47 protein-coding genes and 3 pseudogenes are annotated in these 53,690 nt (G+C 46.4%); 8 read left to right on the forward strand and 42 right to left on the reverse strand.

Annotated features, from left to right (window positions below; genetic code table 11):
• From tnpA to MUB50_RS16045, 15 genes and pseudogenes are all read right to left on the reverse strand, one after another.
• The coding region (gene tnpA, locus MUB50_RS15970; RefSeq protein WP_244791661.1) for an IS200/IS605 family transposase at positions 1–278 on the reverse strand (278 nt) is incomplete at its 3' end.
• Between the two features lie 231 nt (positions 279–509).
• Positions 510–1,697 (reverse strand): annotated as a pseudogene (locus MUB50_RS15975) (endonuclease Q family protein); the annotation flags it as partial.
• A gap of 189 nt (positions 1,698–1,886) precedes the next feature.
• Positions 1,887–3,227, reverse strand: coding sequence for an MBL fold metallo-hydrolase (locus MUB50_RS15980; RefSeq protein ID WP_244791663.1), 1,341 nt, complete (start codon positions 3,225–3,227; stop codon positions 1,887–1,889).
• A gap of 84 nt (positions 3,228–3,311) precedes the next feature.
• Positions 3,312–3,806: a GNAT family N-acetyltransferase gene (locus MUB50_RS15985; protein ID WP_244791665.1), complete on the reverse strand. Its 495-nt coding sequence runs from the start codon at positions 3,804–3,806 to the stop codon at positions 3,312–3,314.
• Between the two features lie 159 nt (positions 3,807–3,965).
• Entirely contained in the window at positions 3,966–4,730 is a 765-nt protein-coding gene (locus tag MUB50_RS15990) for an ABC transporter ATP-binding protein (protein ID WP_244791667.1), read from the reverse strand.
• The gene (locus MUB50_RS15995; protein ID WP_244791669.1) at positions 4,730–5,533 is read right to left on the reverse strand and encodes an ABC transporter ATP-binding protein; all 804 of its coding nucleotides are present in this window, start codon (positions 5,531–5,533) and stop codon (positions 4,730–4,732) included. Before MUB50_RS15995 ends, MUB50_RS15990 begins: the two co-directional genes overlap by 1 nt.
• 1 nt (position 5,534) lies before the next feature.
• Positions 5,535–7,091 (reverse strand): ABC transporter substrate-binding protein, encoded by a 1,557-nt coding sequence (locus tag MUB50_RS16000; RefSeq protein WP_244791671.1) that lies wholly within the window; start codon positions 7,089–7,091, stop codon positions 5,535–5,537.
• A 46-nt stretch (positions 7,092–7,137) separates the two neighbouring features.
• Positions 7,138–8,007, reverse strand: coding sequence for a nickel transporter permease (gene nikC / locus MUB50_RS16005; protein WP_110102741.1), 870 nt, complete (start codon positions 8,005–8,007; stop codon positions 7,138–7,140).
• Positions 8,004–8,948, reverse strand: a complete 945-nt coding sequence (gene nikB / locus MUB50_RS16010) for a nickel ABC transporter permease (RefSeq protein ID WP_244791673.1) — start codon at positions 8,946–8,948, stop codon at positions 8,004–8,006. The genes nikC and nikB overlap by 4 nt, the downstream gene beginning before the upstream one ends.
• A 132-nt stretch (positions 8,949–9,080) precedes the next feature.
• Entirely contained in the window at positions 9,081–11,045 is a 1,965-nt protein-coding gene (locus MUB50_RS16995) for a dipeptide ABC transporter ATP-binding protein (RefSeq protein ID WP_270609743.1), read from the reverse strand.
• 10 nt (positions 11,046–11,055) lie between these two features.
• On the reverse strand, positions 11,056–12,642 hold the full coding sequence (locus MUB50_RS16025; protein ID WP_244791675.1) for an ABC transporter substrate-binding protein: 1,587 nt from the start codon (positions 12,640–12,642) through the stop codon (positions 11,056–11,058).
• A gap of 94 nt (positions 12,643–12,736) precedes the next feature.
• Positions 12,737–13,654, reverse strand: coding sequence for an ABC transporter permease (locus tag MUB50_RS16030; RefSeq protein ID WP_244791677.1), 918 nt, complete (start codon positions 13,652–13,654; stop codon positions 12,737–12,739).
• Positions 13,648–14,640, reverse strand: a complete 993-nt coding sequence (locus MUB50_RS16035; protein WP_110102736.1) for an ABC transporter permease — start codon at positions 14,638–14,640, stop codon at positions 13,648–13,650. The genes MUB50_RS16030 and MUB50_RS16035 overlap by 7 nt, the downstream gene beginning before the upstream one ends.
• A 451-nt stretch (positions 14,641–15,091) precedes the next feature.
• Positions 15,092–16,009 carry a LysR family transcriptional regulator gene (locus MUB50_RS16040; RefSeq protein WP_118607860.1) on the reverse strand — a complete coding sequence of 306 codons (918 nt, stop codon included), beginning with the start codon at positions 16,007–16,009 and terminating at the stop codon, positions 15,092–15,094.
• A gap of 4 nt (positions 16,010–16,013) precedes the next feature.
• On the reverse strand, positions 16,014–18,455 hold the full coding sequence (locus MUB50_RS16045; RefSeq protein WP_244791679.1) for a methyltransferase domain-containing protein: 2,442 nt from the start codon (positions 18,453–18,455) through the stop codon (positions 16,014–16,016).
• A 257-nt stretch (positions 18,456–18,712) separates the two neighbouring features.
• Here MUB50_RS16045 and MUB50_RS16050 point away from each other — a divergent pair, with 257 nt between their 5' ends.
• Positions 18,713–19,348 (forward strand): endonuclease III domain-containing protein, encoded by a 636-nt coding sequence (locus MUB50_RS16050; RefSeq protein WP_022427162.1) that lies wholly within the window; start codon positions 18,713–18,715, stop codon positions 19,346–19,348.
• Positions 19,349–19,395: 47 nt separating this feature from the next.
• A complete protein-coding gene (locus MUB50_RS16055; RefSeq protein ID WP_118514100.1) occupies positions 19,396–19,929 on the forward strand; it encodes a DUF3877 family protein in 534 nt (177 codons plus the stop codon).
• Between the two features lie 209 nt (positions 19,930–20,138).
• On the opposite strand, the gene MUB50_RS16060 is transcribed toward MUB50_RS16055, so the two are convergent.
• From MUB50_RS16060 to MUB50_RS16080, 5 genes and pseudogenes are all read right to left on the reverse strand, one after another.
• A complete protein-coding gene (locus MUB50_RS16060) occupies positions 20,139–21,950 on the reverse strand; it encodes a DUF6320 domain-containing protein (RefSeq protein ID WP_244791681.1) in 1,812 nt (603 codons plus the stop codon).
• Positions 21,916–23,205: an alpha/beta hydrolase gene (locus MUB50_RS16065; RefSeq protein WP_330637579.1), complete on the reverse strand. Its 1,290-nt coding sequence runs from the start codon at positions 23,203–23,205 to the stop codon at positions 21,916–21,918. Before MUB50_RS16065 ends, MUB50_RS16060 begins: the two co-directional genes overlap by 35 nt.
• Before the next feature lie 19 nt (positions 23,206–23,224).
• Positions 23,225–24,031 carry a DNA-3-methyladenine glycosylase family protein gene (locus tag MUB50_RS16070; RefSeq protein WP_244791683.1) on the reverse strand — a complete coding sequence of 269 codons (807 nt, stop codon included), beginning with the start codon at positions 24,029–24,031 and terminating at the stop codon, positions 23,225–23,227.
• Positions 24,028–24,481 (reverse strand): annotated as a pseudogene (locus MUB50_RS17300) (helix-turn-helix domain-containing protein). The gene MUB50_RS16070 and the pseudogene MUB50_RS17300 overlap by 4 nt, the downstream one beginning before the upstream one ends.
• A gap of 293 nt (positions 24,482–24,774) precedes the next feature.
• Complete coding sequence (locus MUB50_RS16080; RefSeq protein WP_118607863.1) at positions 24,775–25,218, reverse strand: HD domain-containing protein; 444 nt, start codon at positions 25,216–25,218, stop codon at positions 24,775–24,777.
• Positions 25,219–25,671: 453 nt separating this feature from the next.
• Here MUB50_RS16080 and MUB50_RS16085 point away from each other — a divergent pair, with 453 nt between their 5' ends.
• On the forward strand, positions 25,672–25,950 hold the full coding sequence (locus MUB50_RS16085) for a type II toxin-antitoxin system HicB family antitoxin (protein ID WP_118626060.1): 279 nt from the start codon (positions 25,672–25,674) through the stop codon (positions 25,948–25,950).
• A gap of 141 nt (positions 25,951–26,091) precedes the next feature.
• Here the strand turns inward: MUB50_RS16085 and MUB50_RS16090 are convergent, their stop codons facing one another.
• The 14 genes and pseudogenes from MUB50_RS16090 to MUB50_RS16155 all read right to left on the reverse strand — a co-directional run bounded on the left by MUB50_RS16090 (position 26,092) and on the right by MUB50_RS16155 (position 37,861).
• A complete protein-coding gene (locus MUB50_RS16090) occupies positions 26,092–26,532 on the reverse strand; it encodes a MarR family winged helix-turn-helix transcriptional regulator (protein WP_022427168.1) in 441 nt (146 codons plus the stop codon).
• A 135-nt stretch (positions 26,533–26,667) separates the two neighbouring features.
• Entirely contained in the window at positions 26,668–28,422 is a 1,755-nt protein-coding gene (locus tag MUB50_RS16095; protein ID WP_118626062.1) for an acetyl-CoA carboxylase carboxyltransferase subunit alpha, read from the reverse strand.
• Entirely contained in the window at positions 28,412–29,776 is a 1,365-nt protein-coding gene (locus MUB50_RS16100; RefSeq protein WP_015525545.1) for an acetyl-CoA carboxylase biotin carboxylase subunit, read from the reverse strand. Before MUB50_RS16100 ends, MUB50_RS16095 begins: the two co-directional genes overlap by 11 nt.
• 9 nt (positions 29,777–29,785) lie before the next feature.
• Entirely contained in the window at positions 29,786–30,214 is a 429-nt protein-coding gene (gene fabZ / locus MUB50_RS16105; RefSeq protein ID WP_015525544.1) for a 3-hydroxyacyl-ACP dehydratase FabZ, read from the reverse strand.
• Positions 30,215–30,271: 57 nt separating this feature from the next.
• Entirely contained in the window at positions 30,272–30,853 is a 582-nt protein-coding gene (gene accB / locus MUB50_RS16110) for an acetyl-CoA carboxylase biotin carboxyl carrier protein (RefSeq protein ID WP_118368501.1), read from the reverse strand.
• A 4-nt stretch (positions 30,854–30,857) separates the two neighbouring features.
• A complete protein-coding gene (gene fabF / locus MUB50_RS16115) occupies positions 30,858–32,099 on the reverse strand; it encodes a beta-ketoacyl-ACP synthase II (protein WP_244802549.1) in 1,242 nt (413 codons plus the stop codon).
• 32 nt (positions 32,100–32,131) lie between these two features.
• Entirely contained in the window at positions 32,132–32,872 is a 741-nt protein-coding gene (fabG, locus tag MUB50_RS16120; RefSeq protein ID WP_118514116.1) for a 3-oxoacyl-[acyl-carrier-protein] reductase, read from the reverse strand.
• Positions 32,873–32,988: 116 nt separating this feature from the next.
• Positions 32,989–33,909: an ACP S-malonyltransferase gene (gene fabD / locus MUB50_RS16125; RefSeq protein ID WP_118626064.1), complete on the reverse strand. Its 921-nt coding sequence runs from the start codon at positions 33,907–33,909 to the stop codon at positions 32,989–32,991.
• Between the two features lie 3 nt (positions 33,910–33,912).
• Positions 33,913–34,857, reverse strand: a complete 945-nt coding sequence (gene fabK, locus MUB50_RS16130; protein WP_110102723.1) for an enoyl-[acyl-carrier-protein] reductase FabK — start codon at positions 34,855–34,857, stop codon at positions 33,913–33,915.
• A 92-nt stretch (positions 34,858–34,949) separates the two neighbouring features.
• Positions 34,950–35,915, reverse strand: a complete 966-nt coding sequence (locus MUB50_RS16135; RefSeq protein WP_118626066.1) for a beta-ketoacyl-ACP synthase III — start codon at positions 35,913–35,915, stop codon at positions 34,950–34,952.
• A 276-nt stretch (positions 35,916–36,191) separates the two neighbouring features.
• A complete protein-coding gene (locus tag MUB50_RS16140) occupies positions 36,192–36,464 on the reverse strand; it encodes a DUF1294 domain-containing protein (RefSeq protein ID WP_022427174.1) in 273 nt (90 codons plus the stop codon).
• A gap of 56 nt (positions 36,465–36,520) precedes the next feature.
• Positions 36,521–37,087, reverse strand: coding sequence for a class I SAM-dependent methyltransferase (locus MUB50_RS16145; protein WP_110102720.1), 567 nt, complete (start codon positions 37,085–37,087; stop codon positions 36,521–36,523).
• 23 nt (positions 37,088–37,110) lie between these two features.
• Positions 37,111–37,212 (reverse strand): annotated as a pseudogene (locus MUB50_RS16150) (GNAT family N-acetyltransferase); the annotation flags it as partial.
• Positions 37,213–37,222: 10 nt separating this feature from the next.
• A complete protein-coding gene (locus tag MUB50_RS16155; RefSeq protein ID WP_110102719.1) occupies positions 37,223–37,861 on the reverse strand; it encodes a Crp/Fnr family transcriptional regulator in 639 nt (212 codons plus the stop codon).
• A 290-nt stretch (positions 37,862–38,151) separates the two neighbouring features.
• Between MUB50_RS16155 and MUB50_RS16160 the strand changes: the two genes are divergently transcribed.
• Positions 38,152–39,945 (forward strand): flavin reductase, encoded by a 1,794-nt coding sequence (locus MUB50_RS16160; protein ID WP_118514127.1) that lies wholly within the window; start codon positions 38,152–38,154, stop codon positions 39,943–39,945.
• Between the two features lie 133 nt (positions 39,946–40,078).
• Here MUB50_RS16160 and MUB50_RS16165 read toward each other — a convergent pair whose 3' ends face one another.
• Positions 40,079–41,209, reverse strand: a complete 1,131-nt coding sequence (locus MUB50_RS16165; RefSeq protein WP_118514230.1) for a glycerate kinase family protein — start codon at positions 41,207–41,209, stop codon at positions 40,079–40,081.
• A gap of 311 nt (positions 41,210–41,520) precedes the next feature.
• On the opposite strand from MUB50_RS16165, the gene MUB50_RS16170 reads away from it, so the two are divergent.
• On the forward strand, positions 41,521–42,756 hold the full coding sequence (locus MUB50_RS16170; RefSeq protein ID WP_118514129.1) for a CdaR family transcriptional regulator: 1,236 nt from the start codon (positions 41,521–41,523) through the stop codon (positions 42,754–42,756).
• A 13-nt stretch (positions 42,757–42,769) separates the two neighbouring features.
• Here the strand turns inward: MUB50_RS16170 and MUB50_RS16175 are convergent, their stop codons facing one another.
• Positions 42,770–43,042 carry an acylphosphatase gene (locus tag MUB50_RS16175; RefSeq protein WP_118514131.1) on the reverse strand — a complete coding sequence of 91 codons (273 nt, stop codon included), beginning with the start codon at positions 43,040–43,042 and terminating at the stop codon, positions 42,770–42,772.
• A 249-nt stretch (positions 43,043–43,291) separates the two neighbouring features.
• Between MUB50_RS16175 and MUB50_RS16180 the strand changes: the two genes are divergently transcribed.
• The gene (locus tag MUB50_RS16180) at positions 43,292–43,810 is read left to right on the forward strand and encodes a nitroreductase family protein (RefSeq protein ID WP_118514133.1); all 519 of its coding nucleotides are present in this window, start codon (positions 43,292–43,294) and stop codon (positions 43,808–43,810) included.
• 183 nt (positions 43,811–43,993) lie between these two features.
• On the opposite strand, the gene MUB50_RS16185 is transcribed toward MUB50_RS16180, so the two are convergent.
• The gene (locus MUB50_RS16185; protein WP_118514135.1) at positions 43,994–44,905 is read right to left on the reverse strand and encodes a LysR family transcriptional regulator; all 912 of its coding nucleotides are present in this window, start codon (positions 44,903–44,905) and stop codon (positions 43,994–43,996) included.
• Positions 44,906–44,982: 77 nt separating this feature from the next.
• Positions 44,983–45,936 carry an SH3 domain-containing protein gene (locus MUB50_RS16190; RefSeq protein ID WP_243101143.1) on the reverse strand — a complete coding sequence of 318 codons (954 nt, stop codon included), beginning with the start codon at positions 45,934–45,936 and terminating at the stop codon, positions 44,983–44,985.
• Between the two features lie 364 nt (positions 45,937–46,300).
• On the opposite strand from MUB50_RS16190, the gene MUB50_RS16195 reads away from it, so the two are divergent.
• The gene (locus MUB50_RS16195; RefSeq protein WP_118626076.1) at positions 46,301–47,380 is read left to right on the forward strand and encodes a DnaJ C-terminal domain-containing protein; all 1,080 of its coding nucleotides are present in this window, start codon (positions 46,301–46,303) and stop codon (positions 47,378–47,380) included.
• A 91-nt stretch (positions 47,381–47,471) separates the two neighbouring features.
• Here MUB50_RS16195 and MUB50_RS16200 read toward each other — a convergent pair whose 3' ends face one another.
• The 3 genes from MUB50_RS16200 to MUB50_RS16210 form a co-directional block, all read right to left on the reverse strand.
• The gene (locus MUB50_RS16200; RefSeq protein ID WP_015525523.1) at positions 47,472–48,563 is read right to left on the reverse strand and encodes a PTS transporter subunit IIC; all 1,092 of its coding nucleotides are present in this window, start codon (positions 48,561–48,563) and stop codon (positions 47,472–47,474) included.
• A 49-nt stretch (positions 48,564–48,612) separates the two neighbouring features.
• Positions 48,613–49,737 carry an aldo/keto reductase gene (locus MUB50_RS16205; RefSeq protein WP_118626100.1) on the reverse strand — a complete coding sequence of 375 codons (1,125 nt, stop codon included), beginning with the start codon at positions 49,735–49,737 and terminating at the stop codon, positions 48,613–48,615.
• 270 nt (positions 49,738–50,007) lie between these two features.
• Entirely contained in the window at positions 50,008–50,643 is a 636-nt protein-coding gene (locus MUB50_RS16210; protein WP_147419225.1) for a YczE/YyaS/YitT family protein, read from the reverse strand.
• A 144-nt stretch (positions 50,644–50,787) separates the two neighbouring features.
• Here MUB50_RS16210 and MUB50_RS16215 point away from each other — a divergent pair, with 144 nt between their 5' ends.
• The gene (locus tag MUB50_RS16215) at positions 50,788–51,633 is read left to right on the forward strand and encodes an AraC family transcriptional regulator (RefSeq protein WP_118626078.1); all 846 of its coding nucleotides are present in this window, start codon (positions 50,788–50,790) and stop codon (positions 51,631–51,633) included.
• A gap of 15 nt (positions 51,634–51,648) precedes the next feature.
• Here the strand turns inward: MUB50_RS16215 and MUB50_RS16220 are convergent, their stop codons facing one another.
• On the reverse strand, positions 51,649–53,280 hold the full coding sequence (locus tag MUB50_RS16220; RefSeq protein WP_244791685.1) for a glycoside hydrolase family 36 protein: 1,632 nt from the start codon (positions 53,278–53,280) through the stop codon (positions 51,649–51,651).
• Positions 53,281–53,690 lie beyond the last annotated feature (410 nt).

A 53,690-nucleotide genomic window follows, 5' to 3' on the forward strand; every position in this document is an offset into this window, starting at 1 on the left:
TCCTGTCTTAAAATTCTGGACGTATAGCCTTTAAATGACTTTACAGCTTTGTGGATGCCAAACTGAGGATCTACTTCCAAAAGCATATGAACATGGTCTGGCATGATCTCCATTTCCAGGATGTCTACAGAAAGATTTGCAGCATACTCTGTGATCAGCTCCTTCAGCCGGACGTCCACACCGTTAATTAATACTTTTCGTCTATACTTTGGACACCATACTACATAGTATTTACAGGAATAGACGACATTGTTGTTTGATTTATATGTTGTGTTCATATTTGTATTATACTATAGTTCATTAGTTAATACAATTACTATTTTGTCCATCTTCAATTACTTGCATAAATTCGATGGACGCGTCTTATATCCCCATAGCTGAAGCAAGGGGTTTTACGACGCATTGGATAAATATTTAACAGCTGCTTCTTTTCACACCATTTCAGAAATTTTCTTAATTGGATCAAGCCGATATTCGCAACCTCGCCTGGAACTTACCTGATTCGGTTAAAACAATTCTATTTTTCCATATTCTCCGTCAAATCCCGGTTTCCGCACAACTTCACCTGCACGAAGCTGCCGGATGCCTTCCGCCAGAACTTCTCCACCGGCTTTTCGGATATCTTCCGGCGGAATCTCTCTCAATATGGTAAATTCCGCACCCAGTTTTTCAAGCAACGCCTCGTACTGTCCCTGAACTTTTTTGCTTGCCGTGGAAAATCCCACACATGCGGAGATCACCTCCGGCAGCGGCATCAGGCTTTCATATGGGCGGCCGCTTTCCGGCATGGCCGCTGAACTCTCGTCACGATCAGATAACTGCAGGATCCTGTGATCCACACCCATGGTCAGCTTCTTTCCGCAGACCGGGCAGATACCGTTATACATCTCTGATTCTTTCGGACTCAGGCACACGCCGCACTTCCGGTGCCCGTCGAAATGATATTTTCCCTCTTCCGGAAAAAATTCAATCGTCCCTTCAAGACCTTTTCCGTTCTGCACTGCATCCCACAATCCCTGATAGGAAAGCTCTATATCCAGAAGATCCGCTTCCCTTCCAAGCTTGGACGGTGAATGTGCATCCGAATGAGACACCAGCTGATAGCCATCCAGTGCCGATATCTGCCAGTTCATTGACGGATCTGAAGAAAGTCCTGTCTCCAGTGCATGGATGTAAGGTGTCAGTTCTTCAAAACAATCTTCTATGGTGTCAAATCCGGACTTTGCCCCAAACAGGGAAAAATGTGGGGTCCAGATATGCGCGGGGATATAGATACCCTCCTCACTGACCTCCAGCATCATTTCCAGAAGATCATGACAGGGCAGCCCCAAAATAGGACGTCCGTCTGAATGGATATTTCCAATCTTTTCCAACCTTGCGGCAAAAGCATCTGCCTCATCGAATCCCGGAAGCAGGATCAGGCTGTGCACCTTCCTGGTTTTTCCGCCTTTTTTATAGATGGAACTGATCTCACCGGACAATACAAACCTGGGTGCTTTTCCAGGATAGCGTGCCGCCTCCGGCAAAACATATTCATCTTTCAGCCGGAACAGTCCCTGTTCCGCAGGGATCAGCTTCGTCTTCAACTCCTGCCGCCAGATGGGATGTGTCATATCTCCGGTTCCAAGGAGTGTGATACCTTTTTTCCGCGCCCAGAGATCCAGCATCTCAGGCGTGCCATCTTTGCTGGTTGCCATGGAATATCTGGAATGTATGTGCAAGTCTGCGATCTGTTTCAAAATTTTTCCTCCTGTATCATCTTTTCCTCAGTCCACATGTACATCCTGTCTTTTTAACAAAAACGCAGACAAAGAAATTACCGTCTTCTTTGTCTGCCTGAATGACCGGATCGTATATAACTCACCAGAAATCCATCTGTAACATGATCAGATATCTTTATAATAAGCCGGTGAGATCACGTCATACTCCCTACAGGAGCATCCGTTCTCATAGCTGTCACAGCAGTCACAGTTGGAACAATACATATGCGCGTCATTAATATAAAATAAACCGCCGTACTGCATGGAAGTGCGCTGATTCTTGGATTTCTTTTTGCTGTTGTCGTAGTAGGCTCCGTTGGGGATCATCATATTCTCCGGGGAGAAGCTGCTGAAATCAAAGAAATGGGATTCCGTACCATGATGTGGTACCTTGATACACCAGTAATGCTCATGAAGCGGAATCCTGCCATCATAGTTTTCTGCGATCATCCTCATGTACTGTGGCTGTACATCTCCAGTAAACAGAAGGTTCAGCTCTCCGTCTCCGGTATTCTGAAATGCCAAACTGATCTTGTGGCGGAACTGGCGCAGAAAATGCCCCTGTTTTTCTGCACTTTCCAGAAGTGCCTGAAATTCTTCGGTTGCCTGTAATTCACGAAATTTCTTTTCCAGCTTTTCCGGTTTGAGGCGACGTGCTCTCTCTTTTTCGGCTTCTTCCGGAGTCTCTGCTGTATCCTCAGCTGCTGCGCCTGTATCTTCCATTATAAGCTCCAGCTTCTCCTGCGTATATCCTTCGGTTTCCCCACCAGGCTCTGTCTGTTCTGTCAAAGAGCGCCCGGATTCCTCTGTATCCTCTTCCACCAAAGATGCCTCAGACAGTGGAGCCGATTTCGGCTCTGCTTCCGGCGTCTCCTCTGTCATGGACAAAAACAGCTGACGTACCTCCTCCGCAATGTTCACAAGCTCGGTCATTGCATTTTCATGATTCTCGATCAGGGAATTAAATACATCCTCCGTTTCCCGGCTGACTTCACTGAGATCCGGCCAGAGCGCTGTATATTTTCCCTCAAACTCTGAGCCTCTGGATAAAAGGTCGATCTTTACCCTTCTGGCGCAAAGAGCTTCTGCAAGGGCAAAAAGGCTGACACGTCTTCCGGGAAGGCTGGCCTTTTTTGTCACATCCGCAAGGAGCAGAAGCGCCAGTGTGTATTTCATTTCCGGACCGGAAAATACATCCGGAAGATAGATCTTTTCAAATTCGTAAGCATCTCTTCGGTAACGCATCATATAAAGCAATCCGGAAACATGGTCCGGATGAAAATGTGTCAGAAGCAGATTTTTTTTGCGGATAGTAGTAAGGTCTGAGATGATCACATCAAAGACCTCTCTCCGTGGCCGCCCTTCGATCTTGCTGTTGGCTGCCCCGAAATCCACAAGCAGGCTGCTTTTTCTGTCACGGATACAGAAACAGTCCCCGAACCCCACATTGTACATTCGTATTCTCATTTATTTTTCCTCTGGTTTCTTATTCAGCTGACCTTCGTTTCTGCAGCTGACTCTTCTTTTTTCTTCTGTTACTGTCTTCATTTCTCAGAACCAGATCTGCATATCATACCAGGTTGCTCCGCCATGACAGGAATCTGCCACACCCAGCTTCTTCAGTCCGTGGCTCTCATAGAATGGGATCATATGCTCCTTGCAGGTAAGGATCAGGGCTCTTTTTCCGCGCTCTTTCGCAAGCTCCTTGAAATATTCCACAAGCTCTCCGGCGATCCCCTGATGACGGTATTCCGGGATCACATTCAGTCCGAATACCGTCTGGATCTCCCCGTCCTTTCTGTGAAGAGTGATATCATGATAAAATTCATCCGGGAGTACTGGTTTATCTGTGGTTCCTCCGTTGATAAAACCTACGATCTGCTCATCCTTTACTGCTACAACGAAATTCTCCGGGAATGCTCCCATACGCTTCACAACTTCCTCATGACTTGCTGCCTCCGCAGGTGGAAAACAGATTGCCTCGATCTCTGCCAGACGATCCGCCTCACCGGGATCTGACAGTCTGATCTGTAAATTTTCTGCCATTTTTTGTGGTCTCCTCTATATTTATTCCGTTTTCATCCGGTTTCGATTCTTTTTTTAATTATATCGGGTGAGAGAAAATGCGTCAACGTAAAACCTGCAAAAAAGCCCTCAGTATTCGCACTACTGAGGGCTCCGCTCTTTTGTTTTTATCTGTCATTATTACAGTACCGACCGGATCAGCTGCTCCGTATACTCTGTCTTCGGATGCTCAATGATCTCTTCCGGTGTTCCTTCTTCTTCCACATGTCCGTCATGCATCACGATCACCCGGTCGCAGAACAGCTGGACAAGGGCCAGGTCATGACAGATAAAAAGAAAGGACAGCTGGTTTTCTTTTTTTAACTTCTGAAGCAGTTCCATGATCTGTTTCTGCACAGTCACATCCAGGGCGCTGGTTGCTTCATCACAGATCAGCACTCTGGGTTCCACAGCCAGGGCTCTGGCAATAGCCGCTCTCTGGCACTCCCCTCCGCTGACCTGATGGGGATACCGATCTGCATATTCCGGAGTCAGTCCGCAGGTAAGCAGAAGCTTTTCCACACGGTTCCTGGTTTCCTTCTTACTTATCCCCATATTCCGGAGACTTTCCCCGATTCCGTCCCCAAGAGTGCATCTGGGGTCAAAGGATTCTGCCGGTGTCTGAAAAACCATCTGCATTTCCCGGTAGATTTCCCGGAGATTTTTTCCCCTCGCATGTGTGATATCCTTTTCCATGAGAAAAATTTCTCCGGCTGTGGGTTCTGTCAGATGTGTGATCATCTTCGCCACAGTGCTTTTTCCTGAGCCGGATTCACCTACGATTCCTAATACTTCCCCCGTTTTCAGAGAAAAGCTTATGTCTTCTACAGCCGTGAAGGATTTTTTACCGGTGGTAAAGCTTTTTTTCAAATGATGCACTTCCAGAATGTTTTTGTTTTCTGTCATCATCTGCCTCCATTTCCGGTACCTGTACGTTTCAAACGAGGTACCGAACTCATGAGTTCTTTTGTATAAGGATCCTCCGGAGCTGTCAGAACCTGAGCTGTTTTTCCGTATTCCCTCACCTTTCCGTTTTTCAGTACCAGAACCTTATCTGCCATTTTTTCCACCACGCTGATGTTGTGTGTGACAACGATCATGGCTGTTCCGTATTCCTTGCGCATCAGCAGCATTTCCTCAACCACCTGCTTCTGTATGGTTACATCCAGAGCACTGGTAGGCTCATCTGCCAGAAGAAGCGACGGATTCTGCAGCATGGAAATACAGATTCCCACACGCTGATTCATACCGCCGGACAATTCAAATGGGTAGCTTTGCAAAACACGTTCCCCATCCTTGAGGCCGATCTTAGCCATCATCCTGACGGTGCGCTCTGCACACTCTTTACGGCTGATCCTTTCATGCTCCCGCATACTCTCATAAATCTGATCGCCCACGGTGCGGATGGGACAAAGGGCTGCTCCTGAATCCTGAAAGACCATGGCGATCTCAGGACCCAGAAGTCTGCGTAATTCTTTTTCCGGCATATCCACCACATTTTTTCCTTTGTACCAGATATCCCCTTCTGTCACCATGCCTTCATTTCCCAGAAGTCCCATGATTGCCTTGATGATGGTACTTTTTCCGCTTCCGGATTCACCTACCACCCCCAGGATCTCCCCTTTATTCAGTTTCAGATCCACATCATGTACAACCGGCTCTCCATTGTAGCAGATCGTCACATGCTCAAGCTTCAACAATGATTCCATCTTATTTCACTTCCAGATCTGCTGTGATCTCGTAATAATCACATGGATGAGCAGTCAGCCCTGATACATTTGACTTTGACACAAGTCCCATATTCAGATGAGAAACAAAGAAATACGCATCATCATCCAGAATGGTCTGCTGTGCGTCCACAGCAAGCTTGCTTCTCTCATCTGTATCAAAGGTCTCATGCAGCTTCGCCACGATATCATCAAGATCCGAATTGCTGTATTTGCCATAATTTTTGGCAGCATCAGATACAACTGTACTTGTGAAGAAATATTCCGGATCGCCGGTAGGTGCAGTTGTAAGCGAACTTACATATACATCAAATTCTCCGTTCTTCGCATATGTCGCATGGTCTGCTGTATTGTTAACATTGACCTCAATTCCAATGTCCTTTAAAGTGGACTGTGCATATTCTGCAAGCTTAGGCTGTTCCAGACGGGTTGGATAGGTCAGCCATGTGATGGACAGCTTCTTTCCGTCCTTATCTGCATAGCCATCTCCATCCGTATCTGTCCATCCGGATTCTTCCAGAAGCTTTTTCGCCTCTTCCGGATCGTAGGACGGTGCTTTCACCGCATCGTTTCCATAGGAAAAGCTACTTGGGAAGGCTCCCACTGCCGGAACACCTCGTCCCTCCATGATCACACTGCAGAAGCCATCCTTATCGATTCCCATCTCAATGGCTTTTCTCACATTCTGATCCTGCATCAGTTCAGATTTCATATTAAACTGTCCGAAGAAACAGCGGCTTGTTGCTACAGAGCTGATCTGATAGTCCGGATTTCCGTCAAAAAGTGCATAGTTATCATACTGAAGTCCATAGGTTCCCTGTATATCGCCTGTCTGCAATGCTGCTGTCAGGGCACTTCCATCTGAGAAGGATTTTACGATAACGTTGTCTGCCTTTACATCTCCGCCCCAGTAATCCTCGTTTTTTACCAGCTTGATCTCTGTTGGGGATACCTCTGTTGCAACATAGGGGCCTGTTCCTGCCACATTTGCAGAGCCACCCTCTCCCTGTACGCCATAATCCATATCAATGATGGCACCATACGGATCACCGAGATAATTGATCAGTGCCGGACATGGTTCGGAAGTATGGATCGTTACTGTCATTCCATCTGCTTCGATCTTATCGATCTTCATATCGTAAGGTGCACGGTCATGGTTTGCGATCAGATCCTCCAGGCACTCCTTTACCGCTTCTCCGTCCATGGTTCTTCCGCTGGAAAATTTCACACCGTCACGAAGAGTGATCTTTACTGTATTGTCGTCTGTAAATTCATAGTCTGTAGCAAGCCATGGCTCTAACTCCATGTTGTCATTGTACTTAAACAGTGTTTCTCCTACGCCATAACGAAGACAGCTCCATCCGGAATAATTGTCGTGAGGGTTTAATCCTGCATCTCCCATTTCTTCACTGTATCCGGTAGTTCCGTAAACAAAGGTAGTTCCTTCACTCTTTTCTTTGCTTTTTGCTGCTGCCGAAACTCCTGTCATGCTCATGACCATTGCCGCTGCAAGCACTGCTGCCAGAATCTTTTTCTTCATAATCTCTGCTCTCACTTTCTGTGTTATGTTTATTTATAAGTGCCTGTTATCCTCTTCTCCTGTTTCGTTCTTTCGGATCCATATAATCCCGGATCGTATCTCCCAGAAGATTAAAGATCATTACCGTAATAAAAATCGCCATTCCCGGCGCAAGTACCATCCACGGTGAAATCTGCAGCATACTTCTTCCATCGTTGATCATACTTCCCCATTCTGCCATTGGAGGCTTTACACCAAGTCCGAGAAAGGAAAGTCCTGCCAGCTCCATCATCATGGTTCCGATATCAAGAACTGACGTAACAAGTATGGGGCCTGCAATATTTGGAAGGATATGTTTGAGCAGAAGCTTTCCTGTACTGCTTCCGGAAAGCTTTGCCGCCATAAGATATGCAGAGTCCTTCTGAGTCAGAGTAAGCCCTCTGGCAAGTCTTGCAAACTTCGGCCAGCTGATCACCGCCAGGGCAATGATGGCATTCTGGATACCGCCTCCCAGAACACCTGCTACTGCCAGGGCAAATACCAGTCCCGGAAAAGCCAGGAACAGATCAGAGATACGCATCAGAACGGTATCGGCTTTGCCGCCCTTCCAGCCACAGAAAATACCAATAGCCGTTCCCACCACAGTGATCACCGCAACCAGGAGCAGCGTTGCATAAATACTGGTCGTGCTTCCTATGATCACACGGGAAAGCATATCTCTTCCATAACGGTCTGTCCCGAGCAGATGCTCCGGTCCCGGCGGTTTCTGGGCAAGTGCCAGATCCTGGGCATAAGGATCATAAGGGCAGAGATATTTTGCAAATGCCGCTACAAACAGAAGCAATGCTGTGAGCACAAGAAAAAAGACAAGCTTTGCTTTTGTATGATTTTTCCGGATCTTCTGTTTCCGGACTGTGATATTATTTTTTCCACTCATGCTCTGTCACCTCCAAGTCGTACTCTCGGATCCAGATAGTGGTAAATAATATCTGTCACCAGATTTACCAGAACATAAATAACCGCCATCCATGCCACATAAGCCTGGATGATCGGATAGTCACGCATGGTGATCGCATCTACCGCCAGTTTTCCGACACCATCCCACATAAAGATATTTTCCACAATGGCAGTTCCTCCCAGAAGATTGCCGATGGACAGAGCCAGCAGTGTGATGATCGTCAGCATGGAAGCCTTCATTACACTCTTCCAGATGATCACACGACTGCGGATCCCTCTTGCCCGCGCTCCGGTCACATAATCCTTATTCAGTTCTTCCAGAACCGTGGCACGCACCTGTCTGGTATATTTTGCAGCCATGGAAATCGCCAGTGTCAGTGTCGGCAAAATAATACTCTGTCCGAGATCTGTATTTGTGACTACCGGTAAAACGCCCAGCCTGATGGACAGAAAATACATCAGGACCATGGCAGCAAAAAAATTCGGCATGGAATTGCCGATAAAGCTTAAAAATCTTATCAGATAATCTACCCATTTGTTGTGCTTTACTGCTGACAGGATTCCCAACGGGATCGCAAGAACAATTGTAAGAAGGATCGATGACAGAGTCAGCATCATCGTTGCCGGAAGCTTTGAAATAAAGGTTTCATAAACATCTCTGTGAGACACATAGCTCTCTCCCATATCTCCGGTTGCCATTCCCGCAAACCAGGTGGCATATTGTACAAGGAATGGTTTATCAAGGCCATATTCTGCCTTTGCATTATCAATGACCTCCTGGGATACTGCAGAGCCTGTATTTTCATACATATAAGTTACTGCATCTCCGCCGGCAAGCCGCATCATGGCAAAAGAAAGAAATGTGATCCCGATCAGGACCGGGATCAGCTGCAGCAACCGTTTTATTATATATTTTCCCATATTTTCCTCTCCGCACTTTGTTTCTCAGTATTTCGAATAACAAAAGTTTAACAACACGGCTGTTCTGCCACAACCCCGGCGGGGGGATTTTATATATTCCATTTTGTCATGTATATACATTCCATTATGTTCTTATATTCTCACACAGTGACATGCGGATAATTCTTTCCAGCCCTCTCCAAGAGACTGTGGCTCTACATACTCGATCAGCCTTCGTTTTCTCTCTTCCAGCGGATCCGGGATATGGATCGCAGAAAGCAGGGACTGTGTATAAGGATGCTGCGGATTTTCAAAAAGCTCTTTTGTAGGTGCCATTTCTACCAGCTTTCCGTTTTTCATCACACCTGTTGTATCACTTAAAAAACGTACCATTGACAGATCATGGGCAATAAAAAGAAAAGAAAATCTTTTTTCCTGCTGAAGCTTTTTAAAAAGCATGACGATCTGTGCCTGGATAGAAATATCCAACGATGCGATCGGTTCATCTGCAATGATAAGACGTGGTTCCATGAGAAGGCTTCTTCCTATGGCAACTCTCTGTCTCTGTCCGCCGGAAAGCTCTCCCGGCTTTTTCGACAGAATGCTTTCATCCAGTCCTGTCTCCTTCAGGATTTCCCGAAGCCTGTTCTCCAACATTTCTCTGTCACGGATCCTGCGGCTGATCTTTACAGGCTCCAGCATGATCTGCCGTATGCTCATTCGGGGATTCAGTGCAGCGCCCGAATCCTGAAAGATCATCTGGATCTCAGTCTGCATTTTCTTTCGCATTCCGAAAGGATCCTTTTTATCCGGCACTCTTTCTCCCTGATAAAAGATCTCCCCGCCTGTAGGCCGGTAGATTCCTGCAAGCGTTCTGGCTGTCGTGGATTTCCCGCAGCCGGTCTCACCCACCAGCGCCATGATCTCACCTTCCCGGATACTGAAGGAAACATCATCCACTGCATGGATCGTATAATCGGAACGGATACGGAAATGCTGCTTCAGATTTCTGGCTTCGATCAGTACAGGCGCCTGTTTCTGTTCTGTTTTCTGTAAAAATGACGCTTCCTTTTTATCCATTTTCTGTTTACGACCGCTGTTTTCCTGTAATCTGTCCTTCAAAATGGAGGGCATTTCTATTTTCGGAGCTCTTTCATCCAGAAGCCATGTGGCTGCATAATGCGTATCACTGACTTTAAACATCGGAGGAGTCTGTTCATAATCGATTGCCAGCGCCTGGGGATTTCGAACGGCAAACGCATCTCCCGGCGGAGGATCCAAAAGAGAGGGCGGCATTCCGGGGATCGGATTCAGCTCCCCTTTTTCACCTGCAAATACAGGCAGAGAAGACAAAAGTCCCCAGGTATAAGGATGCCGGGGATCATAATAAACCTCTTCCGCTGTCCCGATCTCAATGATCTTTCCTGCATACATAACTGCAACTCTGTCTGCGATCCTTGCAACAGCTCCAAGATCATGAGATATGAACACAATACTGATCCCTGTTTTTTCTCTCAGCTCAAGAAGCAGATCCAGAATCTTTGCTTCCACGGTTGCATCCAGTGCTGTAGTCGCCTCATCGGCAAATAATATTTCCGGATCACAGGCCAGTGCAATAGCCAGAACACAACGCTGACGCATTCCACCGGAAAAAAAATGAGGCTGCAGGCCATAGCGCTGTTCTGCATCCGGAATTCCTACCAGCTTCAGCATTTCCACAGCTTTTTTTCTGGCCTCATCCCTGGATACTTTCTGATTTTTGATGATAGCCTCTGTGATCTGTTTGCCAACAGGGATCGTCGGATTCAGCGTCAGCATAGGGTCCTGGAACACCATGCTTACCTTACTTCCGCACAGCTTTTCCATTTTTTTTCTCTTATAAGCTGTGATATTCTCTCCGCAGAGACTGATCTCTCCGCTTTTTACATGTGCATTCGGTGGCAGAAGCTTCATCACACTACGGCACATAACGGTTTTTCCACATCCGGACTCACCTACGATACAAAGTATCTCTCCTTTTTTTACCGTGAGGTCAACATTCCGGACGGCCTGTACCTCGCCGTCCGGTGTGTCAAAGCTTACCGAATAGTTTTTTAATTCCAAAACTGTTTCCTGCATGATCTTTTCCTTATTTTGTAATGGTCCAGTCTTCAATATTCCACATAACACCTACGGAATGATGTCCCAGAACACGTGTGGTATCCAGTCCGTCAAGTCCGGAAACGCCTACATAATCTCCCTGGAGATAAGCAACCAGAAGGATTCCAGGTGCTTCGGCGTATGCCTTTTCGAATTCACCGTAAGCCTCTTTTCTGGCTTCCTCAGTCTCACCGTGACGGCCTTCCTCAAGATATTTGTCCACATCTGCATTGGAATAATGCATGTTATTTCCACTTGCGTCGGTTACAAAGTTTACATATGCCATATCCGGGTCAAACTGTGTTGAATAGCCTGCAAGGAATCCATTGTATCCTGCATCCCAGTCAAATTTGGTAACAAGCTTTACTTCCATTTCCACGCCAGCCTGCTTCAGCATATCAGACATGACATTGGCAATATCCACACGCTCTTCTTCGTAATCACGTACCTGGATGGTAAAGTGGAACTTCTGTCCGTTTCTCTCATAGATCCCATCATCACCTTTTTTCCATCCCAGCTCTTCCATCTTCTTTGCAAAGGTATCCAGATCATAGGAGTAGATATTGGCTTCCTTATCTGTTCCGAGAGGATTTCTCTGGATCGGGCTGTATGCCGCCTCTCCCTGTCCTGCAAGAACACCTGCAATAATGGAATCCTTATCCAGCGCATAATTCAGAACGCCGATGGAATCTCCGTTTTCCTTCCAGAAATCTGTGCTCATATCCATGGCAGCTCCACGGTAATCTGCTGTGGTGAACTCCCAATAATTATATCCGTCCTTATCCTTGAACTGAGAAGCATAGTTGGAATTCAGCCATGCAAGATCCGCCTCGCCGGACTGGAGCATGGTTGCCTTTGTAGTCTCATCCGATACTGTACGGTATACAACGGTTTCAATATTCGGAACCTTTCCGTAATAATCTTCATTTCGTTTCAGTGTGATCATTCCGCCGGTAGCATCCCAGTCTTCAAATTTATAACGACCTGTTCCCACCGGATTCTGATTAAAGGATGTAGTATTCACATCCTCTCCTTCCAGAAGATGCTCAGGAAGGATTCCCATGGTAAAGTAATCCAGCATGGCAGCATCATACTGATCCAGTGTAAAGATCACAGTCTGATCATCCGGTGCCTCAATACTTGTAATGTCCTGGTAATTGCTGGTGATACTGGCTCCCAGAGTTTCATCCTCTGTAAGCTCCTTATAGGTGTATACAACATCCTCTGCATTGAAATCTTCTCCATCATGCCACTTAACACCATCTCGAAGCTTAAAAGTATAGGTATTGGTATCCTTGTCAAAGGTATAGCTCTCTGCAAGATCCTCTACCGGCTTTCCATTGGCATCATATTTCATCAGTCCTGAAAAAATAAGATCCGGAAGCTCATCATGGTTATTCAGAAGGGGATTGATCGTACTTTCTGACTCACCTGCATATACCAGAGTTTTGTTTTCTTCTGCCGCAGCTACGGTTACCACACTGCCTGCAGTTGCTCCTGTACATGCTGCGGTCACTGCTGCCAGTGTTATCGCCGCATATTTTCTGCCATAGTTGATTCCTGTTCTCTTTTTCATTCTGTTTTCCTCATCTTTCTTTATTTTCAAACCGGTTATCCACACTTCGGAATGTTTTATCACGGTTTGCGTCCAAATATTTTTTCTGACTGCATCAGAGATTGCTGTAATGATTATTTACCTCACTTCTCACAAAGCTTCCCATACTGGTAATGCACATTAAAGTAATGACCAGAAAAACTCCCGGGATCACGATCACCCACCAGGTATTCATGATCAGTGCTTTATTTGCCAGCGAGAGCATACTTCCCCAGGAGACTACATCTGCCGGAAGCCCAAGTCCAAGAAAGCTTAAAGTAGATTCCATGGTAATACAGCTGCTTATCGAAGAGATCACCACAAACATGATCGCCGAAACAAAATTCGGTATCAGATGGTGATACATCACATATCCAAAACTTCCTCCGCAAAGTCTTGCATACATCACATAATCACTGTTCCTTATCTGCCGCACTTCACTTCTTACAATACGTGCCAGTGCAAACCACCCGGTAATACCGATGATCACAGATATGCTGATCACATCATCGGCCTGAATAACCGCAGACAGGATCAGAATCAGCAGAAGGGTCGGAATACTTCCGCACATTTCCGTAAACCGCATCATAACCGAATCTGCCTTTGGACCTGCTGTTCCGCTGATGCATCCGTAGGTAACACCGACCAGGGTAATGATCGCCGCACCCAGAAGTCCGATCACCAGAGAAACCCTTCCGCCATACCAGATCAGTGAATAAATATCTCTTCCAAGCGAATCCGTTCCAAAGATAAATTCTTTTCCCGGCGGTGTATTCAGATTCTGAAGATAAAAACCTGAGGGATCATGATTTGCCACAACATTCGCAAATACACAGCCCAAAACGATCAGAAAAAGCAGGAACAGGGAAAATACCGGTTTCCCCTTCAGCCTTTCCCGAAATGTTTTTTTCCGTTTTTCAGATTCATACTGCTTCCACCCGGCACCAACTACCTGAAAAAGCTCAGCTTCTGAAAGCTTCCGGTCAGCTACCATACCCTCACCTCCGAATCCTTCATTCTTGGATCGATCTCTTCATTGACAGTCTGTGCAACAAAGCTGCTTAAAAATACGATAAATCCCGTGATCAGCACATCGATCATCAGCAGATTATAATCATGATATTTTGCAGATTCCACTGCAAGGTTTCCAATTCCCGCATAATTGAAAACAGCTTCCACAGTTACAGTTCCACCGGTTACATGGGGTACCGAAACTGCCATGATACTCACGATCGTCGGCATTACATTTCGAAGACAATGCTTCCACAGGATCTTTCTTTTGGAAAGTCCCTTGGATCTGGCAAGAAGTACATAATCCTTCCGCACCTCATCCAGGAATTTGTTACGTATCATATATGCGTAATACCAGAGATGGCTGAAGATCATTACTACCAGCGGAAGGATCATATGCTTCATACGATTGCCGATACTATCTGCCATTCCCACATCATAGGCACCGCTGCTTGGGAACCATCCAAGATTTACACTGAAGATCAGGATCAGTACCACACCAAGCCAGAAAGCCGGCACATAATAGGCTGCTGTTCCGATCTTGCAGATCAGCCGGTCGATCCACTGATCCTCATGAAGCGTGCAGAATATGGCGATCAGAACTGCCAGTATAAAGATCACAATATAAGCAATTCCTCCCAGCACCAGAGTATTTCCGATCAGCGGTCTGATCACATTCATAACCGGCTGCCTGTATTTCAGCGACAATCCGAAATCACCATGGACTACGTTGGTAAACCACCTTACATACTGTACCCCGATCCCCTGATCCAGTCCCAGTCTCGTTCTGGCCGCAGCCACTTCCTCACTGGTCATCATTTCCAGGGAATCTCCGTAAAAGGACTGCAGGGGATCTCCCGGTGCCAGTCTCGCCAGCCAAAACACCACCACAGACAGCAGAAACATAACCACAGCAAGCAGAAGGATCCGCTTCAGGATCCGGATGACGAGTTTATTTTCTTTGTTCATAATTTTCCTTTCCCACTGCCCTTTACAGTTCAGACAGACATTCGCATTCCGCTCTGCTGCATGCTCATGAACACAAATTGTTGAGCGATTTGTGGTTACTGTTCACTCTGTTCTCAGTAACGATTTGTGTTCACATTTCAAAAGCAGTTATGGCATTCAAAACCATAACTGCTTTTGAAAGGGTCGTGTTATTATTCGACAAAACATTCGTATGCACAAATAGGAGTGCGCGGAGGTTATGTGCATCACAGTGTTTTTATATTCAGCACGCGGAGTGTGCTGCTGATATTATTTTATCATTTAACAGATTTCGGACAACCCCGGTACGGGGATATTGGACAGTCGGGTTTTGCATGGATATGTATTCCATATAAAAAACGGGACTTTTCTGTATCAGGAGCCTGTGTCCTGTGCAGAAAAATCCCGTCTGGTCTTTTGCTTTATTCTTTTATCACTTCCCGGAAATCTGAAGTCTTTCCTTCACGAATCCCAGAAAATCCTTTCCCTGTTCACTGAGCTCTTCACCTCTCCGGCAGATGCACCCGTAAACAAGTTTCTGGCCTTCTCCCGGAAATGTATATTTCACGGAGGAATATCCCGGATCACGGCCGGAAAGATCCGCACCACTGATATTACACAGCTCTCCGGAGCCAAGAAGACGTTCCACGATATAATCACTGTTTGTTACGACTACAGTCTCTGCCTCCACTGCGGAATGACCGTTTTCCTCTACAAGGTTCCGGTAATTATCCGGGGAAAATTCATCGGGAAATCTCTGGATCAGCCTGAGCTGGGACATATTAAAATCTCCCTCATCTGCTGTATCTGCTTTCCCTTTCCCGGTATAAATATTTACCTCGGTTTCCGTCAGCAGCTCAAATTCCAGGTAATTCCGGGAAAGAAAATACTGGAACGCTGCCAGCTGATTCTGCATCACATAGGCGAATCCCATATCGTCCTGTCTGGCTTTTACACGTTTTATGATCTCATGGGTATCTGCTGCGTAAACCTGATAATGAAGATCATCGCACTTATGTGCTTCATAATACGTTACGAAGGTATCCGCAAACCAGGAGCTGGGATGAAAGCATACACACAGGCTGCTTTTTGCAAGTGGCTGTGCCTGCATTTCCAGTTCATCTATATTTTCCAGGATCCTCTGCACATGGATATATGCACGCTCTCCTTCCGGTGTCAGCTCTATGCCCTTTGCATGACGGACAAACAGCTGAGTACGCATATCGTCTTCCATGGAACGGATCACCTTGCTTACATTTGACTGCGTGGTAAAAAGCAGCTCTGCAGCCTGGCTGAAGGAGCCTGTTTTGACACAGGCCGCAAAATACTGGATCTGTTTGATATTCAGCATGCTCCTACCTCGTTTTCTTCGCAAAGATCAAAAACATCGGGGTCGGATTATAAAACTCGTCTTTTTCTGTATAAATACGTTTGCTGATACCAAGATCAAAGGAAAATTCTTCCACACCTGTACGGCTCAGCGTTTCCAGATCCCATGCCGGACGCAGAAAAGAGCTGATAGGCAACTGCCGCTTGATATCCTCACATTCCTGCATCAGTTCGTCCTGGATCTGATGATGGGCATGATTCTCCGGAAGATCCGCAGTGTCCGCAAAGTCTGCTGCCCCGTAATTTGCATCCAGATTTATCATCACTCCGCCCGGTTTCAGTACTCGGAACCATTCCTGATAAGCATGCTCCGCGTCCGGAAGTGTCCAGGTAAGATTCCGGGATACGATCACGTCAAATTCCTCATCCGGAAAATCCGGAGCTTCTGCATCCATCACCATAAACCGGCAGTCTGCTTTTTCTTCCTCAGCCAGCTCCTTTGCATGAGTGATCATATCCGGCGTCAGATCGATCCCGGTTACCTGATGGCCTTCCTTTGCAAGAAGAATGGTAAAAAATCCGGTTCCGCAGCCTACATCCAGGATCCTGAGATTCTTTTTCTCCGGCAGATACTTCTTAAGCTCAGCCATCCAGCGGCCTGCAAGTGCACTGTGAAGCTCTGCTCTTCTCTGTTCCAGAAAGCTGTCGCTGCGCCTGGTCCAGTACTGAGCGATCCTTGTTTTCCGCTCATCTTTTTCTCTTACGATATTTCCGTAGGTGATCACAGGGCCGCCTTCCACAACCTGAAGGCTTGATACCTGATAAAGGATCACACCATCCATGTCTGCGCGACAGATTTCCTGGACATTTCCCTCATAATCACGGATCTCTCCGAGATACTCATCCTGATGAACGATATCGCCTGGTTTCTTGACCGGGTACCAGAGACCGTTGACACTGGCACACTGGTAACGTACGTCATCCATCTTCAGAGGATAATAGGTGCTGTGGGAGCGGATTCCTCTGTAGGCCCCAATGCTGCAGAGAATATTCCGCACATCCCGGCGCATGGAATCCACTTCCTCCCGCTGCCAGGTTCCCATACATCCCCTTTCCAGAAGCACAGCCGGAATATCGCAGGTACTTGCCGCATAATTATAGGCGCCGCCTGTACTCACATTTGACTGTACCATATATGGGACATCAACCTGCTCTGCCATTTTTCGGGAGGCTTCCACGATCTCCGGCTTTGCCACACCTGCAAAATATACATACGGAGTCAGCTCCTCATAATCGTCACCGCCGTGAAGATCGATATAATAATCCGCCTTCCGGATCAGGGATTCTGTGATAGCTGCCGCCAGACGTTCCATTTTTGTTCCGTCCTTTTTGCCCGGGAAAACACGGTTCAGATTTTTTCCATCTTCCCAGCTGATACTGCCTGCACGCTTCTCAAAGTCTTCCCGGTTCAGCACCTTTACCAGAACCAGCTGGCCCTTTACCTTTTCCGGCTTCAGCCGCTTCGACAGCTCGATCAGAGTCTGGATTCCCACATACTCTCCTGCATGAAGACCTGCTGTGACGAGAACGGTTTTTCCCGGATCTTTTCCACGGATGATGGTTGCCGGAAGGACAAATTCTCCATCTCCGAGTTCAAGAAAACCTTCTGTTTTTTCTCCTGCCGCAACCGGAAGATTCAGGAAATGATCCGGTTTCACACCGGTTACCATAAACATTGGTGTGGACTGATAATTCAGTCTCTCTTCCTCACTCCAGACCGTTTTCCATATTTCTGTGTCTGTGCGGATTCCAAGAAGTCCTGCTTCTCTGAGAGTTTTTACGTCCCAACGGGGACGGCTGATCTTTGACAGCGGTACCTGGAGGGCAATCCGTTCCATGCGCTCAATATCTGTACAGAGATAGTGATCATCCAGGCTGTTGTTTTCCACATTTTTCCGGTCGTTTTCGTAGGCCTTACGCTGCTCTTCCTCATAAAGATAGCCGTACCAATTGGCATCAAAATTCAGAAGCCTTCCTCCTGCCTTCAGTACACGGACCCACTCTCTGTAAGCAACATCAGGATGCTCCAGATTCCAGGTAAGATTTCGTGAAATGACCACGTCAAAGGTATTATCCTCAAAATCCAGCTTCTGTGCATCCATCCTCCAAAAACGGATGTTCCGGCAAAGCTCTCCCGCATTTTCCTTTGCCTTTTCCAGCATTCCTTCCGTATAATCTACTGCATCTACATGATATCCGGCTTCTGCCAGGATCACAGGAAAAAATCCGGGACCTGTTCCGATATCCAGGATACGGATCTCTTCCTTGGGCTTGTCCGGAAACTGACTGGTCAGTACCTTAAGCCATGCGTTTTTCTGCGTTCCCGCAAGCTCTTTATGATTCACTTCGGAGTACCCTTCTGTACGGGTGCTCCAGTAAGATTCGATTTCATCGAGAAGTTTTTCCACGTTGATTCCTCCGCACTTTTCTATTCACGTGAGGGAAATCAGGTCCCCCCACAGGTCACGTTTAATGTACCAAATTGTCAGGGTATTAACAAGCCCCTGGGGGGGATTCCCCACATTGCTCTGCCGATAAAATTTCCGAATGCCAAACACTGCTTCCGTACTCCTGTCCACCTTGTAATTCTCCGAATGCTGTGGTATCATCCTGGCTGTAGTAGTTCAGTAATATAACCGAAATTGAAAGGATGGTTCATATACAAATGACAACACAGGAACTGGCCTATGAAGTTATCAGCCGTTTAAAAAAGGAATATCCTGATGCAGACTGTACACTGGATTATGATGATGCCTGGAAGCTTCTTGTAAGTGTCCGTCTGGCAGCTCAGTGTACCGATGCCCGAGTCAATGTAGTAGTTCAGGATCTCTATGCAAAATACCCGGATGTGGCAGCCCTGGCAGCTGCAGAGCCGGAAGCGATCGAAGCCATTGTACGTCCCTGCGGCCTTGGAAAAAGCAAAGCCCGGGATATCAGCGCCTGTATGCGCATTCTCCACGAACAGTATCACGACAAGGTACCGGAAGACTTTAACGCACTTCTGAAGCTTCCCGGTGTGGGCCGAAAAAGCGCAAACCTGATCATGGGTGACGTATTCGGCAAGCCTGCCATTGTAACAGATACTCACTGTATCCGCCTTTCCAACCGCATCGGCCTTGTCCATGACATGAAGGATCCGAAAAAGGTGGAAATGGCTCTCTGGAAGATCATCCCTCCGGAAGAAGGCAATGATCTCTGCCACCGTCTTGTCAATCATGGAAGAGAAGTCTGTACAGCGCGGACAAAACCTTACTGTGACCGCTGCTGTCTCAATGATATCTGCGAAAAAAATGGGATTTGAATGTATGCAGTTCAATAAACCTTCAGACCCCGGAAAGGAAAAACATAATGAATTTCAAAAAACTGGAAAATAATCTCCTGGACATGATCCAGGAACAACAGGTAAAGATCGGATACATGAGCGGAGTCACCCGTTTTTATTATCCGCTGCAGTCTCTGAACCGCCTTCTTGGCACAGAGCTTACGGAAGAAGAAATGCAGCATGCAATGGAAGAATTCTCAGATTATGCCTGTGACCGTCTTGGAAAGGTAACAGCTTCTTCCAAAAACGGACGTTTCTGCATCACCCTGCCGCCTCAGGCCTCGGACTACGTTCACGAAAACCGAAAGCCAAGTGAATTTCTGGTACGCTTTATAGGCACAGTTGCCCGTCATGGCTGTACTCTGGATGAAGTGATGGACGTTTTTCACGCTTATTCCGACCATGTACACGTAGAAAAAACAACCGGAACCGGATTTGATTATCTTGTATATTTCGAAGACGGGATCCCAGATGACTACCGGTATTGTCTGTCCCTGGAGGGTGAGCATATGATCTATCATAAGTTTACACCGGAGGACTATGAAGATTTCGGATTCTGATCTTAGAACACCGGACAAGTTTCCACCCACTGCTTATCGCTTTTCGCAACCCTGCAGGAGACTTCCTGGATTTGATCAAAAAACCGCCGGTCTGCAGACAGATCGTAAAGCGGACATTCGCAATCCGCTTCGCTACTTGCTCATGAACGCAGTCGCTTCGCGATCTGCGTTCAAAAAATCCTCTGCAGATCGACGGTTGTTTTTATTTTCTATGCCCGGAACTTCTTCTGCATCTCCCGCACCATATCTTTCCTCTTAAACAGAAACAGCCATACCAGCATCAGGAAACTGACGCATATGCAGATCAGCGACGGATACAGCACCGTCACCACACCGGCAGCCAACAGGATCACAGGAATCACTCCTCCGAAAGCTCCTGCTTCCAGAAGATAGATCATATACTCCGCCACCTCCAGCTTCTGTACCGCAGTGATCACCCACATGGAGCAGATCACAGCAAGCGCAGCCAGAGGAAGCAGATAATCCACAGACCAGCCACGCCAGCCGGTAAACACATCCCAAAGCACTCCTGCAACAGCTGCGATCACCAGCTGCCACATCTCATTCTTCAGAAGATTCCTCCGCTTCACATAAGCCACTGAAACCATCAGCCAGGTGCAGAACGCCCCTGCAGTCACAAACCAGGCCCAGCCTATATGACCATCCAGCAGATAATCGATCAGATTGCATACCACAGCCAGCACAATACACAGAAATGTAAAGCTTTCAAAAAGCTTCATCTGCTGCTTCTGCTCCTCTTTCTGTCCCGGAAGATCATTCTCCCGAATTGTACAGGACACCTGCTCATTTTTCAGTCTCTCCACAAAATTCCGCTCAATATTTCCATTGGGGATCTTGGACGTAAAACTTAAAACCATCTCATCACCAAAAGAACAGGAACACAGCTGCAGACTATCCGTGCTTGCAAAAAGTCCGAATCTCTGAATATATTTCCGATATTCCTCCGGCATCCGGATGATCCCCACATTGGAATAGATCGCCGTGATTGACCTTCCTCCCAGGGTCGTCCCGGCAAGAAGAAACGGGGTTTTGATCTCCAGTGGTACCAGACGCAGGATCGGATTCTTCTCCAGGCTTACCAGATCATTAAGCTTTGCTTCGATCACGTCCTTACTCAGTTCCTTTGCAAACTGCTCCTTTACGGATTTCAAAATATCCTCAAAGGCTGTATCAGACTGAAAATAACAGCTGATCTCAATCCATCCGAAAAAATTTGCCATAGACCGGGATGGAAAATAATTTCTCAGATTTACCGGGATCATCAGACCAATGGGCTTTTTCGCCTGATTCTGAGGCACTTCTTCATGGATCGCCCAGATAAGCGCTGCCGTAAGAAAAACCGTGATCGACACACCGGCCGCTTTTGCACGGGCGTGGATCTCTTTTACCGGAATACAGACTTCCGTAATACTCATATCTTCCTGCCTGAGCTTCTCACCTTTTAGCTGGAAGGCAGGCTTCTTGGACTCTCTCTTTCTTGGCGCATCGGAGGAATAATACTGAGAAAAACTGTCCTCCTCCATATCCCTGCCCGTAATGTTCTCATCCGGAAAAAGCTCCGGGAGCTCTGCGGATGGGTGCGTCTCCTGAAGATAATTTTTCACCAGCTCCATCAGAAAATGCATGGCTCCCGTTCCATCCGTCAGCGCATGAAATACCTCGAAGTTGATCCTGTTCTTATAGTAGCTCACCCGAAAAAGAAGCGTTTTTTTGTCCGGAATATAAAGTCCGCTGCAGGGTGCACCTGCTTCTTTCTTTACCACTGCCGGAATATCACGTCTCTCCAGATAAAACCAGAACAGTCCCTTTCTTAAAACTGCACGGAAAAGAGGATATTTTTCCAGTGTCCTCTCCAGGGCTTCCTGCAGTGTTTCTTCTTTTATCTCTTCTTTCAGTTCACAGTAAAAACGAAATACCCTGGTATCATTCTTTCCTGTCACCGCCGGGAACGCCAGCGCTGCGTTGTCAAGTTTTCTCCACTGTGCATATTCGTTCTTCATGATGCTTTCCTTCTTCCTGTTCTTCTGCTTCCAGAAAACGATTCACATATGCAAAGCTCTCCTGCACATGCAGAAATTTGATTCCCAGTGCAAAATACCCGTGAAACGCACCTGCGATCCTGTGCACTTCCACACGATTTCCCGCTTCCTTCAGCTTTTCACCAAATGCCTCTCCTTCATCCCGAAGAGGATCGAACTCAGCGGTAAGTATCAGTGTATCCGGCATATTTCGAAGATCCTTCTCCAGGATCGGCGCAAAATATGGATTCCTCCTGTCTTCCGGACAACTCTCATAGAGTTTCAGATAATCTTCCATCTTCTCTGCTGTGAGAAGATAGCCGGTTCCGTTTGTTTTTACGGATTCAAAGGGAGAGTCTTCCGTATAACAGTTATTCAGTGCCGGGTAAATAAGGATCTGTTTTTTCGGGAAAAATTCTCCGCGGTCTCTGGCCATCATACATACAGCCGCTGCCAGATTTCCGCCTGCACTATCTCCCATAATGGTGATACGATCCGGATCCGTATTCAGAAGAAAACGATTGGTGTAGAAAATCTTCGCAGCTGCATAACAATCCATCAGTCCCACCGGGAAACGGTATTCCGGTGCCAGCCTGTATTCAACAGACGCCACGATCTGACCGGTAGACTGCGCCATTCTGGCACAAACCCGCTGATAATTCTCTACACTTTCCGTAACCCAGCCACCACCATGGAAAAACAGGATCACCGGTGGTTTCTTTCCGGAGGCGGCACCGTTTTCCATGTCCTCTTCTGTTGGAAAAAACAGACGGATCGGCACTTTATAGTCTCCGTTATAAACTTCCGCATCCAGTGTCCTGTAAAAGATCCTCATAGGATCCATCTTCTTAAGATCTGCCAGCTTTCTGGAAGCCTCCACTTCGATCCCGCCATAGGAAAGAGCATGGAGCACTGTCCGCACGGCACGTGGCATAGCAGTTTCTCTCCCGGTCGGAATGCCCGGAACTATGACCGGGCGGCTTCTTCTGTTTTCTTTTCTTGTATAGATATATTTTGTTTCTGTTCCATATCTTCCAGGAATGCAGACTTGTTTCACGCAGGTACGCCTGTAGGCAATCCTCTTCAGAATCTCATGATCTGTACGGATGATCACTTCCGTTCCCTTATAGCCCCGGATATAATATCTGTTTTCTTTCTTTTTTATACGTGGTTGTCTCAATCGCAGTAAATATTTTCTGATTACTTTTTCCTCCGTGGATTTTTCCTTTATTTTCACCTATGATAGCATCCGCAGTCTATGAGTACAAGTCATAGTAAAAAATATACTGCTGCATGATCCCACGCATTCCTCTGTATCTGCGGTTGGGAAATCCTCTTTTGTAATGCACGTCCATGACCTGACGGATGTGGGTATCTATGGGAAATGCATCCATATGATGCAGTGCAAACAGGCAGATACACTCAGCTACCTTTTCTCCCACACCACAGAGCTTCATCAGCTCCTTCTTTGCCTGATGGTAACGCATATTATAGATTTTTTCCAGAGAGATCTGGCCGGATGCAATGGTCCTGGCCGTTACTGCGATATATTTTGCCCGGTATCCCAGGCCGCATCCTCTTAACTCCTCTTCCGTTGCCTGACTCAGCGCCTCTACAGTCGGAAAAGCGTAGTATTCCACACCTGCAGATGAAATTTTTCGCTCTCCGTATTTCCGGCAGATGGTTTCGATACATTTGCGGATACGCTTGATATTGTTCTGCTGAGATATCAGAAACGTAACGATCATTTCCCAGAGATCCTGTCTTAATATCCGTATCCCGTCTCCTGCCTTTATTGCGGCACCCAGATATTTATCCCGTGGATTAGCCGCATTCATGTAAGCTTCATAATCCGTATCCAGATCAAAATAAAGCACCCAGTAACAGATAAACTCCTCCTGAGAGCAGCAAAAATCCACCACTCCGTCTTTCTGATGCATTTCCAGATACTGGTCTCCCGCCACCATGGAAAAATGTCCGTCTCCAAGCTTTTTCATCCGGAAACACTGTCCGGAATCGCATATTTTATCAAGGCTGAAATGTTCCAGTTCTACTGTGATCATGTCTGTTCCTCTCGTAAATATTTTTCCTTATATAATGTCCTGTATTCTCTTGGTGTCATCCGGTACCGTTCCCGGAATACCCGGTTAAAAGTCCTCTGACTTTCAAATCCCGCATTCATACAGATATCCGTAATACTTTCATCACTACATTCCAGATGGATCGTCACATAATTCAGTCGCTGCTCATTGAGAAACTGATTGAAATTCCGGTGAAAGGTTCCGGAAAAAACTCTGGACAATGTGAACCTGCTGATGCCCAGATCTCTGGCCATCCGATCCAGAGACATCTCCCTCCTCCATATGATAAAGCTCCTGTCCCATACCAAGCTCCAGAGTTCCCTCTGTGATATAGATAAACTCTATGGAGTTATGAAGATGGGGTGAAGCATGGGCTGAGGTCCGCAGATGAATATGGAGATTCTTCTTTTTTTCTTCGTACACTGGAAACATAGATTTTTCTCTCCGCAATATTTGACTACTTTTTCTGTGTTTTTGGCACGTAATATTTCCGAGAGTTTATTATAATGCATTTGTAAGTTAAAGAAAAGAGGAGGAAAACAAAATGAAAAAAATCATAGAATTTATCAAATATGCGATCAAATGCTACATGGAGATCAATGCAAGAAATCCATACTTCCGCTAAGAAGATCCACAATAATATCTGAGGTCACGGATATTTTGTGTGGACCATGCGCATGAAAAAACTGAATAAGGGTCAATAAATGACTTGTGCGAAAATAATATCACCTGGCATCATGAAGTATCTCCAAAGCCCGTTTATATCTTCCATGCAGCCGTGATATCTGTTCAGCAGACATATTTTCGCAGTCAGAAAGACGTGTTACATCAGAATTGTGGAGCAGATCAGCCTGCTTCACTTTTTTTGCGATCGGATTTTTCCGAAGATTCCGGATATAATCAAAATAATTCTTATTCTTATCTCTTGTAAGACAACGTAATGCCTCCACAACCTCTTCCGGAAATTCTCCGGTAAGATCCTCAAATGTGATTTCTGTATCTTCTATCACATCGTGCAGAAGTGCCGTACATACACTGAGTTCATCATCCATTTGCTCCGCTACATGAAATGGATGAAAGATATAAGGTGTCCCGCTTCGATCTGTCTGTCCATGATGTGCCTCGTATGCCACCTTCATAGCTTTTTTCGTCAAAGCTGTATAAATCATAGCTGTGCCTCCCGTCAGGTCTTTCGAACCCCCGTTCATACTCTGTATTACACAGTATAGCATCTATATTTCCTATACACAAGGATAAAAAGTTTTATATATCTATCATTTTTACTTATATACGACAATTTTCTGATTATAATATCCTCAAAACTCTGCTGTTCTTGTTACTTTTCACTGGTAATGTTCCGCGAGGTGTTTTTTGTGAGCGAAGGTCACAGAAAACCCGAGACATACCGCGCGAATTTATGCGATCAGCATAAATTCTGTGCATCGCGAAGCGTGTTACTGAGAACGGAGTGAACAGTGACCTTATTTGGATCTTTCGTTCGGTCATGAACTCGCTTGCCCTCATTCTGAAATTGGTATATACTTATCCTGGTCAGGTAAAACTATTCATATTCGTGGTATTACACGGATCACTTCATTTTAAAAAAGAAAGGAATCTTACCTATGAAATTTATATATCCCGCAGTTTTCCGTCCCACAGAGGACAAAAAATACAATGCTTTTTTCCCGGATCTTACCTGCTGTGAAGCCAACGGTGACACGCTGGATGATGCCATCGAAAATGCCAATGCAGCTGCATACGACTGGATCTACACAGAGCTTATGGAATTTGAGGGAAAGCTTCCTCCGGTTTCCGATGAGAGCGATCTGGAGCTTCAGGAGGGAGACGTTGTCCGCAATATCTCTGTAAATATCCGCTTCCAGGATGGCTGGGACGAATAACCTCTCGTATCACAAAAACAAAGGCGGCATTTAATATCATTTTCAATAAATGTCCGGATCGAAAATGCCTGTTATGCAAAAAGCATCCGGATCGGTAATTGTCCTTCATTACCGATCCGGATGCTTTTATTATACATTTCTTTATTGTTCATGATACTGTCTGAAAAATTTACGCAGTCCGTCCAGTGCTTTTACCAGCACTTCTGTCTCATTCTCATTCAACTCTGCGATCACCGCTTCTGTCATCTGCCTGTGAAACTCCGCATGATGATGATATGCCATACGTCCCTTATTTGTAAGCTGGATAAATACCACACGCCGGTCCTTCTCACTTCGTTCTCTCTTCACATAGCCTTTTTTTACAAGACTGTTCATAGATGTTGTGAGGGAGCCTACAGTGATCTTAAGCTTGGCTGCAATGGAGGACATGTTCCCCCCTCCAAGGCCTACAGCCTCGATAATGTGCATATCATTGTTGGAAATATCTTTATATTTATCTGTGATGATGGCTTCCTCCTCCAGTCGGAGGATCTCATTGAACAAATTCACCAGCACGTCATTTATAACTTCCCGATTGTCCACTCTACCCGCTCCTGTTTCTCCGGAGCAAAAAGGCTTCTCCGGTTCTCTGTTTATGAAGCCATCGTAACATAAATATGGCATTTTTTCCACTGGATTTTTACTTTGCGGGCTACAAAATCACTGCACTTATTGCTTCTACATTTTCCGGAAACGTTCATAGCGATGTTCCAGAAGCTTCTCCGGCTCTTCTTCGCCATATTTCTCAAGAAAATCCGCAATTCCGTTTTCCAGATAACCTGCGATATCATTTATGTTCTCACGGCTTACAGGCTCTGCTTCCGGAATCACATGCTCGATCATCCCCATCTGGTAAAGGTCTGCAGCTGTGAGCTTCATCACTGCTGCTGCTTCCTTTGCCTTTTTGCTGTCTTTCCAGAGAATGGAGGCAAAGCCCTCCGGGGACAGGATGGAATAAACGGAATGCTCCAGCATCCATACCTCATCTGCCACTGCCAAGGCAAGGGCACCTCCGCTTCCGCCTTCACCGATCACAACGGAAAGCACCGGCACTGTGAGACCTGCCAGTGTATAGAGATTTTTTGCAATGGCTTCACCCTGTCCACGTTCCTCAGCTTCCAGCCCGCAGAATGCGCCTGGTGTATCTACAAGGCAGATCACCGGACGGTGAAATTTCTCTGCCTGCTGCATCAGGCGCAGGGATTTCCAGTACCCCTCCGGAGATACCATTCCGAAATTCCGGGTAATGTTTTCCTTTGTACCCTCTCCTTTTTCCTGTACAAGGACAGTTACCGGCTGTCCGTGGAAAAATGCCACACCACCGATCACTGCCGGATCATCCCCGCAGTGACGGTCTCCGTGAAATTCCATGAAATCGTCAAAAAGCGCTTCGATGTAGTCCTTTCCTGTAGGGCGTGTTTTGGCTCTGGCAAGCTGGACATGTTCCCAGGGAGTGAAATCTCCGGATGGGACGAAGTCCGGCCAGATCCTAATATCTTCCTCAACAGTTTCCATTGATTCCTGATTGTCAGGATTGAGCCCGTTTTTAATGTCCGTATTATCGGACTGTACATTATTCAAGGCTTTGTTCTGATGCAATCTCAGAATATCCGACAATACGATCCTCTGCTCCTCACGCTTTACGATCTTGTCCACAAAGCCGTGTTCCAGAAGAAATTCCGCTCTCTGGAAGCCTTTGGGAAGCTTTTGCCCGATGGTCTGCTCGATCACTCTGGGACCTGCAAAACCGATCAGCGCTTTCGGCTCTGCCAGGATAATATCTCCCAGCATAGCAAAGCTTGCCGTCACGCCGCCTGTTGTCGGGTCTGTGAGGACCGGCACATAAAGAAGTCCGGCATCGCTGTGCTTCCGGATGGCCATACTGGTTTTTGCCATCTGCATCAGGGAAACCAGGCCCTCCTGCATTCTGGCACCGCCGGAACAGATATAGAGGATTACCGGCAGCTTCTCCTCTGTGGCACGTTCAAAAGCCCGCGTGATCTTTTCCCCCACGACTTCTCCCATACTGGACATCATGAAACGACAGTCACAGACACCAAGTGCCACAGGTGTCCCTTTTATAGTACACTTTCCGGTAACTACAGCCTCATCAAGCCCTGTCTTTTCACGAAGCCCCTGAAGCTTTTCCTCGTAGCCTCTGTACTGAAGGGGATTCTGTTCTTCCATGTGAGCATCCCACTCCACAAAGCTCTTTCTATCTGCGATCAGTTTAATCCGACGATAAGCGGGTACATGGAAATAATTTCCGCAGTGGGGACAGATGTATTGATTCTGCTTTACCTCGTCTACAAAAACCGCCGCTTTGCAGGCGTTGCATTTACGCATCAGATTATCCGGCACCTCCGGAATGTTTTCCTGTTCCTCACCCCGGATATCCCTGACTGTTTTTTTGAACATGTGCTTAATTCTCATTGATCTTCACTCCCGCAATGATATGGCTGGCAAGAAAGCCAGTGTCAAAGTTTCCGGACTGATAATCCTCATCTTTCAGGATTTCGTACTGATAGTCAATATTTGTATCGATTCCGTCAATGATCACCTCACCAAGAGCACTCTGCATTTTTGCAATGGCTTCTTTTCGGTTACCTGCATGAACGATCAGCTTCGCAAGCATGGAATCATAATAAGGCGGGATCTTACAGCCGTTATACACACAGGTATCCACACGGATCCCGTTTCCCCCCGGAAAATGCGCTCCCTGGATAGTTCCCGGCGAAGGGCGGAAATTTTTCTGAGGATTTTCAGCATTGATCCTGCACTCAATGGCGTGTCCCTGGATCCGGACATCCTCCTGAGCGATCTCAAGAGGCATTCCGGAAGCGATCTTCAGCTGCTCCTTTACAAGATCGATTCCTGTTACCCACTCTGTCACCGGATGCTCCACCTGGATCCTTGTATTCATTTCCATAAACCAGAATTTTCCATCCGGTTCCAGAAGAAATTCGATCGTTCCCGCATTTACGTAACCGGCTGCTTTCGCCGCCGTCACCGCCGCATGCCCCATTTTTTCTCTTAATTCCGGAGAAACTGCAGCACTTGGAGATTCCTCGATCATCTTCTGATGATTTCTCTGGATAGAGCAGTCACGCTCTCCCAGATGGATCACATTTCCGAAGCTGTCTGCAAGGATCTGAAACTCAATATGTCTCGGATTTACCACGAAATGTTCAATATACATGGTACCGTCGCCAAAAGCGATCTCAGACTCTTTTCTGGCGGTTGCATAGGCTTCCGGAAATTCCTCCGGTGTGTTTGCCACACGCATGCCTTTTCCGCCGCCGCCAAGAGCTGCCTTGATGATCACCGGATAACCGATCCTCTCAGCTTCCTTAAGACCGGTTTCAATATCCTCCACATCCCCTTCGCTGCCCGGAACTACCGGAACACCAGCTGCGATCATGGTGCTTCTTGCAATTTTTTTGTTGCCCAGCATACGGATGACCTTTGATGGCGGACCCACAAATGTGATCCCGCATTTTTCACAGAGCTCCGCAAATCTGGCATTTTCAGAAAGAAAACCAAATCCCGGATGAATGGCATCCGCACCGGAAACCATGGTTGCACTGATGATCTGTTCCATATTCAGATAGCTCTGTGCAGATGGTCCCGGTCCGATACAGATTGCTTCGTCCGCCAGCTGTGTGTGAAGGCTTTCCTCATCTGCCTCAGAATAAACCGCCACTGTGGCAATTCCCATTTCTCTGCAGGCACGGATAATACGCACCGCAATCTCGCCTCTGTTGGCGATCAGTAACTTTCGAATCATACAATCACCTTACCCGATCATAAATGTAAGCTCAGCCTCTACGGCAACCTCGCCATCCACAGATGCCACTGCAGAACCAATGCCTACAGGACCCTTTCTGCGGATGATCTTTGTTTCAAGACGGAGCTTGTCTCCCGGAGCTACCTTTCTGCGGAATTTACACTTGTTGATGCCTCCGAAATAAGCGGTTTTTCCCTTCATGTCCTCCAGGGAAAGAATGGCTACCGCACCCACCTGTGCCAGCGCTTCTACCATCAGAACACCCGGCATTACCGGCTCCTGGGGAAAATGTCCCCGAAAAAAATCCTCGCGGAAGGTCACACATTTATATCCGACAGCAAATTCACCCGGCTCATAATCTTCAATATAGTCCACAAGCAGAAACGGATGTCTGTGTGGAATGATCTCCTCGATCTGTTTTACATCAAGATGCTTCATTCTCTATCCTCCTGAAACAATAATTTTTCTTATTCTCTGATTCTGATCTGAAGGTACTTATCGGATACGGAAAAGCTTCTGACCGTATTCTACCGGCTGTCCGTTCTCCACATAGATCTCTGCGATCTCGCCGTCAAAATCACTTTCGATCTCATTCATCAGCTTCATAGCTTCCACGATTGCAAGAACCTGGCCTTTTTTTACCTTGTCTCCCACCTGAACGTAAGGCGGAAGATCCTGGGACGGTGCAGCATAGAAGGTTCCTACCAGCGGAGATGTTACCAGGCTGCCTGTCTGATCTTCCCCGCTCTGTGGTACGGTTTCCGACTGCTCAGTACCTTTCACTCCCTGTGCTTCTGCCACAGTTTTTCCTGTCACTGTCACTGCCATTTCATCTGTTGAAGCCGGTACCACAGGATCTTTGCCTGCCACCGGTGCTGTATTCACTGCCCTGCGGACTTTTCCACCGGTCATTCCTACTGCCGGAATGTTTTCCACAGTTTCTCCTATAACCCCCTGAATGATCTGTGGCTTTCCATGCTCCATACTTAAGGTCAGATCTGCTGTCTCATATGTAAAGGCAGTAAGCTCTGATGCAGATACGTGATCGATCAGTTCAAGAATCTGGTTAAATTCCATAGCTTCAGTCCTCCTCATACTTCTTTACAAGCAATGTTCCGTTGTGTCCTCCAAATCCAAGGGAATTGCTCATTGCATAACGAACTTCCTGTTTTGCCGGAGCGCCGATCATATAGTTCAGATCAAGCTCCTCCTCTGTTTCTGTTGTTCCCACTGTCTGATGGATAAATCCGTCCAGAATGGATTTTACGCATACGATAAACTCAACAGCTCCTGCTGCGCCAAGAAGATGGCCCACCATGGATTTTGTGGAATTGATCTTTACATCCTTGGCAGCGTCCTTAAACGCAAGCTTGATAGCTCTTGTTTCAAACAGATCATTGTGATGTGTTCCGGTTCCGTGTGCATTGATATAATCTACCTGCGCCGGTGCAACACCTGCTTCCTTCATGGCATTTTCCATAGCACGTGCGGCGCCGCTTCCGTCCTCGGCCGGAGATGTGATATGGAATGCATCTGCAGTTGCACCGTATCCCACAACCTCTGCCAGGATATTGGCATTTCTCTTTTTGGCATGCTCCAATTCTTCCAGAACAACCACACCTGCACCCTCGCCCATTACAAAACCGCCTCTGTCTTTATCAAACGGAATGGATGCACGCAGCGGATCTTCACTTGTACTCAGTGCAGTAAGACTTGCAAAGCCCGCGATACCGATAGGGCAGACAGCTCCCTCTGTACCACCGGCAAGCATTACATCTGCATCACCATACTGAATGGCACGGAAAGCATCTCCGATACAATGTGTTCCTGTCGCACATGCCGTTACCACGTTGGTGCATTTTCCTTTTGCGCCGGTAGCGATAGAAACATTTCCGGCTGCCATATTTGTGATCATCTTCGGAACAAGAAGCGGATCCACTCTTGAAGGACCTTTTTCCATAAGCTTCTTCTCATTGGTCTCGGTAGCCTGAAGACTTCCCACACCGGAGCCGATGATAACGCCTACCATGTACGGATCTTCCTCTTCCATCTTAAGCCCGGAATTTTCCACTGCTTCCAGTGCAGCTGCTACCGCATACTGGGAAAAAGGCTCCATTCTTCTTGCAGTTCTCGGATCCATGCGATCCTTTGCCACAAAATCTTTAAGCTCTGCTGCCAATGTTGCCTTGTATCCGGTCGTATCAAAACGGGTGATCGGTCCGATCCCCACCTTTCCTTCTTTTACTCCGTCCCAGAAGCTTTCCACATCATTTCCGATCGGTGTTACTGCTCCAAGTCCTGTTACTACTACTCGTCTTTTCATCAATCTATCCTCCTGACTCCGGGGAGCCTCCTTTACATTGCCATTCCGCCGTCTACGCGAAGTACCTGTCCTGTGATGTAACGTGCACCGTCTGATGCCAGAAATGCGGCTGCCTTTGCCACGTCTTCTGCTGTTCCCATGCTTCCCATGGGGATAGATGCCGCAATATTTTCTTTTACTTTGTCAGAAAGCACGTCTGTCATGTCTGTTTTGATAAATCCCGGTGCAATGGCGTTGACCGTGATTCCTCTGGATGCCAGCTCCTTTGCAGCGGATTTTGTAAGACCGATGATCCCGGCTTTGGATGCCGCATAATTGGCCTGTCCTGCATTTCCACGAAGTCCTACCACCGATGAAAGGCTGATGATCCGTCCGCTTCTCTGCTTCAGCATCATTCTGGACACATGACGGATGCAGTTGAAGGTTCCTTTCAGATTGATGTCAACAACTCTGGAAAAATCTTCCTCACTCATTTTCATGAGAAGTCCGTCCTTCGTAACTCCGGCATTATTTACCAGAATATCAACACGTCCGTATTTCTCTGCAACGGCTTTAAAAAAAGCTTCACATGCATCAAAATCTGCCACATTGCACTGCAGGATATCTGCCTGGCCACCGGCTGTCTCGATCTCTGCTTTTGTTTCCCGGGCTTTTTCTTCTGAGCCGTTATAATTGATCACTACAAGATTTCCTGCCTTTGCAAGTTCCAGGGCGATGGCTTTCCCGATTCCACGTGCACCGCCTGTTACGACTGCGATTTTTTTCTCTGACATATGAATTCCTTTCTGATGTTATGCGGTCGTCCGTGATCCGCATTTGTTACCTGGCATTTCTGTCTGCTGCCCTATGCCTACTTTACTTTTGATTCTTTATCTGTTTTTCCCAATATTTATACCAGTTCCCGGCAGACCTTCTCTGCATCTTCTACGGTCTGGATGTTATATACTTTTACATTTCTGTCGATCTTTCTCATAAATCCGGCAAGGGTTCTTCCCGGTCCGATCTCAATAAATGTATCTACTCCCTGACGGATCATATTTTCCACACTCTGCTGCCAGCGCACGGAAGAAGAAATCTGTTTTTCCAGAAGTTCTTTTGTTTCCGCCGGATCTTCCACATACTCTGCGGTCACGTTTGTCACATACGGGATTTTAAGTTCATGAAGTGTGACACCCTCCAGAACCTTTCCCAGTTCTTTTCCTGCAGTGGCAAGCATTGCGGAGTGGAACGGTCCGCTGACATTTAACGGGATCACTCTTCTTCCTCCGGCTGCCTTCAGCTTTTCAGAAGCTTCCTCAACTGCTTCCGCAAGGCCTGTGATCACGATCTGGCCGGGACAGTTGTAGTTTGCAATACTTACATCTGCAATGTCTGCAAGCACTTCCTCGATCTTCTCTGTCTCCATTCCCATAACTGCTGCCATGCTTCCCTTACCTGCCGGAACTGCCTGCTCCATAAGGATTCCTCTTTTTCTCACGGTAGTAACAGCATCCTTCAGTTCCATGCCGCCGGCAGCTTCAATAGCGCAGTACTCGCCAAGGCTTAATCCTGCAGTTACATCCGGGTGAAGTCCCATCTCCTCTACCACCTTCTCCATGGCAAGACAGGTGGTGACCAGTGCAGCCTGTGTATATTCAGTCAGGTCAAGCCTGTCATTTTCTTCAAAGCAAAGTGCTTTCATATCCAAATCCAGCCACTTGCCGGCAGAGTCGAAAACATCCTTTGCTGTATCGTATTTCTCATAAAAATCTTTTCCCATTCCGGCCTTCTGTGCACCCTGGCCCGGAAAGATGAATGCTGTTTTTCCCATTTATTATTCCTCCACAAGAAAGCTGTTTTTCTTTACAGTCTCTTTTGTCTCTCTGATCAGTCTTGCCATCAGCTCCTTACAGGTCGGTACATCCTTTACCATACCTGCGATCTGTCCGGACATAACGCTTCCGGTTTTTACATCGCCATCAACAACAGCCTTCCTGAGACCACCAAGTGTCAGCATTTCCAGTTCCTCAAAGGATGCGCCTGCTGCTTCTTTCTCCAGATATTCCTTTGTCATAGGGTTTCTTAAGGTACGGACCGGATGACCTGTGGTACGGCCGGTTACTCTTGTGTCGATATCTCTGGCTTTCAGAAGGAACTGTTTGTAATTCTCATGTACATGACATTCCTCTGTTGCCACAAATCGGGTTCCCATCTGTACGGCTTCTGCACCCAGCATAAAGGCTGCCGCGATCCCACGACCGTCTGCAATTCCACCTGCTGCAATTACCGGGATCTTTACTGCATCCACGACCTGCGGTACCAGCGCCATAGTGGTTGTCTCACCGATATGTCCTCCGGACTCGGTTCCCTCTGCTACCACTGCATCTGCGCCACAGCGCTCCATTCTTCTTGCAAGAGCTACAGATGCAACAACCGGGATCACCTTTACTCCGGCAGCTTTCCATGCTTCCATGTATTTTTCCGGGCTTCCGGCACCGGTTGTTACTACCTTGATGCCTTCTTCTACAACGATCTTCGCAACCTCATCGGCACTCGGACTCATCAGCATGATATTTACACCAAAAGGTTTATCTGTCAGTTTTTTCGCCTCACGGATCTGCTCACGCACCCACTCTGCCGGTGCATTTGCAGCTGCGATCAGTCCCAGGCCGCCTGCCTCGGATACTGCTGCCGCAATGTGATGATCTGCCACCCAGGCCATACCGCCCTGGATGATGGGATATTCAATACCAAGTAATTCTGTAACTCTTGTTTTCATCTTTTACCTCCGGAAAATTAAATCAAGCGGATAAAAGCATCCGCGGTTTATTTGGTTCCACTCTTATTTTCAACATTCCATTAACAGGGGCTTTAATACTCGATCAGGCTTGCTCCATACGTCAGTCCGCCGCCGAAGCCTGCAAGGACCAGTCTGTCACCACGCTGCAGTTTTCCGCTTTTTTTCATCTCATCCAGGAGGATAAGAAGACTTGCGGAAGAAGTATTGCCGTATCTGTCCATATTCATAGGGAACTTGGAAATGTCTTCGCCCAGCCTCCTTGCTGCGGAACAGATGATCCGCTCATTTGCCTGATGGAGAAGATAATAACTGATATCTTCACAGGAAACCTGCTCTCGGGAAAGAAGCTCCTTCACAGCCTCCGGTACCTTGCTCACGGCAAAGCTGAACACTTCCTTTCCGTTCATCTGTATGTAGGTTTCCTTTGCCTTCGGATCATTTTCATAGCGGATCTGATTTCTGCTCTGTAAGGTAAGTGCACCGCCTTTTTTTCCGATGGAATGGGTTACCTGTGCATAGCTTCCACCCTCTTCTGCTCTCAGTACGACTGCTCCTGCACCATCTCCGAAAAGAATGCAGGTGCCGCGATCTGTCCAGTCCGTTAAACCGGACAGCTTTTCCGCACCGATCACAAGGACATTCCTGTATATCCCCTGGGCCAGATATGCCTGCGCAGTGTTCAGTGCCAGAAGAGATCCTGTGCAGGCGCCGTTCAGATCAAAGCAGGTAGCATTTTCCGCTCCGAGCCGCTCCTGCACCCCACATGCCACACAGGGCATGATCTCTGTTGGAGAAATGGTTGCCACAAGGATCAGATCGATCTCTTCTGCCTTCATTTCTGCGTCTTCCAGAGCTCTTAATGCTGCCCCCGCTGCCATCGTCACAGTATCTTCGTCCTCTTTTGCAATATGTCTCTGTACCACACCGGTTCTTTCCCGGATCCACTGATCACTGGTTTCCACCATCTTTGCCAGATCGTTGTTATCCCACACTCTGTCCGGTGCCCAGGAACCGGTTCCGCATATTTTACCTGTCATATTTTTCTCCATGATATCTGTCTTAAATCAGTCTGTATAAATCTGTACTGCTGTTCTCTGAATTATCTTTTATCTTAAAATATTTTGATTATCAAATTATATCATCATAAAAGTATTTGTCAAGAAGGAATTTTTGAGCATCCTTTTATGAAAAAAATAACAGCTGCCCAGGCGTGGAGTATTGGTCTCTCCTCTGTCCTGTGACAGCTGTCTTGTTTTTTTCAGACAAGTATTGTATTTATGGTTATTGCATTTATAGTTATTGCCTTCATAATTTTACTTCATCGCCCACTGTACCAGGCACACCACACCAATCTGCACCAGCAGTATCACCGGTACACCAATTGCAAATCTGGCTTTTCGGGTTTTGTGGTGAAAAAATCTCATGCCAAGGATCGCCCCGACGCTGCCACCGATGACAGCACTTAAGATCAGAGTCTTCTCCGGGATCCGCCATTTATTACGACGTGCTTTCTGCTTGTCAACTCCAAAAAGCACAAAGGCCAGGATATTGACTGCAAGCAGATAATAATATATGTAATCATTCATGATAGCTCCCTCCAGGATCTGTGTCCTGTATTTCGGACAGTAACCGATTTATGTCTTCATTGCAGTTTGATGATCAGCACCGGTATGGGCGGATCATTGGGCCGGTTTGCATATTCCGACAGGATCACCAGATATTTATGAGGATCCAGCTGACGGATAAACACAAGCATCTCATCCCGTTCCTGATATCCCGTATCCCCGCCACTGTAAATGCAAAGTGTCATAAGTCCGCCTTTTTTCAGAAGCTTAAGTCCGCTTTCCACCGCTCTTTTGCTGCTGTCTGCTCTGGTTGCCACCGAATGGTCTCCGCCGGGAAGATATCCCAGATTAAAGGTGATGCAGGACACTGTTTCTGCTTCTGCATAAACATCCATATTCTCATGGGATTCCAGAAGAAGCTGATAATTTTCCGGACAGTTATCTCTTTTCAGGCGCTCCTCCGTATGTTCCAGTGCCTGCTTCTGAATGTCAAAAGCCAGAACCCGTCCCCTTTTTCCTGCAAGCTGGCTTAACAGAGCCGTGTCATTGCCATTTCCCATTGTTGCATCGATACAAATGTCTCCCGGCATGACCTGCTGCCGTATAAAATGCTGCGTGTATGCAGTGATCTGAAGATTTTTCATTTAAAAATCCTTTCAAAATTCTCTTACAGTTCATGATAATACGGACAGATATCCTCATAATGTCCGTCCTTCATACGGAACCCCTTCGGGATCACGCCAAGCTGGATAAATCCAAGTCTCTCATGATGATCTTCTTTATTTAAGCAGCTCCACATTCCGTCCGTCTCTTCGGATCACACCCTCATCCGAGAGATTTTTGATCTCCCGCATCATGGCACTCCGGTCCACACTTAAATACTGGGCCAGTGCAGTATAGGACATGGGCAGCTTGAATTTCCCGGCATTTTTTTCCGCAGCCAGAGAATGCAGATAGGCTATCAGCTTCTTCCTGGTGGAGGATCGTGAAAGCATGTATATCCGATCTGTCTGCTGTCCGGAACGAAGGGCCGTCATCTGCAGCAGATTACTGACCATCTGGCTGTGATGATGACAGGCATTTTCACAGCGCTTGATCACATGCTCATAATCAATAAACAGCACTTTCGTCACGGTAGTGGCACATACATAATAATGCTGGGAATCTGACGAAAGCAGAAACGGTTCGCCAAATACACTGTCCTTATTCAATTCATCGATGACATACTCATTTCCATCCTCGTCACAGCAGTAGAGAACTGCTCTTCCCTCCTGGATCAGACCGATCTTTTTCATGGAGCTGGAATATTCCATTATGGTTTCTCCATTCTGAAAAACTTTCTCCCGGACTTTGAAGCAGACACGCATCCTTTCCTGTTCTTCGGGCAAAATATCCGTAAATAAAGTGATATGCTCCATAAATTTTCCTCCCACCGGCAAAATAATCTTCCGCATATCTGTACTTTTCTCTCTGCATCCAGGACTATGTAAGAGGACTCTCAAAGCAGATATCCGTATTTTATTTTGCTGCATGTTTCTGATTTTATACCAGCACGAAAAAAATGTAAAGTCTGGAATTTTTTTCTGTTTTGTTGTATTTGCAACAGTTTTTGTTGTCGATTTCTGTTATATTTTTATCAAAGTTAAGAAACAAACAAAACCTGAAGCATATAAATAAATCCACCATAGAAAGAAAAGAGGAATCGCTCATGAAAATCACAGATACCATCAAATATGTAGGCGTTAATGATCATCAGGTTGACCTTTTTGAAGGCCAGTACAAAGTGCCGAACGGCATGTCCTACAACTCCTATGTGATCCTGGACGAAAAAATTGCGGTTATGGATACGGTAGATGCAAATTTTACTCACGAATGGCTCGATAATATCCAGAAAGTTCTGGGTGACCGGAAACCGGATTATCTGATCGTACAGCATATGGAACCGGATCATGCAGCCAACATCGCAAACTTCCTGAAGGCTTATCCGGACACCATCGTTGTTTCCAACAAAAAAGCCTTCGCCATGATGCAGAATTTCTTTGACCTGGATCTGGAAAGTCATCAGATCATCGTAGATAACGGCGGAACCCTTTCCCTTGGAAAACACAATCTGACTTTTGTATTTGCACCGATGGTTCACTGGCCGGAGGTTATGGTCACTTATGACAGCACAGAAAAGGTTCTTTTTTCCGCAGACGGCTTCGGAAAATTCGGTGCCCTGGATGCAGATGAACCATGGGACGATGAGGCAAGAAGATACTATATCGGCATCGTTGGAAAATATGGTGTGCAGGTGCAGAATCTTCTGAAAGTAGCCGCAACTCTGGATATCCAGACCATCTGCCCGCTCCACGGACCGGTTCTTACTGAAGATCTTGGACATTATATCAGTCTCTATGATACCTGGTCTTCCTATACACCGGAGGATGACGGAATCGTGATCGCCTACACTTCCGTTTACGGCCACACAAGAACAGCAGTCGCACAGCTTGCCGATAAATTCCATGCCAAAGGATGTCCGCGTGTTCTGATCTATGACCTTGCAAGAGATGATATGTCCCAGGCACTGAGCGATGCTTTCCGTTACTCCAAGCTGGTTCTCGCAACCACCACATATAATGCAGGTATCTATCCGTTTATGAACGACTTTATTACCCGTCTGGCAGAGCACAACTTCCAGAACCGCACTGTAGGACTGATTGAAAACGGAAGCTGGGCACCGCTGGCAGCGAAGGTCATGAAAGAAATGCTTTCCAAATGCAAAAAGATCAACTGGCTGAATACCACAGTTAAGATCATGTCTGCAGTAAACGAAGAAAACCGCAGACAGATGGAAGCTATGGCTGATGAGCTCTGCCAGGAATACATTGCAAAAAGCGATGATCTTGCCAACAAAAATGATATGACCGCTCTGTTCCGCATCGGTTACGGCCTCTATGTGGTAACCTCCAACGATGGCAAAAAGGACAACGGTCTGATCGTCAATACCGTTACACAGCTTACCGACAACCCATATCGCGTAGCTGTCAACATCAACAAGGCAAACTACTCTCACCACGTGATTCAGCAGACCGGTATCATGAACGTAAACTGCCTGTCCACAGATGCTCCGTTCTCTGTTTTTGAGCAGTTCGGCTTCCAGTCCGGCAGAAGCACCGATAAATTTGCCGGCCAGAAAGTAAACCACTCCGACAACGGCCTGGTATTCCTGGACAAATATATCAATGCTTTCATGTCCCTGAAGGTAGAAAACTATGTGGATCTCGGCACTCACGGAATGTTCATCTGCAGCGTCACAGAGGCCCGCGTCATGAGCGATCAGGATACCATGACTTACACCTACTACCAGAAACATGTAAAGCCAAAGCCACAGACCGAGGGCAAAAAAGGCTGGGTATGTAAAGTCTGCGGATACATCTATGAAGGCGATGAACTTCCTGAAGATATCATCTGCCCGCTGTGCAAGCATGGCGCTGTGGATTTTGAGCCGATCGAAGGATAAGGCAAAAATCCGGATCAGCTGATCTTATCCGGTTACAACTCCCTTGTTTTTACAAATTATAAACCTTATAAACTGCAAAAGACAGGTCTTTGAATGGCCTGTCTTTTTGCGGTATCGTTCTCTTCAATATCTTTTATTTCATCAGTCTGATAACCTGCTCTGCAGTATCTGCCAGATTCTGCTTTGCATTCTCATTTTTCATGGCCTCCTCCAGAGTTACCACTCCACGGATGATCGGGAAAAAGGCATCGATTCCTGCATCGTTGCAGGCTCTTGCGTCACGCTGTACGGCACCTGCAAAGGCGATCACTTTTTTTCCATATTTCTTTGCAAGCTTTGCAACACCTACCGGCGCTTTTCCCATGGCTGTCTGTCCATCCATGCGTCCCTCACCTGTGATCACAAAATCCGCGTCTTTGATGTAGTCCTCAAGTTTTGTCTCATCCAGCACGATATTGATCCCGGATTCCAGAACTGCATCGGTAAAGGTCAGGAATGCAAATCCCATTCCGCCGGCGGCACCTGTTCCCGGATACTTTGGATCTGCTTTCGGAAAACGCTCCTTTGCAAGCTCTGCGTAGGCACCCAGCCACTGATCCATGTCCTGGATCATCTCCGGTGTAGCACCCTTCTGCGGTCCGTAGATGGCACTGCATCCAAGCTCTCCGCAAAGAGGATTTGTGACATCGCAGGCAACACGGAATTTACATTCTGCAAGCTCCGGGATCACATAGGCATCTGTGATCTCTGTGATGTCTTTCAGGCCTCTTGCTCCCGGAAGGACCTGCTTTCCGTCTTTGTCCAGAAATGCATAGCCAAGTGCCTGAAGCATTCCCACACCACCGTCATTGGTGGCGCTTCCGCCGATGCCCACAATAAATCTGCGGCAGCCTTTTTCGATGGCGTCCCTGATCACCTCACCGACACCGTAGGTTGTGGTATAAAGAGGATTTCTTTTTTCGTCCGGTACCTGCGTGATCCCTGCTGCACCGGCCATTTCGATCACTGCAGTCTTTGTGCTTTCGATGATGCCATACTCACAGATCACCGGCTCGCCAAGAGGCCCTGTAACCTTTACATACTCTGTTTTTCCGTTCATTCCTGCAACAAGGGCTTCCACGGTCCCCTCTCCACCGTCTGCCAGTGGTCTTACCTGAACTTCTGCGTCCGCATCCACACGATGGATACCTTCAGCGGCTGCAAAGCCTGCCTCCATGGATGTCATACTGCCCTTAAAAGAATCGATCGCTGTTACTACCTTCATTTTATTTTCCTCCTGTATGATTTTTATGTAAACCTGATATCCGTACTCTCCGTTCCATTCAAGCTTGCTTCTGTTTTTAATCATAATAAAATTAAGCATGGATGTATATATTATGTATACTATATTTTTTCTTTATTTTTTATATTTTTTGTTATAAATAACATGCTCAAATTGAATTCATAAAACATATATGATATACTGACCAAAAGAAAGCACCCGGTAGATCCTGTATTCTCATTTCGTTTACCTGCATAAATATAAAATTAGACCTTCCGTAATATAAATACTATCAGTCTTTCCAGGAGGATTCCATGATCACACACATCAGCCACACTCTTGCCCAGCAGATCGTCAACACGATCAAGGACGTCTGCAGCTACGATATCAATTTTATCAACCCGTCCGGCACCATTATCGCTAGTACAAACTCTGCCAGGATCGGAACCTATCATGAGATCGGACGGAAAGCTGCTGTAACCGGTACTACCATCGAGGTGGCTGAATCTGACAATTTTACAGGAACACGCCAGGGTATCAACATGCCTCTTTACCATGAAGACTGTCTTCTGGCTGTGATTGGCATCACCGGTTCCCCGGAAAAGGTACGCAAGTATGCCTTTCTGGCACAGCGTATCACCAGCCTTCTGATCCGTGAGCAGGAGCTTGGCCAGTACAGCCGGCACCAGGCGGACAAAAAGCAATTTGTCATCAGCTCTCTTCTCCATGGGGAGACCCAGAATCCGGAATATCTTCTGAGATGCCTGAGAGAATTTCAGATCGATCCGGACACGCCCAAACGGCTGATATTGATCCATACGTATCCGGCTGCTTCCGGCAGAAATCCTTCCGTAAAGATCGCCCACAGGATTCCGGAATCCTCAGAAAGCTCTGCTCCCCTGACAGATCCCGAAAATACAACTCTTTCTCCGGAATCCTCTCCACAGCCAGAAACTCCGGAATCAGACTCTGGCATCGGATCTGTTCTTTCGGAACATCAGATCCAAATTTTTTTCAAAACCGCCGGGATCACCCTGCACACCTTCCGCTATCCCGGAGATTATCTTGCTGTTGCAGACAATTCCAATTTTTCTGCTCTTTCCGCAGTGCTTCGTAATTTTGCCCAAAAGCATGCAGACACTCTGGCCATTGCAGTTGGAAAGTCTGTACCTCTGTATCAGCTTGGACTTTCCCTGAATACTGCAGAAACTACCCTGAGGAGCCTTCACCAACCCCTTACTGACAATATCTGTACAGAAAATTATGCAGTTTTTGATGATCTCACTCTGGAAATCATTCTCTCTTCTGTGTCTCGGAAAGACCGCGAAGAATTTTTCGTAAAAACTATTTATCGGCTTTCCCCGGATGAAAAGGACCTTCTGCGAACTTATTTTTCCCTGGAAATGTCTCTGGCTGATACCGCAGAGAAGCTTTTTCTCCACAAAAATACTCTTCAATATAAATTAAACCACATTTATAAAAAATGTGGTCTCAATCCCCGGAAATTCCAGGACGCTGTTCTGTTGTATCTGGCACTGGAGCTGGAATGAACCAGCCATTTCACTATCCTTTCACATGAAATCCAAACTCCTCCTCCAGTGGGATCTCCCTCGCTTCAATCCCCTCGATCTCCACAAAGCTCTGCTGAGAAAGGCGCTCTACCATCTCCTGGATTTCTTCTCTGGTTCCCTGTAATTCCATTTCCACACGATCATCCCAGAGATTCCGTACCCAGCCGGTCAGTCCCATGGACTGTGCAATATAATAAGAGCGGTAACGAAATCCTACTCCCTGTACTCTTCCTGAAAAATAAAAATGTTTCCGAATCTTTTCCATCTGGCACCTCATATTTTCTGTCTTAACTATTCTGTCTCTGTATCTCCACCCGAAATTCTCCCGCATCCGCCGCAGGAATATCATAACCAGATTATATAATATTTCTTTATAAATTGTAAAGTTATATCCTTCTGCCTATTGGAAACTATAATCATCTACGTTATAATAATTTTTGTCAGAATAAAAAGAAATTTACTTTCTTTTTCAGAAAATATTTTCAACAAAATTTAACATCAGGAGGTAATGATCATGAATGAAAGCATCAAAAACCTGTTAGAACGCAGAAGCATCCGCGCCTACAAAAAAGAACTTGTTCCGAAAGAAACTCTGGATACGATCCTGGAAGCAGGAAAATATTCCCCCAGCGGCATGGGACAGCAGAGCACTCTTATGGTAGTGACACAGGATCCGGAGCTGGTTGCGAGGCTTTCCAAAATGAACGCAGCTGTTATGGGCAGCACCTCAGATCCGTTCTACGGCGCCCCAACTGTGATCATTGTCTTTTCCGACAGCAAAATGGGCACCTGTGTGGAAAACGGAAGTCTTGTGATGGGAAATCTCATGAATGCCGCACATGCTCTCGGCGTGGACTCCTGCTGGATTCACCGTGCAAGAGAAGTTTTTGACTCCGAGGAGGGAAAAGAGCTGAAGAAGCAGTGGGGTGTTCCAGAAGAATATATCGGCGTGGGCCACTGTGTTCTTGGATACCGTGACTGTGAGTATCCAACAGCCAAACCGCGTAAGGATGGTTTTGTAATCCGCGTGTGATCGTCTTGCAAATAAGATTTCCACTGCCAAAAACTTTTAATGTAAATAAAAATCTGACAGATTCCTGCATGATACGCATTGCTACGTATCTGAGAATACACAGGGAAACAGCCCTCCGGTATCATAAATACCAGAAGCTTTTCCCTTCTTCTCCGGCAGTGATCTGTCAGATTTTATTTTCTCTTATTTCAGTGCTTTATCCTTATATCTGGAAATCTCCTCCAGATATTTTTTTCCAAGGGCACTGATGTTAACACCCTTTCTGGCAATATAACCGATTGTCATGATCTCATCGGAATCCAGCTTCACAGCACAGTAATCGGAACCATTTAGATCCTCACAGATAATACCGGAGCATAAGGTATATCCATTCAGTCCTACCATCAGGTTCAGCATAGTAGCCCTGTCATCGGCTTTGATCAGCCGTTTGTATTCATAGGTGCTCAAAACCTCCTCCGCAAAATAAAAGGAGTTATTTTCTCCCTGTTCAAAGGACAGACACGGATATTCCTTCAGTTCTTCCAGCGTGATCTTCTCACGCTTCGCCAGAGGATGCCCCTTCCACATGTAAACGTAGATCCGACAATTAAGAAGTTCGTGAAACTCCAGACCATACTCGTGAAACATTTTTGCAAGCACATTATGGTTAAACTCATTTACGTAGAGGATTCCGATCTCACTCTTGAAATTACGGACATCTTCGATGACCTGATGCGTCTTGGTCTCGTGGACCGCAAATTCGTACTCATCCATACCAAACTGCTTTACCAGCTCCACGAAGGCATTGACTGCGAAAGTATAATGCTGCATGGAAACGCTGAATTTTTTGCGTGACTGTTCCTTGGAAATATATTTGGCTTCCATCAGTTCGTACTGTTCCACCACCTGCCTTGCATACCCCAGAAATTCTTCGCCTGCAGGCGTTACGGCGATTCCGCGGTTCGTTCTTCGGAATATCTCAACACCGGTTTCTGCTTCCAGCTCCCGGATTGCCGTGGAAAGACTGGGCTGAGAAATATAAAGGCTTTTTGCTGCCTCGTTCATAGATCCGGCTTTTGCAATTGCTATGGTATATCTGAGCTGTGCCAGAGTCATCTTTCTGCCTCCCCGTTTCTTGTTCCGGCTCTCTGTTCCTCTTCAGACAGACCCGGCAACAAGCATCCTTTATCTTTTTATTTAAGGTAGTTCTTATCTACATATCCTTCTTTTCCAAGCTTCGGAACATATACATACCAGTAAGTACTGTCTTTCTTCTCAATAACTTCCACCGTATCTCCGTTATTCAGCTGGGCGATCTCATTGTCCTTGTCATACGCCTTTGCACTGCGCAGAGCCAGATATCCGCTTTCCACTTTAACAGTCATGGATGGAGTTGTCGTACCTGAGCCTCCGGTAAGATAGTTCCTGTCAACATAACCTGTCTTATCCAGCTGCGGAACATATACATACCAGTACTGATCGTTGCTGGTGTCTTTCACCTGAACCGTGTCACCGGTATTCAGCTGTCCGATCTCATTGCTTTCATTATAGGCTGCCTTGTTGCGAAGGGCAAGATAACCCGTTTCTACTTTAACTGTCCACAGACCACTGTTGTAGATATACCGGTTATCCACATATCCGGATTTATCAAGCCCCGGGGCATATACGTACCAATAAGTAGAATCACTGCTGTCCTTTACAAGAACGGTATCTCCGGTATTCAGGCGTCCGATCTCGTTACTGTCATTGTAAGCTGCGGTACTTCGAAGAGCCAGATAGCCTTTTTTTACCTTTACTGTCCAGGAATCGTTGGAAGCTGTGGCGTTCTCTGCTATCTGGATATAGTTTTTGTCCAGATATCCGGACTTATCCAGTCTTGGCACGTATGCATACCAGTAGGTAGCGTCCTTCCGATTTGTAACTTCCACAAGATCTCCTGTATTCAGCTGTCCGATCTCATTGCCTTTGTCAAAAGCCTTCTCACTTCGAAGAGCCAGGTATCCATCTGTGACTTTGACTTTAAAAGTGGTTCCTGCTGCTGCCTTTGCCTCCCGGATCGTCGCCGGAAAAGCTGCTGCCAGTATAAATGTCAGAAGTACCAGCTTTTTTACTGCCTTTATATTAGACAGAAGAGTTCTTTTTCTCATATTATACGCCTCCTTTTCTTTTTTGGATCTTTCTCTGATCTGCTGCTCTCTCTGTTTTTTATTTACTGAGCAGACCGCACCGGAATTTATGGTAGTATTATATCATATTTTCAGCTGATAGCTGTAAGAATCATATCTCTTATCGTAGTCCAAAATGTTCCTTTCCGTAATGCAGGTATTGACACTTTTAATTAGTAGTGTTATATTACATGTAGAACAGGATAAAAGTAATGCCCCGGGATTTTTCCCGGGGAATTTTATACACATACGTTCAATATATGACAGTCCGGGAGATCTGTCCCCTGAGAGGACAGATCGATCATCCGGGACGCTGCAGACTATAATATAAGGGAAGGTGAATACCATGGCAGTAAAAAAAGATTATTACGATGTTCTGGGCATTGACCGGAACGCAGATGAAAAAACAATAAAAAAAGCCTACCGTAAACTGGCCAAAAAATATCATCCGGATACAAACGCAGGTAATGCAGATGCCGCAGATAGATTTAAAGAAGTAAACGAAGCCTACGATGTCTTAAGTGATCCAAAGAAGAAAAAAATGTATGATCAGTTTGGTCATGCCGCGTTTGAGGCAGGAGCTGATCCTGGCGCCGGTGGATTCGGCGGATTCCAGGGTGGCGGCAATGGCAGCTATCAGGAATTTCATTTTAACGGTGAAAACATGGACGATATTTTTGGTGATATCTTCGGAAATATGTTCCACGGCAGTCACGGCGAAAGCCGCGGTTTCAGCAGTAATGGCACATATGAGCATTTCACCGGTAACGGTGGCGGCTTTCACAGTGGATTTGGCGGAAGTGGCTTTCACAGCGGCAACGGCTTCGGCGGATTCCATCAGCAGGATTTTCCGCAAAAAGGCTCTGATGTGAAGGCCAGCATCAACGTTACCTTTAATGAGGCAGCTTTTGGTGCTGATAAAAGAATTTCTCTGTCCGGTCCGGACGGAAGCTCCGGTGCACCGCAGACACTTCAGATTCATATTCCGGCAGGTATTGATACCGGCAAGAGTATCCGTCTGAAAGGAAAAGGCATGCCCGGAACCGGCGGCGGCGAGCCTGGTGACCTTCTTCTGAAGGTTACCGTAGGAACACGTCCTGGCTATGAACGAAAAGGATCGGATGTTTATACCACCATTTCTATTCCTTACACAACCGCTGTTTTCGGCGGTGAAGCCACCGTTCCTACCCTTTACGGAAATGTTATCTGTAAGATCAGGGAAGGTATGCAGTCCGGTTCCAAGATCCGCTTGAGAGGAAAAGGCATTGTTTCCATGAAGAACCCTTCCGTCCGCGGTGATCAGTATGTAACCATTCAGATTCAGGTTCCTCAAAATCTGAATTATTCCGCAAAAGAGAAACTCCATGAATATGCAAAGGCCTGTGGACTGGAACGGAGTAATGCCACCGGATCACATGTAGCATAAAAGTTAAAATAAAAGAGTATCACAAAGCTCATCACTATCAATGAGTTCCTGTGATACTCTTTTTTGATTTTAAAGTAAGATCTGATATAGCTTATGACAGCGTCATATCTCCATCTTTCACCCATCCGAGCTTACGTACAAACATATTGATCAACGGGCAGAGAACTGCCGGGAGAATAAAAGAGATCAGAAAAAGTCCTGCCCAGTCCATAGCTGTAACAGCTGTCTTGGTTCCTTCTGCAATATCATTCATCCATCCTGTATACACACCGATCTGACCTACAAAACCGCAGGTACCCATTCCTGAGGATACAGCAGTTCCGTTCATCTGAAGCCTGAACAAGCAGGTTGCAATAGGTCCTGTGATAGCAGATGTTACGATCGGAGCGATCCAGATCCTTGGATTTCTGACAATATTACCCATCTGGAGCATGGAAGTTCCAATTCCCTGAGAGACAAGACCACCCCATTTGTTTTCCCTAAAGGACATAACCGCAAAACCTACCATCTGCGCACAGCAGCCCGCTACTGCAGCGCCGCCTGCCAGTCCGGTAAGTCCCAGAGCCGCGCAGATCGCAGCAGAAGAGATCGGCAGCGTCAGTGCGATTCCAACAAATACAGAAACCAGGATGCCCATAAAGAATGGCTGCAGATCTGTTGCCCACATGATCACGCTTCCTACCTTCATAGCAGCTTTTCCAAGGGCCGGTGCCCACCATGCGGAAAGACCTACGCCCACACCGATGGTTACAAGAGGCGTTACAAGGATATCGATCTTCGTCTCCTTGGAAACTGCCTTACCGATCTCAGCTGCAACAATGGCAACAAACAGTACAGCCAGAGGACCGCCTGCTCCGCCAAGTGCGTTGGAGGCAAATCCAACGGTGATCAGCGAAAACAATACCAGCGGCGGACAATGCAAGGCGTAACCGATGGCTACTGCCATGGCAGGGCCGCTCATGGCAGATGCCAGAGAACCTACTGTGTACTGGGTATCATTGACTGTGGCAACTGCCATAGTCAGAAACGGAATGTGAAACTGTGTGCCAATGGTGTTGATGATCGTACCGATCAGCAGGGAACAGAAAAGTCCCTGTGCCATAGCTCCCAGTGCATCGATACCATATCTCTTCAGAGAGATCTCAATATCCTTCCGTTTCAGAAATGCTTTGAATTTTTCCATTTTTAAACTCTCTCCTTACCCTGATCCGCTTCCTGCCGGATCAGTTCCTTTATTTGCAAAAAGCCTCGCTTACTTTCTCAAGTTCCTCGCGGATGGAAATATGCTGCGGACATACTTCCTCACACTGTCCGCATTTTACACATTCATCTGCACGCTTTCTGCCATGACTGACTACCAGCCAGTCTTCCTGATGCGCTGCGGCGGCTTTATTTCCGTACAATGTCAGATAATTCATTGCTGTAAAAGAACCGGAAATTCCGATTTCCATCGGACAGACCTTTGCGCAGTAGTTACAGGTTGTGCATGGGATCAAAGGAATTTTGCTCATAGCCTCTCTTGCCTTATCAAGAGTCTCCTTCTCACTGTCAGTAAGGCCGTTGAAATCCTTCATAAAAGAAAGGTTATCCTCCATCTGCACAACATTGCTCATTCCGGAAAGTACGGTAATCACGCCTTCCAGATTTGCCGCAAAACGGATCGCCCAGGATGCTGTGGATGCTTCCGGCTCTGCTGCCTTCAGAAGCTTTTCCACTGATTCCGGCGGAGTTGCAAGCATGCCGCCTTTTACAGGTTCCATGATAATGACCGGTTTTCCATGTTTCCTGGCTACCTCGTAGCAGGCTCTTGACTGGATCGCCGGATTTTCCCAGTCTGCGTAATTGATCTGCAGCTGTACAAATTCCATTTCCGGATGTGCAGTGAGAAGTGCATCCAGCTCCTCCGGTGTGGAGTGGAACGAAAATCCTGCATGTCTGATCAGACCGGCTTCCTTCTGTTCACGGATCCAGTCCCATAAACCGTACTCATCAAAATATTTTGTTCTGTGCTCTCCAAGATTGTGGAGAAGATAAAAGTCGAAATATCCTGCCTTTGTTCTCTCCAGAGATGTTTTAAACTGTGCAAGAGCTTCATCTCTTGTCTTGCAGTTGATCCAGGCTGCCATCTTGGTGGCTAGCTGATATTTTTCTCTCGGATAACGCTCTACCAGCGCTTCGCGGATAGCATCTTCGCTTCCTGCATAAGCCCATGCTGTATCAAAATATGTAAATCCGGCTTCCATAAATTTGTCCACCATGACTTTGGTCTGCTCCACATCGATCACACCTTCTGATTTCTGCGGAAGTCTCATAAGGCCAAAACCAAGTTTTTTGATCTCTTCGCCTAAATATGCCATATTTTTCTCTCCCTTCTTATTCCATTCCGGAAAATTTCCCATATTATTATATCATCTGCTATATCGTCTGGTAAACAATGTTCCAGACATTGATATTTCCCGGACAGTTATATTTTACTACAGGAAAAAAACTGCGTTTCTCCTATTATAATGGTATTTTCTTCAGCAGTAAACCTTTTTCTTTTACAAGTGTCAAGACAGTGGCGCTCTTGTTGCTGTAAACAAAAAAGCAGCTGCCGCTCTTTTCTAACACGACAACTGCCTTTCGTTTTACTGCTTCTGCATCTGTTTATTCTCTTTTCCATAAAGAAACGGCCTTGCCACCGTCCGGTTGAAAAACTCGATCAGCGGTCCCATAAAAAATGCAGTGACAAGAGTTCCCACTCCTACAACCGCACCCATAAAAAATCCCGCCGCAGTTGTGAGCACATCGGTCCCAATCCTGCACATCCGGAAAGGAATCCGGGTTCTTTTATCTAAGATCAGCGCATAGGCATCATAGGCGGAAACACCCATATCTGCAGTAAAATACAACGCTGACGCAAAACACATCATCACAACGGCAATGCACATCAGAAGAACTCTTACCCCAAAAGTTCTCTCCGGCAGATATTTGTCAAAAAGCTGCATTCCTTTTTCCACGATGATCCCCATAAAAAACAGGTTCAGCACAGTTCCCAGCCCGATAAAATGCCGATCCAGAAAAAATACTCCCAGCAGCATCAACGCATTGATGATGATATAAACATAACTGTACTTTATTCCTGCAAGATTCCATACTCCCATAACAAAACAAGAATTGGGATCTGTTCCAAAATCCGATGCCTTAAAAATGGCCACACTAACCCCGGCCAGAAAAATCCCGACAAAAGTCATAAAGATTCTTTTTACTGTTAATGAATTCATTTTTATTCTTTACACCTCTGATCAAATATTTTACACTGATGGTATCGAACTTCAGGAATGCTGTCAAAGCAGAAAATGCTGATCTGCTTTCAGCCCCGAAATATGTAAAAGTTACATCATATTATGTGGAAAGGCATGATAATCATGGAAGATAAGCAGGTCATGAACCGGAAAACTTCATCAAAAGAACTTCATCTGATTTCCTGCGGCTGGGAAAAATGTACGCCGGATCAGTCCTACGGCCCAGGGGTGCGCCGCTATTATACCGTACATTTTGTTCTGAAAGGACAGGGCTATTTCTACATCAATAACCGGAAATATACCCTGAAAGCCGGACAGTGCTTCTTTATCCCGCCAGTTGTCAGCACGCTTTATAAAGCGGAGCCTTCTGATCCCTGGACCTATACCTGGATCTGTTTTAACGGTGAAAATGCTGCCGCACTTTCCGAACACTGTCATCTCACCCTGGAAAATCCGGTTCAGCAGCTTACTTCTGTAATTCCCTATGCGGAAACGATCTGTGAAATGATGACCCATCCCCAGCTGACACCTTCCAACGAAGCTTATATCCAGAGCAGTCTTTACCGAATCATCGCCATGCTGGAGGAAGAATTTCATGCTTCCTACACCACCATGGAAGCCAACGATAATTTTTACATTACCCAGGCTGTGGATTACATCAAAAAAAGTCCGTTTCTGGATATCACAGTGACAGATGTCGCAGACTACCTCCACATCAGCCGCAGCCACCTTTACGGACTTTTCAAAAAACATCTGGGTACTACTCCTCAGGCCTTTCTGACTTCAGCCAAGATCATCAATGCCAGGGAGCTTCTGACGATCACAGATATCCCCATTGCCAATATCGCAACTTCCTGCGGTTATCAGAATCCCTTTGCCTTCTCCCGTGCCTTCAAAAAAGAAACCGGCATGACGCCACGGGAATACCGGGAAAAATATCATCATGCCGAGAATCTTCTGGATTGCTGAACCACTTTTCCTGATTTACGGAACAACTACCTTGGCATTGTAGTATTCCACCGCAGCATCCATAGTCGGACCTTCGTTGTCAAACCAGTCATAAGTGATGGTTTCGCCGCTTTCTCCCCATACCTCCGGGCAGTCGATTTCTTCCCAGTCAAGCGGAACGAAGTGTTCTTTCTGTTCTGATGCACGCAGCATGATCTGATGCAGCTCCTCAAATTCCTCCGGGTTTAAAACTCCGGGTTTTGCGGATACAAACAGTGGTGTACCGCTCTTTGCAAGAACGTCTGCCCACTGACGATTTTTCTCCCATGGGATCATTCCGAAAATACCGACACAGTCTGCATCAATATGGTAAAACGTATTGTGCTGCGGAAGACGGAATGCCAGCGTATTTACGCCCATTCGTCTGGTACGCTCCCAGATACGTCCGCTGGTATCGTCACCGGTCCGGTTCAGATGCATCAGGCCTGCGCCGAGATGTCCGATGGTATTGCAGCCGATGATCACTGCGTTATTGCTCCGGGAAGCATCATAAATCTCCTGATAAAGCATTTTTACGATTTCTGCGCTGGTTTTGGTCTGATCATAAAAGTGCCATTTCTCCATGGAATTGTCTCTTAAATTCGCCTCAAATCCCCATTTCCCAAAGAGATCAAAGGTAGAAAAATCATGCTTGATCAGCGTGTATCCCCAATCACAGATCCTCTCGATATCTTTACGGATATATGCCAGTGCATCCGGGTGGGACGGATCGAGACAGTCATTATAGGAAATTCTCCACTCATCCGGGATATTCTCATCTTCATTAAGAAGCAGACGGACCCAGATACCCGGGCGGACACCTTTTTTCTCCAGCTTGTCTGCAAGACCTTTCATATCCGGAAATCTGGCATTGCCTTTTGTCCATGGTCCACCGTTGTATTCATCCAGGCGATGATGCTCCTGCCAACAGTCATCAATGACCATGAACGGAGAATTTTTTACACCTTCAGTCAGTTTCAGGATATAATCGGTATCACTTAAGATCTCCTCTTCGGAGCTGTCACCGTAAGCATAGTACCAGTTATTGCTTCCATACACCGGAAACTCCGGGAAGATCGGATCTGTACACATTTTTTCACAGAATTTCTGTGCAGTTTCAAAAGTATCTGCTCCCTCTGCTTCCATGCAGACGATCTGTGCGGCACACAGTTTTCTTCCTTTCAGCTGTACTCCTGTATTTCCGCAGCGAACATCCAGAAACAAAGTAATTCCTTTGGTATCCACCTGCCAGTAGCACATAGCAGAGGGACGGACCTTTACGCCAAAGCAGAGAACCTTCTCAGAAAGCTTCGCCAGAAAATACCATGGCAGATAACGGTTTCCGCTCATTCCATGCCATTCCACATCACCATAGGTACGTTCCCAGGCATCTCCCAGAAATCTGGCTGATTTCGGGATCTTATAGTTCCATCTCAACTTCACGCATCTCACTGTATCCTCGGATGTGACAAGTATATCTTCATGTTCACCTGCGTCCTGGAATTCCACAGTAGTTGCACCGGCAGCTACTGTCGTCTGCCCTCCCTGGCACACAAGTCTCTCCTCTTCTGTTTCCACTGTTACATAATCCGGTACCCCAAGCTTAAAATCTGCATATTTTTTCTGCATTATTCTCTCCTCCTGTACTTTTTTATTTACATTTTGCTTTACCTGCATACTCATGAATACTGTCTTTCTATCGTCTGTTCAACTCAGAAGAATGTACGAAAAATTTTTTTAATACATTTTGTCTATATGCCTTATTATATTGATTTTTTTGTTTTTTTCTATGCTTTAAAGTTATTATAACATTGCAGAATGTTCAATCTGCATAAGCTTTTCAGTCCTTGTCCGATCCGTTTTTTAATATAAGAACGTAAGGGCGGAAGTTAGTTTTTCATTTTACGGAACACAAATTCTGGTTGAATGAAAAAGTAACTTCCACCATGTGCTAGTACTGATAAGTAAAGGGATTTCTGCAGAATTAATTTCTACAAGATATAGATATTTACACAAAACAAAACTATAATATAAGGAGA

The sequence above is a fragment of the Blautia sp. NSJ-140 genome (genome assembly GCF_022868965.1).
Taxonomy (GTDB): Bacteria; Bacillota; Clostridia; order Lachnospirales; family Lachnospiraceae; genus Blautia_A.

Excerpts from the sequence above, each read along its gene's own strand:
- MUB50_RS15980 (WP_244791663.1), bottom strand. The coding sequence starts at position 3,227 with ATGAGAATACGAATGTACAATGTGGGGTTCGGGGACTGTTTCTGTATC.
- MUB50_RS15985 (WP_244791665.1), bottom strand. The coding sequence starts at position 3,806 with ATGGCAGAAAATTTACAGATCAGACTGTCAGATCCCGGTGAGGCGGAT.
- MUB50_RS15990 (WP_244791667.1), bottom strand. The coding sequence starts at position 4,730 with ATGACAGAAAACAAAAACATTCTGGAAGTGCATCATTTGAAAAAAAGC.
- MUB50_RS15995 (WP_244791669.1), bottom strand. The coding sequence starts at position 5,533 with ATGGAATCATTGTTGAAGCTTGAGCATGTGACGATCTGCTACAATGGA.
- MUB50_RS16000 (WP_244791671.1), bottom strand. The coding sequence starts at position 7,091 with ATGAAGAAAAAGATTCTGGCAGCAGTGCTTGCAGCGGCAATGGTCATG.
- nikC (WP_110102741.1), bottom strand. The coding sequence starts at position 8,007 with ATGAGTGGAAAAAATAATATCACAGTCCGGAAACAGAAGATCCGGAAA.
- nikB (WP_244791673.1), bottom strand. The coding sequence starts at position 8,948 with ATGGGAAAATATATAATAAAACGGTTGCTGCAGCTGATCCCGGTCCTG.
- MUB50_RS16995 (WP_270609743.1), bottom strand. The coding sequence starts at position 11,045 with ATGCAGGAAACAGTTTTGGAATTAAAAAACTATTCGGTAAGCTTTGAC.
- MUB50_RS16025 (WP_244791675.1), bottom strand. The coding sequence starts at position 12,642 with ATGAAAAAGAGAACAGGAATCAACTATGGCAGAAAATATGCGGCGATA.
- MUB50_RS16030 (WP_244791677.1), bottom strand. The coding sequence starts at position 13,654 with ATGGTAGCTGACCGGAAGCTTTCAGAAGCTGAGCTTTTTCAGGTAGTT.
- MUB50_RS16035 (WP_110102736.1), bottom strand. The coding sequence starts at position 14,640 with ATGAACAAAGAAAATAAACTCGTCATCCGGATCCTGAAGCGGATCCTT.
- MUB50_RS16040 (WP_118607860.1), bottom strand. The coding sequence starts at position 16,009 with ATGCTGAATATCAAACAGATCCAGTATTTTGCGGCCTGTGTCAAAACA.
- MUB50_RS16050 (WP_022427162.1), top strand. The coding sequence starts at position 18,713 with ATGACAACACAGGAACTGGCCTATGAAGTTATCAGCCGTTTAAAAAAG.
- MUB50_RS16055 (WP_118514100.1), top strand. The coding sequence starts at position 19,396 with ATGAATTTCAAAAAACTGGAAAATAATCTCCTGGACATGATCCAGGAA.
- MUB50_RS16060 (WP_244791681.1), bottom strand. The coding sequence starts at position 21,950 with ATGAAGAACGAATATGCACAGTGGAGAAAACTTGACAACGCAGCGCTG.
- MUB50_RS16070 (WP_244791683.1), bottom strand. The coding sequence starts at position 24,031 with ATGATCACAGTAGAACTGGAACATTTCAGCCTTGATAAAATATGCGAT.
- MUB50_RS16080 (WP_118607863.1), bottom strand. The coding sequence starts at position 25,218 with ATGATTTATACAGCTTTGACGAAAAAAGCTATGAAGGTGGCATACGAG.
- MUB50_RS16085 (WP_118626060.1), top strand. The coding sequence starts at position 25,672 with ATGAAATTTATATATCCCGCAGTTTTCCGTCCCACAGAGGACAAAAAA.
- MUB50_RS16095 (WP_118626062.1), bottom strand. The coding sequence starts at position 28,422 with ATGAGAATTAAGCACATGTTCAAAAAAACAGTCAGGGATATCCGGGGT.
- MUB50_RS16100 (WP_015525545.1), bottom strand. The coding sequence starts at position 29,776 with ATGATTCGAAAGTTACTGATCGCCAACAGAGGCGAGATTGCGGTGCGT.
- fabZ (WP_015525544.1), bottom strand. The coding sequence starts at position 30,214 with ATGAAGCATCTTGATGTAAAACAGATCGAGGAGATCATTCCACACAGA.
- accB (WP_118368501.1), bottom strand. The coding sequence starts at position 30,853 with ATGGAATTTAACCAGATTCTTGAACTGATCGATCACGTATCTGCATCA.
- fabF (WP_244802549.1), bottom strand. The coding sequence starts at position 32,099 with ATGAAAAGACGAGTAGTAGTAACAGGACTTGGAGCAGTAACACCGATC.
- fabG (WP_118514116.1), bottom strand. The coding sequence starts at position 32,872 with ATGTCAGAGAAAAAAATCGCAGTCGTAACAGGCGGTGCACGTGGAATC.
- fabD (WP_118626064.1), bottom strand. The coding sequence starts at position 33,909 with ATGGGAAAAACAGCATTCATCTTTCCGGGCCAGGGTGCACAGAAGGCC.
- fabK (WP_110102723.1), bottom strand. The coding sequence starts at position 34,857 with ATGAAAACAAGAGTTACAGAATTACTTGGTATTGAATATCCCATCATC.
- MUB50_RS16135 (WP_118626066.1), bottom strand. The coding sequence starts at position 35,915 with ATGACAGGTAAAATATGCGGAACCGGTTCCTGGGCACCGGACAGAGTG.
- MUB50_RS16140 (WP_022427174.1), bottom strand. The coding sequence starts at position 36,464 with ATGAATGATTACATATATTATTATCTGCTTGCAGTCAATATCCTGGCC.
- MUB50_RS16145 (WP_110102720.1), bottom strand. The coding sequence starts at position 37,087 with ATGAAAAATCTTCAGATCACTGCATACACGCAGCATTTTATACGGCAG.
- MUB50_RS16155 (WP_110102719.1), bottom strand. The coding sequence starts at position 37,861 with ATGGAGCATATCACTTTATTTACGGATATTTTGCCCGAAGAACAGGAA.
- MUB50_RS16160 (WP_118514127.1), top strand. The coding sequence starts at position 38,152 with ATGAAAATCACAGATACCATCAAATATGTAGGCGTTAATGATCATCAG.
- MUB50_RS16165 (WP_118514230.1), bottom strand. The coding sequence starts at position 41,209 with ATGAAGGTAGTAACAGCGATCGATTCTTTTAAGGGCAGTATGACATCC.
- MUB50_RS16170 (WP_118514129.1), top strand. The coding sequence starts at position 41,521 with ATGATCACACACATCAGCCACACTCTTGCCCAGCAGATCGTCAACACG.
- MUB50_RS16175 (WP_118514131.1), bottom strand. The coding sequence starts at position 43,042 with ATGGAAAAGATTCGGAAACATTTTTATTTTTCAGGAAGAGTACAGGGA.
- MUB50_RS16180 (WP_118514133.1), top strand. The coding sequence starts at position 43,292 with ATGAATGAAAGCATCAAAAACCTGTTAGAACGCAGAAGCATCCGCGCC.
- MUB50_RS16185 (WP_118514135.1), bottom strand. The coding sequence starts at position 44,905 with ATGACTCTGGCACAGCTCAGATATACCATAGCAATTGCAAAAGCCGGA.
- MUB50_RS16190 (WP_243101143.1), bottom strand. The coding sequence starts at position 45,936 with ATGAGAAAAAGAACTCTTCTGTCTAATATAAAGGCAGTAAAAAAGCTG.
- MUB50_RS16195 (WP_118626076.1), top strand. The coding sequence starts at position 46,301 with ATGGCAGTAAAAAAAGATTATTACGATGTTCTGGGCATTGACCGGAAC.
- MUB50_RS16200 (WP_015525523.1), bottom strand. The coding sequence starts at position 48,563 with ATGGAAAAATTCAAAGCATTTCTGAAACGGAAGGATATTGAGATCTCT.
- MUB50_RS16205 (WP_118626100.1), bottom strand. The coding sequence starts at position 49,737 with ATGGCATATTTAGGCGAAGAGATCAAAAAACTTGGTTTTGGCCTTATG.
- MUB50_RS16210 (WP_147419225.1), bottom strand. The coding sequence starts at position 50,643 with ATGAATTCATTAACAGTAAAAAGAATCTTTATGACTTTTGTCGGGATT.
- MUB50_RS16215 (WP_118626078.1), top strand. The coding sequence starts at position 50,788 with ATGGAAGATAAGCAGGTCATGAACCGGAAAACTTCATCAAAAGAACTT.
- MUB50_RS16220 (WP_244791685.1), bottom strand. The coding sequence starts at position 53,280 with ATGCAGAAAAAATATGCAGATTTTAAGCTTGGGGTACCGGATTATGTA.